At 70.8% G+C, this 53754-nt stretch carries 45 protein-coding genes and 1 pseudogene (1 of these 46 only partly in view); 24 read left to right on the top strand and 22 right to left on the bottom strand.

Annotated elements, in window-relative coordinates:
• Window positions 1–85: pseudogene (locus ACIBJH_RS39380) on the top strand (sugar ABC transporter permease); the annotation flags it as partial.
• 5 nt (window positions 86–90) lie between these two features.
• On the top strand, window positions 91–924 hold the full coding sequence (locus ACIBJH_RS39375) for an ATP-binding cassette domain-containing protein (protein WP_399121744.1): 834 nt from the start codon (window positions 91–93) through the stop codon (window positions 922–924).
• A gap of 57 nt (window positions 925–981) precedes the next feature.
• On the opposite strand, the gene ACIBJH_RS39370 is transcribed toward ACIBJH_RS39375, so the two are convergent.
• Genes ACIBJH_RS39370 through ACIBJH_RS39355 form a run of 4 tightly spaced genes read right to left on the bottom strand, consistent with a single transcriptional unit; the run spans window position 982 to window position 4991 of the window.
• Window positions 982–2001 carry a Gfo/Idh/MocA family protein gene (locus tag ACIBJH_RS39370; RefSeq protein ID WP_399121738.1) on the bottom strand — a complete coding sequence of 340 codons (1020 nt, stop codon included), beginning with the start codon at window positions 1999–2001 and terminating at the stop codon, window positions 982–984.
• Window positions 1998–2999 (bottom strand): Gfo/Idh/MocA family oxidoreductase, encoded by a 1002-nt coding sequence (locus ACIBJH_RS39365; protein WP_399121737.1) that lies wholly within the window; start codon window positions 2997–2999, stop codon window positions 1998–2000. The genes ACIBJH_RS39370 and ACIBJH_RS39365 overlap by 4 nt, the downstream gene beginning before the upstream one ends.
• 31 nt (window positions 3000–3030) lie before the next feature.
• Entirely contained in the window at window positions 3031–3792 is a 762-nt protein-coding gene (locus ACIBJH_RS39360; protein ID WP_399121736.1) for an SDR family oxidoreductase, read from the bottom strand.
• Window positions 3793–3812: 20 nt separating this feature from the next.
• Window positions 3813–4991, bottom strand: coding sequence for a phytanoyl-CoA dioxygenase family protein (locus tag ACIBJH_RS39355; protein ID WP_399121735.1), 1179 nt, complete (start codon window positions 4989–4991; stop codon window positions 3813–3815).
• 108 nt (window positions 4992–5099) lie between these two features.
• Between ACIBJH_RS39355 and ACIBJH_RS39350 the strand changes: the two genes are divergently transcribed.
• Both ACIBJH_RS39350 and ACIBJH_RS39345 read left to right on the top strand, forming a co-directional pair.
• Window positions 5100–6146 (top strand): LacI family DNA-binding transcriptional regulator, encoded by a 1047-nt coding sequence (locus ACIBJH_RS39350; RefSeq protein ID WP_399121734.1) that lies wholly within the window; start codon window positions 5100–5102, stop codon window positions 6144–6146.
• Between the two features lie 101 nt (window positions 6147–6247).
• Entirely contained in the window at window positions 6248–6694 is a 447-nt protein-coding gene (locus ACIBJH_RS39345; RefSeq protein WP_399121733.1) for an SRPBCC family protein, read from the top strand.
• Window positions 6695–6708: 14 nt separating this feature from the next.
• Here the strand turns inward: ACIBJH_RS39345 and ACIBJH_RS39340 are convergent, their stop codons facing one another.
• The gene (locus ACIBJH_RS39340; protein ID WP_399121732.1) at window positions 6709–10725 is read right to left on the bottom strand and encodes a discoidin domain-containing protein; all 4017 of its coding nucleotides are present in this window, start codon (window positions 10723–10725) and stop codon (window positions 6709–6711) included.
• Window positions 10726–10976: 251 nt separating this feature from the next.
• On the opposite strand from ACIBJH_RS39340, the gene ACIBJH_RS39335 reads away from it, so the two are divergent.
• From ACIBJH_RS39335 to ACIBJH_RS39285, 11 genes are all read left to right on the top strand, one after another.
• On the top strand, window positions 10977–13106 hold the full coding sequence (locus ACIBJH_RS39335) for a glycoside hydrolase family 27 protein (protein WP_399121731.1): 2130 nt from the start codon (window positions 10977–10979) through the stop codon (window positions 13104–13106).
• Between the two features lie 78 nt (window positions 13107–13184).
• A complete protein-coding gene (locus ACIBJH_RS39330) occupies window positions 13185–14480 on the top strand; it encodes an ABC transporter substrate-binding protein (RefSeq protein ID WP_399121730.1) in 1296 nt (431 codons plus the stop codon).
• Window position 14481: 1 nt separating this feature from the next.
• Window positions 14482–15417: a carbohydrate ABC transporter permease gene (locus tag ACIBJH_RS39325; RefSeq protein ID WP_399121729.1), complete on the top strand. Its 936-nt coding sequence runs from the start codon at window positions 14482–14484 to the stop codon at window positions 15415–15417.
• Window positions 15417–16265, top strand: a complete 849-nt coding sequence (locus tag ACIBJH_RS39320; protein WP_399121728.1) for a carbohydrate ABC transporter permease — start codon at window positions 15417–15419, stop codon at window positions 16263–16265. The genes ACIBJH_RS39325 and ACIBJH_RS39320 overlap by 1 nt, the downstream gene beginning before the upstream one ends.
• On the top strand, window positions 16262–18322 hold the full coding sequence (locus tag ACIBJH_RS39315; protein ID WP_399121727.1) for an alpha-galactosidase: 2061 nt from the start codon (window positions 16262–16264) through the stop codon (window positions 18320–18322). The genes ACIBJH_RS39320 and ACIBJH_RS39315 overlap by 4 nt, the downstream gene beginning before the upstream one ends.
• A 52-nt stretch (window positions 18323–18374) precedes the next feature.
• Entirely contained in the window at window positions 18375–19148 is a 774-nt protein-coding gene (locus tag ACIBJH_RS39310) for an SDR family NAD(P)-dependent oxidoreductase (protein ID WP_399121726.1), read from the top strand.
• Window positions 19149–19182: 34 nt separating this feature from the next.
• A complete protein-coding gene (locus ACIBJH_RS39305) occupies window positions 19183–19944 on the top strand; it encodes a FadR/GntR family transcriptional regulator (RefSeq protein ID WP_399121725.1) in 762 nt (253 codons plus the stop codon).
• Window positions 19941–21086 (top strand): galactonate dehydratase, encoded by a 1146-nt coding sequence (gene dgoD / locus ACIBJH_RS39300; RefSeq protein WP_399121724.1) that lies wholly within the window; start codon window positions 19941–19943, stop codon window positions 21084–21086. Before ACIBJH_RS39305 ends, dgoD begins: the two co-directional genes overlap by 4 nt.
• Complete coding sequence (locus tag ACIBJH_RS39295; protein ID WP_399121723.1) at window positions 21083–21901, top strand: hypothetical protein; 819 nt, start codon at window positions 21083–21085, stop codon at window positions 21899–21901. The genes dgoD and ACIBJH_RS39295 overlap by 4 nt, the downstream gene beginning before the upstream one ends.
• A 30-nt stretch (window positions 21902–21931) precedes the next feature.
• On the top strand, window positions 21932–22579 hold the full coding sequence (locus ACIBJH_RS39290; protein WP_399121722.1) for a bifunctional 4-hydroxy-2-oxoglutarate aldolase/2-dehydro-3-deoxy-phosphogluconate aldolase: 648 nt from the start codon (window positions 21932–21934) through the stop codon (window positions 22577–22579).
• Entirely contained in the window at window positions 22576–23592 is a 1017-nt protein-coding gene (locus ACIBJH_RS39285) for a sugar kinase (RefSeq protein WP_399121721.1), read from the top strand. The genes ACIBJH_RS39290 and ACIBJH_RS39285 overlap by 4 nt, the downstream gene beginning before the upstream one ends.
• Here the strand turns inward: ACIBJH_RS39285 and ACIBJH_RS39280 are convergent.
• Window positions 23570–23926 (bottom strand): hypothetical protein, encoded by a 357-nt coding sequence (locus ACIBJH_RS39280; protein WP_399121720.1) that lies wholly within the window; start codon window positions 23924–23926, stop codon window positions 23570–23572. The two genes, ACIBJH_RS39285 and ACIBJH_RS39280, sit on opposite strands and share 23 nt — an antisense overlap.
• Window positions 23923–24600: an RNA polymerase sigma factor gene (locus tag ACIBJH_RS39275; protein WP_399121719.1), complete on the bottom strand. Its 678-nt coding sequence runs from the start codon at window positions 24598–24600 to the stop codon at window positions 23923–23925. The genes ACIBJH_RS39280 and ACIBJH_RS39275 overlap by 4 nt, the downstream gene beginning before the upstream one ends.
• Between ACIBJH_RS39275 and ACIBJH_RS39270 the strand changes: the two genes are divergently transcribed.
• Entirely contained in the window at window positions 24599–24766 is a 168-nt protein-coding gene (locus ACIBJH_RS39270; RefSeq protein ID WP_399121718.1) for a hypothetical protein, read from the top strand. The genes ACIBJH_RS39275 and ACIBJH_RS39270 overlap by 2 nt on opposite strands.
• Here the strand turns inward: ACIBJH_RS39270 and ACIBJH_RS39265 are convergent.
• From ACIBJH_RS39265 to ACIBJH_RS39225, 9 genes are all read right to left on the bottom strand, one after another.
• A complete protein-coding gene (locus tag ACIBJH_RS39265) occupies window positions 24756–25160 on the bottom strand; it encodes a hypothetical protein (protein ID WP_399121717.1) in 405 nt (134 codons plus the stop codon). The two genes, ACIBJH_RS39270 and ACIBJH_RS39265, sit on opposite strands and share 11 nt — an antisense overlap.
• Window positions 25161–25326: 166 nt before the next feature.
• Window positions 25327–27045 carry an MOSC domain-containing protein gene (locus ACIBJH_RS39260; protein ID WP_399121716.1) on the bottom strand — a complete coding sequence of 573 codons (1719 nt, stop codon included), beginning with the start codon at window positions 27043–27045 and terminating at the stop codon, window positions 25327–25329.
• Between the two features lie 124 nt (window positions 27046–27169).
• A complete protein-coding gene (locus ACIBJH_RS39255; protein WP_399121715.1) occupies window positions 27170–30151 on the bottom strand; it encodes a glycoside hydrolase family 2 TIM barrel-domain containing protein in 2982 nt (993 codons plus the stop codon).
• Window positions 30152–30209: 58 nt separating this feature from the next.
• Window positions 30210–32936 carry an alpha-mannosidase gene (locus ACIBJH_RS39250; protein ID WP_399121714.1) on the bottom strand — a complete coding sequence of 909 codons (2727 nt, stop codon included), beginning with the start codon at window positions 32934–32936 and terminating at the stop codon, window positions 30210–30212.
• Window positions 32937–32965: 29 nt separating this feature from the next.
• Window positions 32966–33772 carry a carbohydrate ABC transporter permease gene (locus ACIBJH_RS39245; RefSeq protein WP_399121743.1) on the bottom strand — a complete coding sequence of 269 codons (807 nt, stop codon included), beginning with the start codon at window positions 33770–33772 and terminating at the stop codon, window positions 32966–32968.
• Between the two features lie 47 nt (window positions 33773–33819).
• A complete protein-coding gene (locus ACIBJH_RS39240) occupies window positions 33820–34767 on the bottom strand; it encodes a carbohydrate ABC transporter permease (protein WP_399121713.1) in 948 nt (315 codons plus the stop codon).
• Window positions 34768–34774: 7 nt separating this feature from the next.
• Window positions 34775–36109, bottom strand: coding sequence for an ABC transporter substrate-binding protein (locus ACIBJH_RS39235; RefSeq protein WP_399121712.1), 1335 nt, complete (start codon window positions 36107–36109; stop codon window positions 34775–34777).
• A gap of 245 nt (window positions 36110–36354) precedes the next feature.
• Window positions 36355–37362: a LacI family DNA-binding transcriptional regulator gene (locus tag ACIBJH_RS39230; protein ID WP_399121711.1), complete on the bottom strand. Its 1008-nt coding sequence runs from the start codon at window positions 37360–37362 to the stop codon at window positions 36355–36357.
• A gap of 718 nt (window positions 37363–38080) precedes the next feature.
• On the bottom strand, window positions 38081–39334 hold the full coding sequence (locus tag ACIBJH_RS39225) for an ROK family protein (protein WP_399121710.1): 1254 nt from the start codon (window positions 39332–39334) through the stop codon (window positions 38081–38083).
• Between the two features lie 140 nt (window positions 39335–39474).
• Here ACIBJH_RS39225 and ACIBJH_RS39220 point away from each other — a divergent pair, with 140 nt between their 5' ends.
• The 3 genes from ACIBJH_RS39220 (at window position 39475) to ACIBJH_RS39210 (ending at window position 42967) form a co-directional block, all read left to right on the top strand.
• Entirely contained in the window at window positions 39475–40761 is a 1287-nt protein-coding gene (locus ACIBJH_RS39220) for an MFS transporter (protein ID WP_399121709.1), read from the top strand.
• Between the two features lie 63 nt (window positions 40762–40824).
• The gene (locus ACIBJH_RS39215) at window positions 40825–42267 is read left to right on the top strand and encodes a carboxylesterase/lipase family protein (protein ID WP_399121708.1); all 1443 of its coding nucleotides are present in this window, start codon (window positions 40825–40827) and stop codon (window positions 42265–42267) included.
• Between the two features lie 94 nt (window positions 42268–42361).
• Window positions 42362–42967: a hypothetical protein gene (locus tag ACIBJH_RS39210; protein WP_399121707.1), complete on the top strand. Its 606-nt coding sequence runs from the start codon at window positions 42362–42364 to the stop codon at window positions 42965–42967.
• 17 nt (window positions 42968–42984) lie between these two features.
• On the opposite strand, the gene ACIBJH_RS39205 is transcribed toward ACIBJH_RS39210, so the two are convergent.
• Complete coding sequence (locus tag ACIBJH_RS39205; protein ID WP_399121706.1) at window positions 42985–43791, bottom strand: HEAT repeat domain-containing protein; 807 nt, start codon at window positions 43789–43791, stop codon at window positions 42985–42987.
• On the bottom strand, window positions 43788–44321 hold the full coding sequence (locus ACIBJH_RS39200; RefSeq protein WP_399121705.1) for a hypothetical protein: 534 nt from the start codon (window positions 44319–44321) through the stop codon (window positions 43788–43790). Before ACIBJH_RS39200 ends, ACIBJH_RS39205 begins: the two co-directional genes overlap by 4 nt.
• Before the next feature lie 148 nt (window positions 44322–44469).
• Here ACIBJH_RS39200 and ACIBJH_RS39195 point away from each other — a divergent pair, with 148 nt between their 5' ends.
• Entirely contained in the window at window positions 44470–45387 is a 918-nt protein-coding gene (locus tag ACIBJH_RS39195) for an expansin EXLX1 family cellulose-binding protein (RefSeq protein ID WP_399121704.1), read from the top strand.
• Window position 45388: 1 nt separating this feature from the next.
• Here the strand turns inward: ACIBJH_RS39195 and ACIBJH_RS39190 are convergent, their stop codons facing one another.
• Both ACIBJH_RS39190 and ACIBJH_RS39185 read right to left on the bottom strand, forming a co-directional pair.
• The gene (locus ACIBJH_RS39190; RefSeq protein ID WP_399121703.1) at window positions 45389–46018 is read right to left on the bottom strand and encodes a hypothetical protein; all 630 of its coding nucleotides are present in this window, start codon (window positions 46016–46018) and stop codon (window positions 45389–45391) included.
• Window positions 46015–47064 (bottom strand): rod shape-determining protein, encoded by a 1050-nt coding sequence (locus ACIBJH_RS39185; protein ID WP_399121702.1) that lies wholly within the window; start codon window positions 47062–47064, stop codon window positions 46015–46017. Before ACIBJH_RS39185 ends, ACIBJH_RS39190 begins: the two co-directional genes overlap by 4 nt.
• 230 nt (window positions 47065–47294) lie before the next feature.
• Here ACIBJH_RS39185 and ACIBJH_RS39180 point away from each other — a divergent pair, with 230 nt between their 5' ends.
• The gene (locus ACIBJH_RS39180; protein ID WP_399121701.1) at window positions 47295–49073 is read left to right on the top strand and encodes an FAD-binding dehydrogenase; all 1779 of its coding nucleotides are present in this window, start codon (window positions 47295–47297) and stop codon (window positions 49071–49073) included.
• 62 nt (window positions 49074–49135) lie between these two features.
• Here the strand turns inward: ACIBJH_RS39180 and ACIBJH_RS39175 are convergent, their stop codons facing one another.
• Together ACIBJH_RS39175 and ACIBJH_RS39170 are read right to left on the bottom strand one after the other, a co-directional pair.
• Window positions 49136–49792 (bottom strand): maleylpyruvate isomerase N-terminal domain-containing protein, encoded by a 657-nt coding sequence (locus tag ACIBJH_RS39175; RefSeq protein WP_399121700.1) that lies wholly within the window; start codon window positions 49790–49792, stop codon window positions 49136–49138.
• A gap of 32 nt (window positions 49793–49824) precedes the next feature.
• Window positions 49825–50550 carry a TetR/AcrR family transcriptional regulator gene (locus tag ACIBJH_RS39170; protein ID WP_399121699.1) on the bottom strand — a complete coding sequence of 242 codons (726 nt, stop codon included), beginning with the start codon at window positions 50548–50550 and terminating at the stop codon, window positions 49825–49827.
• Between the two features lie 183 nt (window positions 50551–50733).
• Here ACIBJH_RS39170 and ACIBJH_RS39165 point away from each other — a divergent pair, with 183 nt between their 5' ends.
• The 3 genes in view from ACIBJH_RS39165 to ACIBJH_RS39155 are tightly spaced (at most 47 nt apart) and all read left to right on the top strand, a layout consistent with a single transcriptional unit that may run on beyond the window.
• The gene (locus ACIBJH_RS39165; RefSeq protein ID WP_399121698.1) at window positions 50734–52959 is read left to right on the top strand and encodes an MMPL family transporter; all 2226 of its coding nucleotides are present in this window, start codon (window positions 50734–50736) and stop codon (window positions 52957–52959) included.
• A 47-nt stretch (window positions 52960–53006) separates the two neighbouring features.
• Window positions 53007–53474, top strand: coding sequence for a MarR family winged helix-turn-helix transcriptional regulator (locus ACIBJH_RS39160; RefSeq protein WP_399121697.1), 468 nt, complete (start codon window positions 53007–53009; stop codon window positions 53472–53474).
• Window positions 53471–53754, top strand: the start of a protein-coding gene (locus ACIBJH_RS39155; RefSeq protein ID WP_399121696.1) for an NADP-dependent oxidoreductase. 649 nt of this gene lie beyond the right edge of the window; the window shows 284 of its 933 coding nt (coding positions 1–284); it begins with the start codon at window positions 53471–53473; its stop codon lies beyond the right edge, outside the window. Before ACIBJH_RS39160 ends, ACIBJH_RS39155 begins: the two co-directional genes overlap by 4 nt.

Genomic DNA, 53754 nt, shown 5'->3' with positions numbered 1-53754 from the left:
CTGGTTCAAGGCGTTCCTGGGCGTGATGCTGCTGGGCGCCGTCATGATCAATCTGTGGGTGCAGCGCACCGCGACCCGGAGGTGACCTCGATGACGAGCGAACAGCCCCTCGTTCAACTCCGGGGCACCGGCAAGTCCTACGGCAATGTCCGTGCCCTGCACGGGGTCGACCTCGCGGTCCGCCCCGGCCAGGTCACCTGTGTGCTGGGTGACAACGGCGCGGGCAAGTCCACCCTGATCAAAATCATCTCCGGGCTGCACCAGCACTCCGAGGGCGAGTTCCTCGTCGACGGGGAACCGGTGCACTTCACCACCCCCCGCCAGGCACTGGACCGCGGCATCGCGACCGTGTACCAGGACCTGGCGGTGGTGCCGCTGATGCCGGTGTGGCGCAACTTCTTCCTCGGCTCCGAGATGACCAAGGGTCCCTGGCCGATCCGCCGTCTCGACATCGAGAGGATGAAGCAGACCGCGGACGAAGAGCTGCGCAACATGGGCATCGTCCTGGACAACCTGGACCAGCCCATCGGCACCCTCTCCGGCGGCCAGCGCCAGTGCGTGGCCATCGCCCGCGCCGTCTACTTCGGCGCCCGCGTCCTCATCCTCGACGAACCCACCGCAGCCCTCGGCGTCAAGCAGTCCGGCGTGGTGCTGAAGTACGTGGCCGCAGCCCGCGAACGCGGTCTCGGCGTCATCTTCATCACCCACAACCCGCACCACGCCTACATGGTCGGTGACCACTTCAGCGTGCTGCGGCTGGGCACGATGGAACTCTCCGCCGAACGCAGCGAGATCACCCTCGAAGAGCTGACCAACCACATGGCCGGCGGCACCGAACTCGCCGCACTCAAGCACGAGTTGTCCCAGGTCCGCGGCCTCGACGTCGAAGAACTCCCCGAGGAGGCCGACCTCAAAGTCGGCTGACCGTACACAGCAGTTGGGGCGGTACCGGACCGGTACCGCCCCAACTGCTGTGCGGGCTCAGGCTGTTGGAAGCACCGCACGCGGCCGGACCGGGAACCCCGCCGCCCGGTAGCAGTCGTCGATGAGCCCCATCGTGGTCAGCGCGTCATCGGCGTCGAGTGCCAGCGGCTCACCGCCCCTCAAGTGGGCTGCGAAGGCCTCCAGTTGATAGGTGTACGAGGACCGGCGGCCGAGTTCCTCGGTGCGTTCACCGGCCGCCGTGCGTACGACGACCCGGTCGTCCAGATGGGGCTGGACGAAGTTCACGACCGTGGCCTCGCCGCGTGAGCCCACGACGCGGCAGCTCATCTGCCAGGTCTCGTGGGCCATGTGGCAGCGCGCGCTGCCTGTGGCGCCGCCCGGGAACTCCAGGTCGGCGTCCAGCCATTCGTCGATGCCCGGGGCGCCGGCCTTCTCGCCGCCGCGCGCGGAGACCAGCCGGGGTGCGCCGCCTGCCCAGGGCGCGAGCATGCGCTGGGCGTGCAGGCTGTAGCACCCGAGGTCCATCAGCGCGCCGCCCGCCAGCGGCAGCGACCACCGCACGTCGCTGTCCGGGGGCGCGGGCATGGCGACCATGGTCTCGACGTGCCGGAGTTCGCCCAACTCCCCACTGTCCAGCAGCTCGTGGAGGCGCAGGACGACCGGGTGGAACAGGTAGTGGAAGCCCTCCATGAACACCGTGCCCGACTTGGCGACGGCCTCGTGGACCTCGGCCGCCTCCGTCGCGTTGCTCGCGGACGGCTTCTCGGTGAGGACGTGTTTGCCCGCCCGGAGAGCGGCCAGGTTCCACGGCCCGTGCAGGCTGTTGGCCAGCGGGTTGTAGACGACCTCGACCTCGGGGTCGGCGACCAGCTCGGCGTAGGAGTCGACCACCCGCTCCACGTCGTACGTGGCGGCGAAGGTCTCGGCCCGGGACCGGTCACGGGCGGCGACCGCGACAAGGCGGTGGCCGGTCGCCCGGGCCGGTCCCACGATCGACAGTTCGGCGATCCGGGACGCGCCCAGAACACCGATCCGCAGCGGTTCGTCCGTCGTCATGCGCGTACCTCTTCGAGTCGTACCGGGCGGTGTTCATCGCGGGACAGGGTGCACGCCTCGGCGATCCTGCTCGCCTCGACGGCGTCCGCGACCGTGCAGGGTGAGGTGCGGGTGCCGGCCACCACCTCGGTGAACGCGGTGAGTTCGGCGCGGTAGGCGTCGGCGAACCGGTCCATGAAGAAGGTGTGCGGCACTCCGGCCGGGAAGCCGGCGCCCGGCTCGACGGAGCGCAGCGGCAGCTTGTCCTCCAGGCCGACCGCGATGCTGTCCTTCATGCCGTGCAGTTCCAGACGTACGTCGTGACCGCGGGCGTTGTGGCGGGAGTTGGAGACAAGGGCGATGGTGCCGTCGTCGAGGGTGAGCAGGGCGGACGCCGTGTCGACGTCGCCCGCCTCCCGGATGTACTCGGCGCCCCGGTTGCCGCCGGTCGCGTACACCTCGATCACCTCGCGGCCGGTGACCCAGCGCACGATGTCGAAGTCGTGCACGCTGCAGTCGCGGAAGATGCCGCCGGAGGCGGCCACGTAGGCGGCGGGTGGCGGGGCGGGGTCGAGGGTGGTGGACCGCACGGTGTGCAGGGCGCCGAGTTCACCGCTGACCACTGCCCGGCGCGCGGCCGTGAAGCCCGCGTCGAAACGCCGGTTGTAGCCGATGTGCACCTCGACGCCGCTGCCCTGCACCGCGCGCAGCACCTCAAGACTCTCCTCGAAGCCGCGCGCCACGGGCTTCTCGCAGAACACGGGGATGCCCGCCTTCACGGCGGCGAGGACGAGTTCGGGGTGCGCGTCGGTCGCGGCGGCGATGACGACACCGTCGACCCCGGCCGCGAGCAGCGCCTCGGGGGAGTCGGCGGCGGTCGCCCCGAAGCGCTCGGTGACCGCCGCGACCGTGGCGGCCACCGGGTCGGTGACCACCAGGGAGTCCACCGCGTCAAGACCGGCGAGGGTCTCCGTGTGGAAGGCGCCGATGCGGCCCAGCCCCATGATGCCTATGCGCATGGGAAGCGTGCTCCTTCTGCCGGGGTGCGGCTCAGTCCTGGCCGCCGAAGACGTTCTGGTCCCAGTCGATGACCGAGCCGGTGACCACGCCGCTGCGATCGGACAGCAGGAAGACCACGAACTCGGCGATCTCGTCGACCTGCCCGAGCTTGCCCATCGGCTGCGACGCGGCGGCCTGCTCCCGCCAGTCGTCGCCGGCGCCGTGGAAGGCGCGCTGGGTGGCGTCCTCGCCCTCGGTGTCGGTCCAGCCGATGTTGATCGTGTTGATCCGGATCCGGTCGAAGCGGTGGGCGTGCGCCGCGTTGCGGGTCAGGCCCGCGAGTCCGGCCTTGGCCGCCGAGTAGGGGGCCAAGTGAGGGGGCCCGCCGTGGGCGCAGTTGGAGCCGATGCTGACGATCGTCCCGGGTGCTTCGCGCGCCGTCATGTCCGCCACGGCGGCCTGCATCGCGAAGAACGGTGCCTTCAGGTTGATGGCGATGTGCTGGTCGAACAGTTCCGGTGTCGTGTCCAGGAGCGAGCCGCGTGACGTGAGCCCGGCCGCGTTGACCAGGCAGTCGATGCGCCCGTGGGCCTCGACGGTCCGTACGACGCTGTCCCGCGCCTGCGCCGGATCGGCGAGGTCCGCCCGTACGAAGAGCGCGCCCGTGTCCGCGGCGAGCTTCTCGCCCACGTCGGCCCGACGGCCGGTGAAGACGACGGTGGCGCCTTCCCCTGCGGCGGCCCGCACGACACCCGCGCCGACGCCCTGGCTGCCGCCGTTGACGAGGACGACTCTGTCCTCAAGCAGTCCCATGAGAGTGATGTGTCCTTGTCTCAGCTCTGGCGGCGCTTGGCCGCGGCCTGCAGTTCGTGGAGCAGTCGCCCGGGGTCCCAGTCCTCGGCGACGGCACGCCGCAGGGTGTCCGCCTGCGAGGGCGGGGCGAGACCCTCGACCGGCGGGTCGAGGTCGAGGTTGGTGGGGAAGGGGTAGCCCTCGGCGGTGGCGGCGATCACGCGGCGCAGCCAGTCCTCCGAGACGCCCTCGGCCTTGCGGCTCAGCAGCACCGGGAACACGGCGTTCGCCATCGCCTCGCGGTCCACCGTCTCCATGGCACGCCCGAACGCGGAGGAGACCTGAAGAAGATTGGCCATGCGCTTGATGTCGGCCGACCGGTTGTGCCCGGCGGCGTGGAAGAGCGCCGGGTTGAAGAAGACGGCGTCGCCCTTCTCCAGGGGGAGTTGGACGTGGTGCGCGTCGAAGTACTCGACGAACTGCGGGAGCCGCCAGGCGAGATAGCCGGGCTCGAACTTCTGCGAGTGCGGCAGATACAGCGTCGGGCCGGACTCGACGGGCATGTCGCAGTGGGCCACCGCGCCCTGCAGCGTCAGCACCGGGGAGAGCCGGTGGACGTGCGCGGGATAGGCCGCCGCCTGCTCCTGGGAGAGGAAGCCGAGGTGGTAGTCACGGTGGACGCTCTGTGCCGCGCCGCCCGGGTTGACCACGTTGACCTGCGAGGTGACCTGGTAGGCGGGGCCGAGCCAGGCCTCGGAGATCAGCTCCAGGATGTCGTTGGCGTAGTAGTCGGCGAACGCCTCGGGCGCCCGTACGGCCACCTTGTCCAGGGCGTTCCAGACGCGGTCGTTGGCGCCGGGCTTGGCGAAGTGGTCGCCGCGTCCCGCGCCGCTCGCGCGCTCCTCCTCGATCAGGGCGCGGAAGGCGTCGGAGGCCCGGTCCATGACGGCCTCGTCGGGGAAGGCGCCCTTGAGGACCACGATGCCGGGCCCGTCGAGCAGCGCCCGCACCAGCTCGCTCTGCACGTCCCGGCGGCCCTCGGGGGTGGCCGCGAGTCCGCGGAGCCGGGCGCTGTCGTAGAGCGGGACGTTCTGCTCGATGCGCTCGGCCGACGGGTGGTCGGCGAGGTCGGTGCGCTGCTCCACGAGGGAGCGGAACTCTTCGAGATCGCAGTCCGCCTCGGTCAGCCAAGTCCGCGTCCCTGCGGTGATGGGAGACATCCGAGTCCTTTCACTGTCCGTGTGTTTCTGACAGTCTTGATAACTCAAACCCATCATTCAATGCTTGCCGCTACATCAAAAGCGCATCATCGGTCCGGGAGATCAGGCATGCGACATCCGTACCCGATCAGGGAAATCGCCCGTCAGGCCGGGCTGAGTACGGCCACGGTCGACCGTGTCCTCAATCAGCGGGGCAACGTGACGGAGAGCACCATCAGGGAGGTGCAGGAAGCCATCAAGGACCTGGACCGCCAGCAAAGCCAGGTCCGGCTGGGCGGCCGTACCTTCATGATCGACATCGTGATGCAGTCCCCGGAGCGGTTCTCCACCGCCGTACGGGACGCGCTCGAAGCCGAGCTGTCCTCGCTGCATCCCGCTCTCGTGCGCTCGCGCTTCCACTTCCGCGAGACCTGCCCGCCCGCCGAACTGACCGCGACCCTGGACGGGATCGCGAAGCGCGGCAGCCAGGGCGTGATCCTCAAGGCCCCCGACGAGCCGGAGATCGCGGCGGCCGTCGCCCGGCTGATCATGGCCGGTGTCCCCGTGGTCACCCTGGTGACCGACCTGCCGCACAGCGCACGCCTCGCCTACGTCGGCATCGACAACCGCGCGGCCGGTGCCACCGCCGCCTACCTCCTCGGCCAGTGGCTGGGCAAACGGCCAGGCAACGTCCTGACCACCATCAGCCGGGGTTCCTTCAGGGGCGAGGAGGAACGCGAGATGGGCTTCCGCAGCGCGATGCGCCTGGCCGACCCCCGGCGGTCCCTGGTGGAGGTCACCGACAGCGACGGACTGGACGCCACCCAGCACGATCTCGTCCTGGCCGCCCTCAAGCGGGACGAGGACATCATCGCCGTCTACTCGGCGGGCGGCGGCAACCTCGCCACCCTCGACGCCTTCGACGCGCTCGGCCGGGAGTGCGCGGTGTTCATCGCCCACGACCTCGACCACGACAACACCCGGCTGCTGCGCGAGCGCCGCCTCTCCGCGGTCCTCCACCACGACCTGCGCCAGGACATGCGCCGCGCCTGCCAGATCATCATGCGCGCCCACAAGGCACTCCCCGACGACGGCCCGTCCCTGCCCTCGGCGATCCAGGTCGTCACACCGTTCAACATGCCGCCGGGAGCGCCCTCCGCGGCACCGGCCGACTGACAACGCGGGGCGCGCGCGGGGCCGCGCCGATAGGCTGGTGGTGGTCGGCACATCAGCGCGCGCTCAGCCGGAACTCCAGCGATCGCAGCACAGGAGGAACCATGGCCGGTCAGTTCGAGGCGACAGCCGAGGTCAACCGTCCGGTCGAGGAGGTCTTCGCCTTCCTCGCCGCCGGCACGAACGATCCGAAGTTCAGCCCGCGGGTCCAGGAGATCACGAAGACCCCCGAAGGCCCGACCGCCGTGGGCACCGTCTTCACCAGCACGGTCAAGGACGCCGGGATGAAGACGGGCCGGACCTTCCGGATCACCGAGTTCGAGGCACCCCACCGCATCCGCTGGGCGGAGACCTCGAAGAACGTCGTGACGGCCGACGAGGGCGGCTACGACCTCGAATCCACCGGGCCGGGCACGACCAAGGTGCGGATCTACAACGTCCTCGAAGGCCACGGCGTCGGAAAACTGCTCGTGGGCTTCGCGCTGAGCGCGGCCCGCAAGGACGCTCCCGCGTTCGGGCAGCGCATCAAGACGGCGGTGGAGGCGTCCTGATGCGCCGCTGACCGTCAACGCGCCGTAGCGGGGCGGCTGTTGTAGGCCTCCACGGTCAGCAGTGGATGCCCCGAGGCCAGTGCCCGGGCCGGCCAGGACAGGGTGACGGTCTGTGATTCGCCGGGCAGCAGCCACAGGTAGTTGTGGCTGTAGAGCGTCGGCAGCACACGGTGGCCAGTCGCGCCGTTCGTCAGCGAGAGCCGGACCATCGCGGCGATGGCGGGACCGTCGTTGCGGACGGTGGCGGTGAGCCCGGAACGGGTGACGCGCCCGAGCGTCGCCGACACCTTCGTCCGGGGCGCCCCGCTCAAACCCCGCATGGCGGCCGGCGTGCGATAACGCCAGTACGTGTTCCGCGACCGGAGCCGCCCGTCACCGTCCTCCAGCGTCAGGTGCAGGAGATGGAGATCGGGCAGGTCGTCGGTCCAAGGGGCGCTGAACGCCTTCGCGGTCGCGGCCGGTGCGACATCCACCCGGGCGCTCCTGTTCCCGCCGAGCCGACGGCCCGACAGATCGAGCAACTGCGCGGAGACCACCGCGTTCCGCAGTCCAGCACGCGTGTGGTTGACGGCGATGACCTGCCCCTCGGGGTCGGCCTGGACGTGCAGCGGTTCGCAGGCCGAACGGGCGCCGTAGTAGGTGCCGTTGACGTCGAAGTCGTAGTCGTAGGTCTGCCAGACCGTGCTGTGCCAGGCCGGGTGGGACATCCACAGCATGAGGCCGCTGGCGTTGTCCCAGAGGTTCGCGTTCCAGGCCTCGAACATGGCGCGCGTGTTCTCGTAGTTGACGAACTGCGCCTTGCGCGCGAAGTCGTCCAGGCCGGTCGCCTCCCCGAGGCGCGTCTCTACGGCGGCCTTGTACGTCTGCGGTGCCTGATTCCCGCGCTCGCTCCAGTCGTGGTAGTACCAGGCGCCCCGGATCGGCCACTCGGGCTCGTCGCCCGTCATGTTCCGCAGACTGGCGGCGGTCGAGACGACGGGCATGCCGATCTCGGTGTGGAAACCGAAGTCCTTGCTGCCGTAGGTCGCCGGGTCGAAGTACTTCTCCGGCTCGACCCAGCCGTAGGGACCGCCGCCGGTGATGATGCCGCCCGCCGAGTTGTTCTGGTAGAGGACGCCGGGGACCTGTTCCTCCACGGCCTTGCGCATCCCCTGGTCGATCGCGGCGGGCGGGTTGCCCTCGTTGGCGCCGCACCAGATCACCACGCTGGGGTGGATGCGATAGCGCAACACCGTGTCCCGGGCGAGGGAGTTGAAGGCGTCGTGGTCCGGCGGGTCCATGCCCCACGCGTTGGGAAAATCGTTCCACACCAGGATTCCGTGCTCGTCACAGGCGGCGAAGAACTCCTCCCGGTCGGACGTGCCGACCCAGTTGCGGATCATGGTGAAGTTCATGTCCCGGTGCATCCGCACGGCCGCGTCCATCCGCTCCGGCGGCATCCGGCGCAGCAGCTCGTCCCAGCCCCAGTTGCCGCCCCGGGCCAGGACCCGCACCCCGTTCACGCTGATCTTCAGCGGATCCGGGGTGTTGGACACCGACTTCACATCGGTCCAGGTGTCCGCGTCGTCCGACACCTGGATCACATACGTCTTCGGATACGCCGACTCCCACAATACGGCGACCCGGTCGAACCGCTTCGAGGCCCCCAGGTCGACCTGGATCCACTGGTGGTCCTCGTAGGCCGAGGACCAGCGGGTGCCCGGATCGCCGTCCGTGGCGTGTGCGGCCGGGTGGTCGGGATCCTCGGTGGAGGCGGTCGTCGTACGACGGAGGGCGAGATCGGTGCCGGGGGCCGTGCTGTCGATGACGTTCAGGGACCACAGGGAGTTGCCCCAACTGGTGTTGCGCAGCCCGCAGTTGATACGGACGTAGCGCGCGGTGCGGGGCGCGAAGTCCTCTGTCTGGAGGCTGGCGTTGCCGTTGTTGAAGGGCAGCGGAACCGCGCTGTTGTCCACCGACGCGGCATCGGTCCAGGTCGCGTTGTCGGAGGAGACCTGCACCACGAAGGTCTTCGCGTAGGCCTGTTCCCAGACCAGGTCGATCCCGTCGAAGGACTGCGCCGACCCCAGGTCGATCCGGATCCACTGGTCGTCCGCGTAGGCCGAGGACCAGCGGGTGCCGGGATCGCCGTCGGTCACGTTGCCCGCGCCGTGGTCGTCCCCGTCCGTGCTGGACGCGTCGGCCCGCGCGTGGAGGGCCAGGTCGGTCGCGGGCCGGGCACTGTCGCGTACGGCCAGTGTCCACAGGGAGTAGCCCCAACCGGAGGCCCGGGTAAGGCACTTGACGCGCACGTACCGGGCCTGTTGCCGGTCGAAGGTCACCGACTGGGTATACGCGTCACCGGAGTTGGCGAACGGCAGCGGCACTTCGTACTCGTAGCCGAACTGGCGGATGCCGAAGCGGGTGGTGCGGCGGTCGCTCTCCGAGCCGTCGAGCGAGGCGACGAGGGTGAGTCGATGGAGCGCGGGGTCGCCCAGACCGTTGGGCCACCACAACTCCGGGTCGTGCAGCCGTAGTTGGGCGAACGCGTCGGGAGCGAACACGACGTCGACGCTCTCGCCGGCGGGCACGGTGACCACCTTGCTGACCCGTACGTCGCCGAAGGCCGCGGAGACCGTCGTCCGGTGGTCGGTGGTGTCGGCGTTGCGGACCGGGACGACCACGGTCAGTTCGGCGACCGACAGACCGGGCAGGTCCGGCAGCAGCGTGTCGACCCGTGGATCGCCGATCACGACGTGCCCGGTCGAGCGCAGCCGGACGTGGTTCCAGATGCCGGCGGCCCGGTCGCGTACCGCCGGCATCCAGTCCCAGCCCGAAGCGGCCAGGTAGGTGGGGGAGTTGAGGTTCATCTGGTTCGCGCCCGCGTCCACCCAGGACTCACCGGCCGGACCCTTGTCGCCGGGGCTGCCGGGTACCGGCATCGGCGTGATCCTCACCGCAAGCGCGTTCGCCCCGCCCGAGGTGAGGAGTTGGGTCACGTCGAGGGCCGAGCGGGCGAAGGGATACGTGAGTCCGCCCACGTGGTGGCCGTTGAGCCAGATGTCGGCCGTGTGGTTGACCCCGTCGAACTCCAGCCAGATCCGGCGCCCGGCCCCGGTGCGCAGTCCGCGCGGCAGCTCGAAGTCCCGCTTGTACCACCACGCGTGGCGCGACAGGGCCTCGGGGACCTGGAGGTTGTTCAGTCCCGCGACGGGATCGGGCAGTTTGCCCTGGTCCACGAGTGAGCCCAGCACCGTGCCGGGGACGGTGGCGGGCAGCCAACTGCTCGTGTCGTAGGACGACTTGGACAGCTGCGCTCCGTCGGCACCGGCCCAGTCGTCCAGCGTCAGCCGCCAGCCGGACTCCACCGGGACCGTCCCGTCCTCGGCCACGGCCAGCTTCGGTGCCGGGCCGGTGCGGGTGCCCCAGTCCGTCCAGCCCGTGGCCGACGGGCGGTGGCCCTTGACGGTGCCGTAGACCTCGAAGCCGTTGAGGCCGAGGGGGTTGGGGTTGGAGCGCCGGGTCGAGGTCAGTCGTATCCAGCGGGCCGTGACCGGGTGCGGGGGCTGGATGTTCACGACTCCGCCGGTGCCTGCCGTGGTGCGGTACACGGCGGTCCAGGAGGTGCGGTCGGTCGAGGTCTCGACGACGTACTCGACCGAGTAACTGGACTGGATCTCCTTGCCTGTTGTGCCGTCGGCCGGGTTGCCCGAGGTGGGCGGCGTGAACACCGGGTCGCTCGCGTCGCCTTCGAAGGTGACGCGGATCGACGTGACCTCGCACGGGGTCTGCAGATCGATCGAGATCCACTGGGGGTCGCCCGCCCCGGCACGCCACCCGCTGCCGCGCACCCCCGGCGAGTTGAGGCGGTCCACCACGAACGCCCCCGGGGTGGGCGCGTAGGCCGTCGAGGAGACCGACACGGGCCGGTACAAGGCGAGTTCACCGGGCTGGGCGGGGGAGGAGGGGGCGGCCGACGCGGGCGCGGAGAAACCGAGACCGAACCCGGCCAGCAGACCGGAACCCGTGGTGACGAAGGCGCGGCGCGACATGTGTGGTGAACCCGACTGATCTGTCATGAGCGTGATGTCCCATCAAAAACCGGCGGCACTGACAACGTTGCCAAAGGCTGGGACGCGAGGGAAGCCGTGTCAACCCCTGAGGCGACCTTCTAATAAATTAGGAATTAATATTGACAGGGTTTCGGCCGCACGCCACAGTCGTCGCCGTGACGCCCCCGGCCCCCCTGTCGCAGTGCGGCCCGCGTCACGTCCTCCTGCTTCCCAACCCTCGGGAGAGGCAAGTGACTTCACATCCGCAGGTCCGCACACCCGCGGTGACAAGACTGACCCGCCGGGCCACCGTCATCGCCATCGCGACCGTACTGGCGGCGACCGCGGCCCCGGCCGCCACGGCACGGACCGGCGCCGACCAGGGCGCGCCCGACTACTACGACAGCGGTCTCGCACCGACGCCCTACATGGGCTGGAACACCTACTACGGGCTCGGCGCGCCCACCGAACAGCAAGTGCGCTCCGTCGCGGACAAGCTGGTCAGCAGCGGTCTGCGGGACAGCGGCTACGACATCGTGTGGCTCGACGGCGGCTGGCAGGCCGACAACCCGCGCAACGCGCAGGGCCAGTTGGTCGCCAACCCGGACCGCTTCCCCTCCGGCATCCCGGCACTCGTCTCCTACCTGCACAAACGCGGACTGCGCGCCGGCATCTACACCGACGCCGGCGCCTACGACGGCGGCAAGAGCTGCGGGCTGGGCAGCCGCGGCTACTACGACCAGGACGCCCGGCAGTTCGCCAACTGGAAGATCGACGCGGTCAAGGTCGACTTCCTGTGCGGCATCGGCGCCAAGCTCGATCCCGGCCCGGCGTTCAAGGAGTTCAGCGACGCGGTCGCCAAGTCCGGCCGCAAGATGCTGCTCAACCTGTGCAACCCGCTCACCGACGACTGGGGCCTGCCGCACACACCGGAGCAGGACGCGCACAACACCTATGTCTACGGTCCGACGACCGCCGACTCCTGGCGCACCGGGACCGACATCGCCTGGGGCACCGCGAGCCCGGGGCAATGGCCCAACATCCTGCGCAACATGGACGCCAACGCCTGGCACCCCGAGGCGCAGGGACCCGGCCACTACAACGACCCCGACTACCTCATCCCGATGCGCAGGATGACCGACGGGACGTACGAGCTGAGCCAGGAGGAGTCGACCAGCCAGTTCGTGATGTGGGCCGAGATGGGCTCGCCGCTCGTCCTCGGCTCCGACCCGCGCACCCTGTCCGACTCCATGCTGGCCACCCTGCGCAACCCGGAGATCATCGCGGTCGACCAGGATCCGCTGGCCGTCCAGGGTGTGCGCGTGGCGACCGACTCGGTCGGGGACGTGTACAGCAAGGTCCTGGACGGGCAGGGGCGGCGCGCGGTCGTGCTGCTCAACCGGTCGGACCAACCCGCCCTGCGCACCGTGCAGTTCGCGGACACCGGGCTCGGTGGACCGGTCCAGGTACGGGACCTGCGGGCTCGCGCCGACCGGGGCGCGCACACGGGGTCGTACACCGTCGAGGTCCCCGCGCACGGCACCGCGTTCTTGAAGCTGACGGGCGCCGATGCACTGCCCGGTACGAATCTGGGGCAGCGGACCACGGCGAGTCCGGCCATCGTGAATGACGCCGGCACACCGACCACCTTCCTGCGCGGCCCGCACGGCTCGCTCGTCCAGCAGGCCGATGGCAAGGCGGAGGATCTCGGCGGTCCGACGAAGGGCCGCATCCTCGGCCAGCCCGCCGCGTACGCCTCGGCCGGCGGCCGGATCGACGTCTTCGTGCGCGGCACCGACTCGCGGGTGTACCGGCGGGTGTTCACCGCCGGCCGCTGGGGGGCCTGGCAGAGTCTCGGCGGGCAGGTGGCCGACGCGCCCTCGGTCGCGTTCACCGATCCCGCGCACTGGACCCTGTTCGCCACCGGCTCGGACGGGCAGGTCGTGCAGCGCGGCCCGTCGACCGCGTGGTCCTCGCTCGGCGCACCCGGTGGCCGGGCGGTCTATGGGCGGCCGTCCGCGGTCGTGGACTCCCAGGGGCGAGTCCATGTCGCCGTGCGCAGTGCGGCCGACGACGTGTGGACGCGGTCCCGGGACACGTCGGGGGAGTGGTCGGCGTGGTCGTCGCTCGGTGGGACCGTCAGCGGCAGCCCGACGCTGGTGGCCGTGGGTGACGCCGTGGTGCTGTACGCGCGGGCCGCCGACTACACGCTCTGGCAGCAGCGGTTCGAGAACGGTGCCTGGCAGGGCTGGACCAAGCAAGTGGCCTTCCCCAGCGCCGCGTTCGACGGCGCGCTCGGTGCGGTTGCCGGGCCCGGTGGAGCGGTCGACGTCGTGTACCGAGGCGTCGACGGCTACGTACACCGGACTCAGTTCAAATAAATTAGTAATTATTCTTGACGTGGTGGGGACGCCACGCGAACCTGGATCCGCCCGCGAGGGATCCACAGGGAGCCATTCATGACCAACATCCATCAGCCTGACAGACGCCGGTTCCTCGCCGGGCTCGGCGCCGCCGGAGCGGCGACGCTGCTCAGCGGCTGTGTCACCTCCACCTCCACCGGCAAGAGTTCCTCGAAGGGTGCGGTGACCCTCCAGTCCAACCTCTCCGCCCCGCAGGCCAAGGCCGCGATGGAGGACCTCGTCGCCGCCTACGCCAAGAAGGGATCCGGGAAGGCGAGCCTCAACACGATCGCCGCGGAGACCTACCGCACCCAGCTGCCGACGTACCTCACCTCGGCCAACCCGCCCGACGTGTACACCTGGTACCCCGGCTCGGTGGCGGACGCGTACGCCAAGAAGAACCTGCTGCTCGACCTCGGCGACGCGTGGACCACCTCGCCCGACCTCAAGCGCTACTCCAAGGCGCTCAACACGCTCTGCACGTCGACGAGTTCGGGCAAGAAGATCTTCGTGCCCAGCACCTACTACTGGTGGGGCATGTTCTACCGGAAGTCCAACTTCGCGAAGTGGGGTGTCAGCGAGCCCAAGAGCTGGGACGACTTCCTAGACCTGTGCGACAAGCTCAAGAAGAAGGGCGTCAACCCGATCGGTCTCGGCGCCGGCGGCGGCACGGCCTGGGTGGCCTCGGCGTGGTTCGACTACCTCGACATCCGGATCAACGGCGCCGAGTACCACCGCCAACTCCTCGCCGGTAAGCACAAGTTCACCGACCCCGAGGTGCGCAAGGTCTTCGACCGCTGGCAGGAGGTGCTGCCGTACTTCGACCCGAACGGCGCCGCCGTCGCCTTCCAGGACGCCACCACCTCCCTGCTCAACGGCCGCAGCGGCATGATGCTCATCGGCACCTTCTTCGCCGACGCCGCCCCCAAGGACGCCCTCGACGACATCGACTTCTTCCGCTTCCCGGTCATCGACTCGAAGATCCCGCTCGCCGAAGAGGCCCCGGTCGACGGCTACTTCGCCAGCGCCCGCACCGGCCGCCACGACGAGGTCATCGACCTGATGAAGTACCTCGCCACCGCCGAGGCCCAGGAGATCTACATCAAGGGCTCCTCCGGCACCGTCCTGCCCTGCCACCCCGACGCGAAGGACTCGGGCACGGCGCTGGTCAAGAAGGGCCGCGCGCATGTCGCGGAGGCGGCGGAGATCACCCAGTTCTTCAACCGGGACTCCAGCGACGCCCTCCAGCCCACCGCCGACAACGCGTTGATCAAGTTCCTGGCCAAGCCCAAGTCGATCGGGAGCATCCTCACCGACTGGCAGCGCGATGCCGAGAAGATCTGGAACGCCTGACATGTCCGTCCTGACCGCGCCCGACCGGACGTCCCCGACCCGAACGCCCGCCCAGGGCAAGCGGGTTCGGGGCCCCCGGCGCACACCCCCGCTGGTCCTCGCCTTCGTCCTGGTACCGCTTCTCGTCGAGGCCGTGTGGGTGTTCTGGCCCGCCGTGCAGGGCTTCTACCTCGCCTTCACCCGCTGGGACGGCGTCTCCCCGCCCCAGTTCATCGGCCTGGGCAACTTCCGGGAGATGGCCCACGACGACGTCTTCCGCAGTGCGACCGGCCACACCGTCCTGTGGCTCGTCCTCTTCGGCGGCCTGTCCGCCCTGCTCGGCCTCGCCGCCGCGCTCCTGCTCCAACAGGAGCGCCGCGGCGTCGGCTTCTACCGCGCGGCCATGTTCCTGCCGGTCGTCTTCTCCCTGGTCGCCACGGCTCTCGTCTGGCAGGCCATCTACCAGCCCGACGGCGTCCTCAACCAGCTCCTCCAGTCCGTCGGCCTCGGCAGCCTCCGCCACGCCTGGCTCGCCGACCAGGACACCGCCCTCTACGCCGTGATCGTGCCCGCGCTCTGGCGCCAGATCGGCTACGTCATGGTTCTCTACCTGGCCGGCCTCAAGGGCATCGACCCCGCCCTGTACGAGGCCGCCAAGGTGGACGGCGCGAGCGCCTGGCAACGCCTCCGGCACGTCACCCTGCCCCAACTCCGCAGCGTCAACGCGGTGGTTCTGTCCGTCATCGTCATCGACTCGCTGCGCTCCTTCGACGTCGTGTGGTCCCTGACCCGCGGCGGCCCCTACCACTCCTCCGAGCTGCTGAGCACCTACATGTACTCAACCGCCTTCCAGTCCCTGCGACTCGGCTACGGCTCCGCACTCGCCGCCGTCATCTTCGTGCTGGCCTTCGGCGTCATCTGCTCCTACCTCGTCCGCGCGTTCCGGGAGGCCGACTGATGTCCGCCAACTCCACGGCCCTGCGCCGCAAACGGGCGGCGACCGCCGGATTCCACCTGGGCGCGGGCGCGTTGGCGATCCTGTGGCTGCTGCCCATCGCCCTGGTCCTGGTGACCAGCCTGCGCTCCTTCGACGACATCGCCGCGCACGGCCTGGGCAGCTGGCCGCACTCCTTCACCCTCGGCAACTTCCGCCAGGCCTGGGTCGACGGCGGCCAGCAGCGCGCCCTCATCAACAGCCTGATCGTCACGATTCCCAGCGTCCTGATCACGCTGGCCCTCGCCTCGATGGCCGCGTTCGCGCTCAGCCGTTACGAACTCCCTTTCCGCCGCTCCCTGTTGCTCCTCATGCTCGGCGGCAACCTCCTCCCGCCGCAGATCCTCCTCATCCCGGTGTCCAAGCTGAGCGAGGTGATGGGCGTCTTCGACACCCTGCCCGCCCTCATCGGTGTGCAGATCGGCTTCGGCGTCGGCTTCTACGTCTTCGTCCTGCACGGGTTCATGCGGTCGATCCCGGCGGAGATCCAGCAGGCGGCGGTCGTCGACGGCGCCGGTCCCTGGCAGATCTTCTGGCGGATCATCCTCCCGCTGACCCGCCCCGCCCTCGCCGCGCTCAGCGCCCTGTCCTTCACCTGGATCTTCAACGACCTGTTGTGGGCGATCACCGTCCTGCGCAGCGACACCAAGATGCCAATTACCGCCGCCCTCATCGGACTTCAGGGCCAGTTCGTGTCGATGTGGAACGTCATCGCGGCGGGTTCCGTCATCGCCGCCGCGCCCACCGTCGCCGTGTTCCTGCGCTTCCAGCGGCACTTCGTGGCCGGCCTCAACCTCGGGGCGGTCAAGTGACGTACCAGCGCTGGACCCTGCGCACGGAGAACACCAGCTACACCGTGCGCCTGTCCCCGGACGGCCCCTGGGTCGAACTCGACGCCTGGGGACCGCTCGGCGTCGAGGACGGCCCGTCCGCCCTCGACTGGTCGCGGCGCACCCACTTCATCACCCCCGCGGACGCGGCCCCCGCCGAGTATCTGCCGTACGGGACCAGGCCGTTCACCGGCTCGGAACTGGTGGTGTCGGGTCCCGGCGGGGACCGGGGTTCGTGGTGGGAGTTCGACGGTGTGGAGGCGGAGGAGACCGCGCTGCGCTTCACCTTCCACGACGAACAGCTGGGCCTGCGCACCGTCCTCCACTACGAGACCGTCCCCGGCGCGGACGTCATCCTCCGCTGGGCCGAGTTCACGGCCACGGCCGAACTCCGCCTGGAGCGGCTCGACTCGGCCGCCGTGAACATCCCGATCACCGGAGTTGCCCGTCTGACGTACCTCACGGGCCAGTGGTCGCAGGAGTTCCAGCGCACGCAACTCGACCTGCCCAGAGGCACGTTCACCATCGGCAGCCTTCAAGGCGTCCCGGGACACGCGTACGCGCCCTGGCTCGCCGTGCAGGACGGCGAGGCACCGGCCGCGTACGGCATCGCCCTCGCCTGGCCCGGCAACTGGCACATGACCGCGGAGGCCGAACCCGGCGGTTCCGTACGGGTGCGGGCGGGCCGCGTGCCCCACGAGGGCGCGGTGCTGCTCGCCCCCGGCGAAACCCTCGCCACCCCCCAACTCGCCTGCGCCTTCAGCCCGGACGGCCTCGACGGACTCTCCCGCGTCTGGCACCGCTACGAGCGACACCTCTCCGGCGAACGCCTCCAGCGCCCCCGCAAGGTGCTCTACAACTCCTGGGAGGCCACCGGCTTCGACGTCGACGCGGCCGGGCAACTGGAGCTGGCGAAGACGGCCGCCGACATCGGGGCCGAACTGTTCGTCGTCGACGACGGCTGGTTCACCGGACGCGCAGACGACACCGGGGGGCTGGGGGACTGGTGGCCGGACCCGGCCGCCTTCCCGCACGGCTTCGACCAATTCATCGCGGACGTAAGGGCGTTGGGCCTGGACTTCGGCCTGTGGATCGAGCCCGAGTCCGTGAGCCCCGGCAGCCGTCTGCACGCCGAACACCCCGAGTGGGTCTACCGGATCGAGGGCCGCCCCGGCCGGCTCGTCCGCAACCAGCTCCTCCTGGACCTGGGCCGTACCGACGTCCAGGACTTCGTGATCGGCACGCTCGACCGACTGCTCGGCGCCTACGACATCGGCTACCTCAAGTGGGACATGAACCGGCCGCCCACCGAACGCGGACGCCCCGGCGCCGGCCCCGTCGACCTCGACGCCGAGCATGTCGCCGGATACCTGCGCGTCCTCGACCACCTCCGGTCCGCCCACCCCGACGTCACCGTCGAGGGCTGCGCGGGCGGCGGCGGCCGGATCGAGCACACGACGATCGCGCGCACCGACGTGGTGTGGCCCAGCGACAACACCGCCCCGCTGGACCGGCTGAGGATCCAGCACGGCTTCCTGCACGCGCATGCCCCGCACGTCATGAGCTCCTGGGTCACCGACGCGCCCGGCGTCTTCGACCCGCGCCCGCGCAGCCTCGCCTTCCGCTTCGTCAACGCCATGTGCGGAGTCCTGGGCATCGGCGCGGACCTGCGCGACTGGACGCCGGAGCAGCGGGCCGAGGCCGCCGGGTGGATCGCCCGGTACAAGGAGGTGCGGGACGTGATCCACCACGGCGAGGCACGGCTCCTCGGCACACCGGACGAGCCGAGCTGCGGTGTGCAGTACGACGCCGGGGACCGGACCGTCGTCGCCGCGCTCAGCACCGGGCGGCTCGACGGGGCCCCGCTCGTACCGGGGCGTGCGCAACGGCTCCGGCTGCGGGGACTGGAACCCGGGGCGCGGTACCGGGACACGGCGACCGGGACGTCGTACGGCGGAGCCCATCTGCTGCACCACGGGCTGCCGTTCGCGTGGAGTGCGGATCACGACGCCGACCTGGTCGTGCTGCTACGCGAGTGAGCCCCGTTATGTTTCCAGCAAGCCCTGACGCGCGAAGGAGTCGAACCCCACGATGGACCAGCCCGTACGACGGCACGGCGACCGCTTCACCGGGCGCACGGCCGTGATCACCGGAGCGGCCTCAGGAATCGGCGCCGCCACGGCCGTACGCCTCGCCGAGGAGGGAGCGGCCGTCGTGCTCGTCGACATCGCCGAGGAGCGGGGCGAGGCGGTGGCGGAACACATCGGCAAGGACGGCGGGCGGGCCCGGTTCGTGGCCGCCGATGTCGCGGCCGAGGACGACTGGGCGCGGATCGTCGGGGCTGCGCACGCCTTCGGGCCCGTCGACGTCCTCGTCAGCAACGCCTTCACCGTCGACGTCAGACCCGCCCACGAGATGAGCCTCGCCTCCTGGCAGCGACAGCTCGACGTCAACCTGACCGGCAGCTTCCTCGGTTTCCGGGCGGTCCTGCCCGATCTGGAGGAGCGGCGGGGCGCGGTGGTGCTGACCTCGTCCGTGCACGCGTACAGAGGTCTTCCCGGGCATCCTGCCTACGCCTCCGCCAAAGGCGCCCTGCTCTCCCTGTGCGGCCAACTCGCCGTCGAATACGGTCCGGTTGTGCGTGTCAACGCCGTCGTGCCGGGACCGATACTCACAGCCGCCTGGGACAGAGTGCCACCCGAGGAACGGGAACGCAGCATCGCCGAGACGGCCGCCCGCCGCTTCGGCACACCCGAGGAGGTGGCCGCGGCCATCGCGTTCCTCAGCGCGGACGAAGCCTCCTACATCACCGGTACGAGTCTCGTGGTGGACGGCGGCTGGAGCGTCGTCAAGGCCTCCGCATGACCACGCTCCCCAACCAGCAGAAAGGCTGTACGACATGACGCCCTATGCCCGACGCGGCGTCCACGGCCAGACCGTGGAAGTCCTCGCCCGCCGCATCCTGGGCGGCGAGATCGCCGAAGGGGCCACGCTGGATCTGGTCGCGCTGCAGAGCGAGCTGGACGTCAGTCTGACCGCGCTGCGCGAGTCGCTGAAGGTGCTCGCGGCCAAGGGGATGGTCGACGCCCGCCAGCGTCGCGGTACCTTCGTGCGCCCCCGCGCCGAGTGGAACCTGCTCGACGCGGACGTGCTGCGCTGGCAGTTCGAGGGTGCCTCCACCTCCGAGTCCGACCGGGCGCTGCTGCACAACCTCGCCGAGGTGCGCGCCATCATCGAGCCCGCCGCCGTCCGCCTCGCCGCCCAGCGCCGCACCGACGCGGACCTGGCCGCCCTGGACGGCGCCCTCGACGCGATGGGGGAGGAGGGTTCCGACGCGGCCCACGCCGTCGAGGCCGACCTCGCCTTCCACCGCGCGCTGCTCGCCGCCACCCACAACGAACTCCTCGAACGCATGGAGATGGTCATCGAGTCGGGCCTGGCGCACCGCGACCGCATCGTGCACAGCGCCCCGCACAGCGAGGACCCGGTCCCGGCCCACCGCGCCGTCCTGGACGCCGTACGCGACCGCGACCCGCAGGCCGCCGAGGCCGCGATGCGCGCCCTGCTCGACCAGGCCGGCCGCGACCTGGACCGGCTCGGCGACCCCGACGAGGACTCCGACGCGGACCTCGAAGAAACGGAAGGCACCCGTTCCCAGTGAAGATCACCCGTGTGGAAACCTTCCTGGTCCCGCCCCGCTGGCTGTTCTGCCGGGTGGAGACCGACGAGGGCGTGGTCGGCTGGGGCGAACCGGTCGTCGAAGGGCGCGCCGAGGTGGTGCGTGCCGCGGTCGACGTGCTGGCCGAACACCTCGTCGGCCAGGACCCGTTGCGCATCCAGGACCACTGGCAGGTGATGTCCAAGGGCGGCTTCTACCGGGGCGGCCCCATCCTCTCCAGCGCCGTCGCCGGCCTCGACCAGGCGCTGTGGGACATCGCCGGGAAGACCTACGGCGCTCCCGTGCACGCCCTGCTCGGCGGCCCGGTCCGCGACCGCGTCCGCGTCTACGCCTGGGTCGGCGGCGACGAACCCGCCCAGCTGAGCGAGCAGATAGCCGCCCAGGTGGAGGCGGGCTTCACCGCCGTGAAGATGAACGCCGCCGGAGCCACCTCACCGATCCCCACGCCCGCCGAGACCGCCGCGATCGTCGCTCGTGTCGCCGCCGCCCGCGAGGCGCTCGGCCCGGACCGCGATGTCGCCGTCGACTGCCACGGCCGCTTCACCGCCCCCGCCGCCCGCCGCGTCCTGGCCGAACTCGCCCCGCTGCACCCGCTGTTCGTGGAGGAACCCGTCCTGCCCGAGCACGGCCATCTGCTGGCCGGACTGGTCGAGTCGAGCCCGGTACCCCTCGCCACCGGTGAACGCCTCTACGGACGCGCCGAGTTCCTGACCCCGCTCGCCGCGGGCATCGCCGTCGTCCAGCCCGACCTGTCCCACGCCGGCGGCATCTCGGAGGTGCACCGCATCGCCTCCCTCGCGGAGGCCTACGGCGCCCAGCTCGCCCCGCACTGCCCGCTCGGCCCGATCGCGCTGGCGGCAAGTCTCCAAGTCGCTTTCGCCACCCCCAACTTCCTCATCCAGGAACAGAGTCGGGGCATCCACTACAACAAGGACGCCGACCTGCTGTCCTACCTGGTCGACCCCGCGCCGTTCCGGTTCGTCGACGGCCACGCCCTGCGCGGCGACGTCCCCGGCCTCGGCATCACCGTCGACGAGGCCGCCGTACGCGCCGCCGACCGCACCGGTCACGCCTGGCGCAACCCCGTGTGGCGGCACCCCGACGGCTCCTTCGCGGAGTGGTGACCGTGCCGTTGGACATCGTTATCGACCGTGCCCACGGCGGGCGTTGGACCTCGCTGCGGGCGGGGGACCGCGAATGGCTGTGGCGGCGTGACGCACCCGAGCGGGACAAGGTCTTCCCCGGTGACGCCTTCGTGGACGCGGGCGGACTGGAGGAATGCGTCCCCACGGTCCGCGGTGATCCCGACCACGGCGACGCCTGGTCACGGCCCTGGACACGGGAGGGGGAGGCGGATGTCGTTCGCTGCGACCGCTTCACGCTGGCACGCACGGTGCGTGCCACCACCGACGGTGCCGAGGCCGACTACCTCCTGACGGCCGACGCCGGCTTCCGCTTCGTATGGGCCGCGCACGCCCTGCTGGACCTCTCCGACCAGGCGGGGCTGCACCTCCGCGAGGGAGCACGCACCCGGCTCTTCCCCGAGGCGGCACCGCAGTTGGACGGAGCGTGGCCCGAGGGCGACCCGTGGGTGGAGGGCGACTGGCCCGCGCCGCGCGGAGTACGCCTCGACCGGTTCGGGCCGGACGACGGCACCGCCGTAGGAGCCGTCGTGGACGCTTCGCACTGCTGCGTCCACGACCGGGACGACCGTCTCGCACTCGCCCTCGAAGCCGACGGGCAGCCCCTGTCCATCGCCCTGTGGCGCAACCTGGGCGGCTTTCCCGCCCAGGACCCCTATCGCAGCACGGGCGTCGAACCGATGCTCGGCCGCGTCTTCGACCTCACGGAGGCGGGCCCCGGTGACGCCGCCCGGGTGCCCGCCTCGGGTGAGGCGCGGTGGCGGCTGACGCTGACCACGCACTGCCGCTGTGCCTGAACCGACCTGAACGGGAAGGGAATTCGACCCATGGATCTTCGAGCGGCCCTGGCCACCCATCGCCTCCTCGCGATCGTCCGCGGCACCGATCCGGAAGCCGCCGTGCGCACCGTACTGACGCTGGCCGAGGAAGGCGTCGAACTGATCGAGGTGTCCCTGACCGGTGCGGACGCCCTGTCCGTCATCGAGCGGGCCCGCAAGGAACTCGGCCCCGACCGGCCCCTCGGCGCCGGCACGGTCCTGACCGCCGACGACGCCCGCGCCGCCCGGCGGGCCGGCGCGAACTTCGCCGTCACCCCCGCACTCGGGGACGGCATCCGCGAGGCACACCGACTCGGCCTGCCGGTACTGGCGGGAGTGATGACCCCCACCGAGATCCTGGCCGCACGCCCTCTCGGTGCCGCAGCCCTCAAGATCTTCCCGGCCGCCGAGGCGGGCGGCCCCGCCTATCTGAAGGCCTTGCGCGGCCCGTTCCCGCACGAGCTGTTCGTGCCGGTGGGCGGCGTGGACGAGGCGGCCGCCCGCGCGTATCTGGACGCCGGAGCGACCGCGGTCGGAGTCGGGTCGCCGCTGGTGGGGGACGCCGCCGACGGCGGCAGCCAGAGCGCGCTGCGCACCCGGGCGCGGGCCCTGCTGACCGTCGTACGGAAAGCCTCGTTCGCGGGGGAGGCGTCATGAAGAACGGGTTGCGGTCGGCCGAAGGCGCGGTGGTCTGCATCGGAGAGACCATGGCGGCTCTGGCCCCGGCCCCGTCCGCGTCACTGGAGAGCGCGGACGACCTGCGGGTGTCGGTGGCCGGGGCGGAGTCCAACGTGGCCATGTACCTGGCCGATCTGGGGATCCCCGTCTCCTGGCTCTCGGCGGTCGGCGACGACGCCTTGGGACGGCGGGTGCGCGCCGAGGTCGGCGCGGCGGGCGTCGATGTGAGCGGCGTGCGCCGCGACCCGGAGCGGCCCACGGGCCTGCTCCTGAAGGAGCCGACCGGCAGCCGCACCCGCGTCCACTACTACCGCGGCAACTCGGCGGCCTCCGCGATGGGCCCCGACGTACTCGACGACGACCGTCTTCGGTCGGCCTCCGTCCTTCATCTCACGGGCGTGACCGCGGCCCTGTCCCCGTCCTGCCGGAGCCTGGTGGCCACCGCGCTCGCCGTCCCGCCGGACGAACGGCCGTACGCCATCAGCTTCGACGTCAACCACCGCCCCGCGCTGTGGCCGCCCGGTACGGCCGCCACCGTGCTGCGCGACCTGGCCGACCGGGCCGACATCACCTTCGTCGGACTCGACGAGGCACAGGACCTCTGGGACGCGGACCTCGAACCGGCGGGCGTACGGCACCTGTTGCCGCACCCGCGACTCCTCGTCGTCAAGGACGGCGGCCGGTCGGCCGTCGCCTTCGGCGCGGAGGGCACCTGGACCGTTCCCGCGCTGGGCACGGACGTGGTGGAGCCGGTCGGCGCGGGCGACGCCTTCGCGGCCGGGGTGCTGACCGGTCTGCTGCGCGGCGAGAACATGGTGCGCGCGCTGCGCCTGGGACACATCACGGCCGCGTCGGCACTGAAGGTGACGTCCGATCACGGACCCTTGCCGGACAGCGCCCGGATCGAACGGCTCCTCGCCCTCCCGGCCGACGAATGGGCCACAGGGACAGGGCAGTTGGCCGTCCCGGTCACGGATGGGGCACCGCGGTGACCGGGCTCGAACCGGGCGCGTCGGGGCTGGCGTCCATGTCACCGGAGGTGGGCGACACCGACGGAGGACGAGCGGGCCCGACCGGCGTCCTGTGGTCCAGGTGCGTCGCCGCGAACAGGACACCCACCACCGCGGCGGCCACGACCAGCAGCGCGAGAGCGGTACGGCGGACGGGCCGGAGGGCCGTGAGACGGAACCGGGCCCGCGCGGTCGGCGGGACGGCGGGGCGCAGCGCGGACAGGTCGACGGAGTCGGCCCGGGCGCGCAGGGCGTCGCGCAGCCGCTGTTCGACGGAGTCCGGCGGGACACCGGAACCGAGGTCCTGTTCGATCATCGGGGAGCCTCCAACTCTCTGCGCAGGGCGACCAGTGCCCGGCTCGCCGTTGACTTGACCGCACCGCGGGACAGCCCCAGCGTGTCGGCGATCTGCGCCTCGCTGAGATGGGACCAGTACCGCAGGACCAGCACTTCGCGCTGCCGCCGGGTCAGCCGGTGCAGGGCCGCGACCACTTCCCCGTGCTCCTCGCGCAGCAGTACGGGTTCCTCGGCCGACGCCGCGTGTTCCGCACGTTCGGGGACATGAGCACGTACGGTACGGCGGCGGCGCAGCACCGAGCGCGAGGTGTTGACCACACTCGTCCGCAGATACGCGTCGGGGTTGTCCAGACCGGCCAGCCGCGCGCCGTAGCGGCGGTAGAGCGCGGCGAAGACGTCCTGGACGACGTCCTCCGCCGTGGGGAGGTCGTCCACCAGCAGCAGGGCGAGCCGGACCAGGTCCAGGCGGCGGTGCGCGTAGAGCTCGTCGATGCCGGGTTCGCCGAAGTCGGCCGGAACGGCCGGCGGGGCCGACACCGTCGAGGGCCGGGGGCCCGGGGCCGCGCCGCGCACCAGCCGCCGTACCGCCCGGCGCAGTGCGTCGGCCCAGGTGGGAGCCGGGGCACACAGGGGCCGGTACGCGCCCGTGGGGCCGCCGTGGGCCGGAGCGGTCAGGGTGGTCGCTGCCTTCATGGATCTCCCGGACATCATGGATTTCGTACTCACCGCCCGGAGCGGCCGGACGGGCGGCGGAGCCGCCGGGCAGGGACCCGGCGGCTCCACCTCGGCACGGGCCACCGAACGGCCCGCGGCCGATCAGCGGCGCTCGGCCGCGTGGTCCTGCTCCGTCACCGCTTGACGGGAGCGGGCTTGGCTTCCCGGGCGGCGTGGCCCGGAGTGGCGTCGTTCCCGCCGGGCACGGCGTCGACCGGGTCACCGCCGTCCGGGATCCCCGCGCAGTCGTCGCCGGGCACCGCGTCGACCGGGTCGCCGCTGTTGAGGGTGTAGAACACCTGCTTGCCCTTGAACGGGCCGTCGTTCCCGCCCGGCACCGCGTCGACCGGCTCCGGCTTGGGGCACACACCGGGGTACGTCACCTGGCTGGGCGCCGGCTTGGGGGCGGGTGCGGAGTTGTCGGCGTGGGCGGTGACCGAGCTGCCGATGGCGAGCGCGGCGGCGGCGCCGGTGACGCCCAGGGCGATCCGTGCCCGGCCCGCGCGGAGGCTGCGGCGGGCAGTGTGACCTGCAGACATGTGATTCCTCGAATCGTCGATGGTGAACGGTCTGTCGGGCCGCCGCCACAGGTGGTTTCCCGTGGCGAAGGCCCTGGCTCGGAGGCGCCTCCACCCGGACAGACGTTCCGACGGCATCGAGGTTGCAGGTCGGAAGAATCTTTTCCACGACGAGTCCGCGGCGGCCCTACATGTCGAGGACGATGTCCGTTCCCGGCCGGGCGCAGCAGATGAGGACCTCACCGGCCGCCGGTGGTTCGAGCGGCTCGGGGGAGTAGGTGATCCTGCCGGACAGCAGGGGCGTCACGCAGGTGTGGCAGACGCCGGTGCGGCAGCTCCAGCGGGTGGGGACGTCGCAGGCGTCGGCGAGTTCGAGCACACTGCGCCCGCCGTCGCCGAACGGGACGGTGAGACCGCTGCGCGCGAAGGTCACCGTCGGGCCGGTGCCGGGCGGCCCCGGCGGCTGGTGGGGTGCTCGGGCGGGCCGCCCGGTGACTCCGGGGTTGATGGCGGCCAGGGCCCCGAACAACTCGGTGTGGATGTGCGCCGGATCGACGCCCACCTCGGTGAGGGCCTGCCGTATGTCGGCCATGAAGGGGGCGGGGCCGCACACGTAGGCGGTCGCGTCGGCGGGGACGGACAGCGCGATCAGCCTGTCCTTGGTGAGGCGGCCCGGGGAGGCGTGGGCGCGTTGGCGTTCCTCGGGTGTGGCCGCGCTGTAGAAGACGCACTCGTGCGCGTGCGGCAGCGAGACGAGCAGGTCATGTGCCTCGGCCGCGAGGGGGTGTTCGCGGGGGCCGCGGGCGCCGTGGATCCACCAGACCTCACGTTCGCTCTTCCGGGCGGCGAGCGTGTGCAGCATGGACAGCACCGGAGTCAGGCCGATACCGGCGGAGACCAGGAGCACCGGCCCGCTGCCTTCGGCGTACACGAACTCACCACGGGGCGCGGCGACTTGGAGGTCCGCACCGGGCCGCAACCGCGTGGTCAGACAGCCGCTCACCGTCCCGTGCGGTGCGTGTTCGACGCTGATCCGGTAGCTGCCGGCGTCGGGCGCGGCGGAGAGCGAGTAGCTGCGCACGGGGGCCGGGCCGGTCGCGGTGGGGCCGCGCAGGGTCAGGTACTGGCCCGCGCGGGCGGGCGGGAGCGGGGAGCCGTCGGGGTCGGCCAGCCGGATCGAGGTGACCGTCGTGCTCTCGACGGTCACGTCCGTCACCCGCAGCGGGCGGAAACCGTCCCAGGCCGGGCGGGCGGCGGGCTCCGAACCGGCGGCGAGCAGATCCCGGAACGACCCCTGCCAACCGGGGCTCAACGCGGGCACGTTCAGGGCGAGCCGCAGCTTGGCGGGGTCGCGGCCGGGGAGGTGGAGCAGCGCGTCCGTGTCGGCCACGCTCAGCGCGCCCGGACCCGTCCTGGTCCGTACGATCCGGTCGCCCGCCCGCACCCGCCCCTCGCGGAGGACGCGCATGTAGAAGCCGGGACGGTGATGGCTCACCAGCAGCGCGGCCAGCTCGGGCTCGCCGAAGCGCATACCGACCCGGTAGCAGGTGACGCGCGGCTGGGTGACCTCGAACTCGGCCTCGCCGATGCGGTACCGGTCACCGATGCACACCTCGTCGTCGAGCAGGCCGTCCACGGTGAAGTTCTCGCCGAACTGCCCGTAATCGAGGTCGTCGCGGCCGAAGTGTCGCCGCCAGTGCCGGTAGGACTGGATCTGGTAGACGAGCACGGCCCGCTGCTCACCGCCGTGACCGGCGGTGTCGCCCTGGCCGTCGCCGTCGATGTTGAGCCGACGGACCATGGCCGGCCCCTGTACCGGGTATTTCCACACCCCGGTGCGGACGGTCCTGCCCTCCCACGGAACGTCCTTCGGCATCCCGACATTCACCGACAGCAGGGTGGGCACGGGGAACTCCTTCCCGCGGGGACGACCGGCACGGTCGCACCCGGGACGGCAGTCGTCCCTTCCCATACTGAGGGTGCGGTCGCCGCCGTGCGAGACCGCACCCTCAGTACATGCAGTACATGCTCTAGTTCGGTGCCGTGATCCGGAGCCTGATCGTGCGGGCTTCCGGGCGCAGCGCGAACGCCGGCCACACGTCCGGGCCGCAGGCCCGTGAGCCGAGGCCGTGCTGCGCGGCGTCGACGGTCAGGTGGCTCGACGTCGAAACCGGCAGTTCGAACGGGTGTCCGGACCGGGCGATCTCCTGCGGGGTGTGACGGCTCAGCGTGAAGCCGGGACGGCGGCCCCGTGCGTCGGGGAGCGCCTCGACGCGCAGCGCCTCGGTGTCGCCGCTCGTCAGCGCGAGGCGGCGCACCGCGGATCGGTGTCCCGTCTCCTGGGGCCGCGCGTACTCGACCGAGAGGTCACGGATGCCGGCGGCGAACCGGCCGGTGCGGGCCGCGCGCAGGCTGTCGGGGTAGGACTCCAGCGGGCCCAGGCCGAACCACTCGGCGCTGTCGACGGGAGTCGTACCGTCGGGCAGTTCGAAACGCATCCCGATCCGCGGCCACACCGTCTTCCAGCCGTGCGAGGGCTGGATCTCCACCCGCAGTTCCACCTCGCCGTCGCTCTCCCGCGACCAGACCGACTCCACCAGCACCGACAGCCCCGAGTCGGCGGCCGAGACCTTGTCGATCGTGCGCAGCGCGTCCTCGGTCTGCTCCACGGACACCCGTCGCGAGGTCAGTCGGTCGAGACCGTCACGCAGCCACAGCTCGGCGTTGGACACCCCCGAGACGCTCGCGTCGCTCTCCTCGACCTCGCCCCACGCCCCCTTGTCGTTGTCCGTCGGCGCACGGAACAGCTCCAACCGGGGCCCCGCCACGGCCCGTTCGCCGAGGCGCACGAGCGACCCGCCGACGAACTCGGCGATGCCGAGCGTGAGGGTTCCGTCGCCGGGGCGCCAGCCGGTCCGGGGTCGGACAGCGGGCACCGGACGGCGAACCGACAGGTCCAGCTGGGCAGTTGCCACCACATGACCCTCGGGCGCCCATGCCGTGTCCCGCGCCAGCTCCGCGTCGATCGTCAGCCAGGTCTCGGCGTCCGGCGCCACCGCGACCGTCGGCAGCGACACCCACCCCGAGTCGCCCGCCCCGACCCGCGGGACCTCCAACTCCCCTGAATCCACCGGCACTCCGTCGTGCTCGACCCGCCAGCGGAACCGCAGGTCGGACGTGTCGGCCGTGTGCCGCAGATTCGTGATCGCGACCTTCTCGCCGTCGAACGCGAAGTCCACCGGCGCCACCACGGCCTTGAACTCGTACAGGCTGGGCGTCGGGCTGCCGTCGCTCAACACCATGCCGTCCATCACGAAGTTGCCGTCGTGGATGACCTCCCCGAAGTCACCGCCGTACGCGTAGTACGGCGTCCCGTCCGGGGCCGTGGCCAGGATGCCGTGGTCGCGCCACTCCCAGACGAAACCGCCGTGCAGACGCGGGTGTTCGTGCACCAGCGCCTCGTACTGGTCGAACGCGCCCGGCCCGTTGCCCATCGCGTGCGCGTACTCGCACAGCAGGAACGGCTTGGTGCGCTGCCTGGCGCCTTGAGAGGGCGTGCAGTTGAGCAGCGGGGCGCGCGAGCCGTCGACGCCGATCTGCTCGGTCTCCAGCACGGACGCGTACATCCGGGAGTAGACGTCGGTGTACTCGCCGGTGTAGTCGCCCTCGTAGTGCACCGGGCGTTCGGCGTCGCGGGCGTGGACCCACGCCGACATCGCGGCGAGATTGCTGCCGGTGCCCGCCTCGTTGCCGAGCGACCAGATCACGATGCTGGGGTGGTTCTTGTCCCGCTCGACGGTGCGCTCGATCCGGTCGAGGTACGCCTCGCGCCAGGCCGGGTCGTCACTGGGGTTGCCGGTCCAGCCGACCTTGTCGAAGCCGTGCGTCTCCAGGTCGCATTCCAGGATCACCCAGAACCCGAGCTCGTCGGCGAGGTCCAGCAGCCGGGGATGCGGCGGGTAGTGGCTGGTGCGGATCGCGTTCACGTTGAACCGCTTCATCAGCGCCAGGTCCTCGCGGGCGTGCGCCTCGTCGAAGACCCGGCCGCGCTCCGGATGGGTCTCGTGCCGGTTCACCCCGTGGAACACGACCCGGCGGCCATTCACCAGGAACTGGTCCCCGCGGATCTCGACCGTACGGAAGCCCACGCGCAGGGTGACGGTCTCCGCGGCCGTCGACACGGTGACGTCGTAGAGGCGCGGCTGCTCGGCGGACCACGGCTCCACGACGGCGATGTCGACGGGCGTCACATCGGTCGGCGCCGTCCAGACCCGCTCCACGCCCAGTTCGGGGATGCGCAGGGTGACCGGGAACGCCGTCGCGTCGGCGGTGATCTCCGCCTCGACCCGGCCGCGCCCGTCGTCGAAGCCGGTCCGCAGCCAGACGTCCTCGATACCCCCGGCCGGCCGGGCGACCAGGGTGACATCGCGGAAGATGCCCGGCAGCCACCACTGGTCCTGGTCCTCGACATAACTGGCCGCCGACCACTGGTGCACCCGCACCGCGACCACGTTCTCACCGGGCCGCACCGCGGACGTCACATCGAACTCGTGGGCCAGCCGACTGCCGCTCGCGCCGCCGATCTCCACCCCGTTGACCCACACCCGGAACAGCGACTCGACACCGTCGAAGCGCAGCACGACCCGCTCGGCGTCCGACCAGTCGGCGGGCACGTCGAAGGTACGGCGGTAGTCGCCGGTCGGGTTCTCGTCCGGGACGTACGGCGGGTCGATCGGGAACGGGAACTGGATGTTGGTGTAGATCGGGCGGCCGTACGCGCCATCACCCTCCAGCACCCAGTGCGCGGGCACGGGGATGCTGTCCCAGCCGTCGGCGTCGAAGCCCTCGGCCGCGAAGTCCTCCGCCGCCGACGCGATGGGGGACAGGCGGAAACGCCAGGACCCGTTCAGGGAGAGGGACTTCGCGTCGGAGTGCAGCCACGAGCGCGCCGGGCGCAGGGCACCACGGCCGGGTGCGAGGTCGGAAACACGGGGGGAGAACTCGGGGAGCAAGAGGTCACAACGCTTTCATGAGAGCAGAACGGGGCGTATTGCATTCGATCATGGCGGTCTACCGGAGCACGACGGTGTGGATCTCCCAGGGACCGAGGTCGAGTTCGAGCACGTCGGTGACCGGGGTGCGGGAGAGCGGCCGGCCCAGCAGATCGACGGTCGTGGCCTCGCTGAAGGTCCCCGTCACGCGGACCGTGGACGCAGTGTCGCTCATCGCGGTCAACCGCACCTCGGTGCCGGTGACTTGGGCGTCGTCGCCGCCGACACGGCGAACGGCCGACACGAGGACGTCCTTCCCGTCGACCCGCAACCCGGCCCGGTCCGGCGGCAGTTGACCCCCGGCGGGCCCGGTGCCACGAGTCACCAGGACGTCGCCCCGGAACTCCTCGGCGAGCGCCACCGCATGCGCACCACGCCAACCGGACGCCGAGGGCACCACGGCGAACCGGTTCTCGATCCGCATCCCGAGGTCCTGCGCACCGGGTACGGGGATCTCGCTAGCCGCCGGTTCGTCGCGGAGGGGGTGGATGTTGACGCTGATGGAGCCGATCGCGCGCAGCAGGGTGATGGCCAATTCGGCGCCGTGGCCGACGAGTTCGTACTCGCTGGAGTGGTCGAGCAGGACGGTGGCCGCGCTCGCCGACACGAACGAACCGGCCGGGAAGGTCGGCAGCGGATACTCGCCCCAGCCGCCCTCGGCGGTCAACCCGCGCTCGGTGACGGCGAATTGCCCGGCCGAGGCGGACGTGGTCACCGGCTCGGGCAGCGGTACATGGAAGCGCAGCCGGTGATCGGCGGACTGGTTCAGGAAGGACGTGGAGACCCGCACGAACGGCTCGCCCGCACGTACTTCCACCAGCATCTCCACCGGCGTCGGCACGACCTGGTCACCACGCACATCGCGGTCGGCGGAGAGCGCGGCGGGCCACTCGTAGACCCGCGTGACGCTCAACCGCGTGCGCAGCGGGCCGGTTTCGAGCACCTCGACGGTGATCTCCGTGGGCTCCGAGACGAGGACGTCCTGCGCCGGGGGAGCGTAGTTGTAGCTGTCGCCCCGGTCACCGCCGTCGACCAGGCGCCCGACGCCGTACAGCACGGTGCCGTCCTGCCCGGTGATGTCCAGGGTGCCGTCGGCGGCGACCGTGACCTCGACCAACCCGTTCGTGAGCGTGCGGTCGGTCGCCGTGGCGGGGAGAGACGCGGTCGAAGCGGTGGTTTCGCTCGGAGCGACCCGGAAGCTCGCCAGCCCGGAGGCCGGAACGTCCACGGGTACGAGTGCGGTGGCCCGGGCCTCCTCCAGTGTCAGCACCCGCCACTCACCCGGATGCGCCGCGGCTGCCTCCGCGACCTCGCGGCGCAGGATCAGCAGGTCGAAGGGTCCGCTCGTCGGCACCTCGGCGAGGTGGAACACCAGCTCACCGGCGGTGAGTTCGTAGTGGTCGATCAGCCGGCCGAACAGTTCGCGGCGGTGGATACGGCGCAGCACGCGCTCCAACTGCGAGGCGTCCATGCGCTCGTCGCTGAGGACGGTCGGCGCCTCGGAGATCAGCTGTACGGGGGCCGTCGAACCGTCGGCGGCGGTAGCGATGAGCACGGTCCCCTCGGGTGGGGCCACGACATCCACCTCGACCAGCGCCGTACGGTCGAACGGCAGCGGGTTGGCGACCAGGTGGCCGTCGCTCGGCACCAGCGCGGCGGGCTCGGCGAGCGCCGCGTCCCGTACGGCACGGGCCGCCTGGGTGGCTTCGGCGAGGCGGGCGGCGACCTGGTCGCAGGTCTCGTCGGTGCCGGAGCCGACGACCGAGTCGTGCGCGGTCGACTCGATGATCTTGTGCCAGGCGAGGCGCAGGAACGGCGAGTCGTCGCGCCGGGACCACAGCCCGTTCATGCGCTCGGCATGGTCGATCGTCCGCTCGGCGAGCGCCATCCGCTGCTTGAGCCCGAGCCGCACCGACAGCACGCCCGGGAGGATGTTGCCGCGCACATGGCTGCGCAGCTCACCCGTGACAACCGCGGTCACCTCGTCACGGACGTGCTTGCGGAGGTACTCGTCGAGCGTGGCGACGGTGATGGGGCGCCCCTCGCCGGAGGCCCGCCGCAGCCAGGACGCCAGTTGGGGGTCGGGCGCGTTGTGGTCGGTGCCGGCCATCGCCAACACCGGGTCGCCGCCCCACCGTTCGGCCGTCATCTCCGCGTAGTCGCCCAGGGCGCGGCCGATCTGCTCGGGGACGAGGAGTACGTCGAGGCCGTTGTCGTAGCCGTCGAAGAGGAACTCGGTGCGGACCTGGGAGCCGTCCGGCGCACGCCAGTTGAAGGCGTGGCCGTCGACGGAGCCGGGCACCCCGCGCCACAGCGCCGCGTGCTCGATGCCGGCCCGGGCCAGGATCTGCGGCATCTGCGCGATGTGGCCGAACATGTCGGGGAGATAGCCGACGGGCATCGCGCCGCCCAGTTCCCCGGCCGCCGCCCATCCCATCTGGAGGTTGCGGACGATGGTCTCGCCGGAGCAGAGGAACTCGTCGAGCAGGATCAGCCAGGGCCCGATGGCGAGCCGGCCCTCGCGGACCAGGGCGACGACCCGGTCGCGGTTCTCCGGCCGCATCTCCAAGTAGTCCTCGATCGCGGCCAGTTGACCGTCGACGGTGAACCGGGACTCCGGGTCCGTCTCCGCCGTCTCCAGCACGGTGTCGAGGGCGGCGACGAGCCGGTGCCGGAACACCTGGAAGGGCTCGTACCACTCCCGGTCCCAGTGGAAATGGGGCACGAAGACAGCGGAGTCGCTCATGACGGGTGGCACCTTCTGTGCGGGGGCGGTCACTTGAGGGAACCGGCGGCGAGTCCGGTGCGCCAGAACCGCTGGAGCAGGATGAACAGGATGATCACCGGCACGATCGACACCAACGAGCCCGTGATGACGGACTCTTGGAGGAGCGGGGCGCGGGCGGTCTGGCCGTTCCACTCGTAGAGGCCGAGCGTGATCGGGAAGAGGGACTCCTTCTGCAGCATCACCATCGGCAGGAAGAAGTTGTTCCAGATGGCGACGAACTGGAACAGGAAGATCGTCACCAGCGACGGCGTCATCAGCTTGAACGCCACCGAGAAGAACGTGCGGAACTCACCGGCGCCGTCGAGCCGCGCCGACTCCAACAGCTCTTGCGGAACAGCCGCGTTGGCGAAGATCCGGGCGAGATAGACACCGAACGGACTGACGATGCTCGGCAGGAACACCGCGAAGTACGTGTTGACGATCCCGGTCGCCGAGAACAGCAGGAACAGCGGGAGCGCGAGCGCGGTGGTGGGGACGAGGACGCCGCCGAGGATGACGGAGAACAGGAACTCCCGCCCACGGAACTGGAACTTGGCCAGCGCGTAGCCGCACAGCGCGGAGATCAGCGTTCCCACGGCCGCGCCGAACACCGCGTAGATCACGGTGTTGACGATCCACTTGCCGAAGATGCCGTCGCTGCGGGTGAACAGGACCCGCACGTTCTCGAACAGGTTGAAGTGCGAGAACGTCAGGCCGTTGGTGGCGGCGAGGTCGCCCTGCGGCTTGGTGGCCGCGACGATCAGGAAGTAGATCGGCAGCAGGAAGTAGAGCGCCAGGAGGAGCATCAGGGCCATGGCGGCCGTACGGCTGACCTGGCTCTCACGGCTCACGGTTTGCTTGCTCACAGGCCGGCCCTCTTCGAGGTCAGTCGCATGAACCCGAAGCTCAGGACGAAGGTGATGACGGCGATGACCACCGAAATGGCCGCGGCCTGCTGGTAGTTGTTCCCGGAGGCCACCGCGTAGGCGAGCATGTTGGGCGTGAACGTGCTGGAGATGTTCGAGGAGATCTGCCGCAGCACGGCCGGCTCGGCGTAGAGCTGGAGTGTGCCGATGATCGAGAACACCGTGGTGAGGATGATCGACGGGGCGATGATCGGGACCTTGATCTGCCACGCGATGGTCCAGTTGCCGGCGCCGTCCAACTTGGCGGCCTCGTACAGCTCCTGCGGGATCGACTGCAGCGCCGAGAACATGATCAGCATGTTGTAGCCGGTCCACAGCCACGTCGAGATGTTCGCCGCCGACCACAGCACCGCGCCCGGCCCGAGGAAGTCGGGATGGAGCCCGATGCCGTTCAACAGGTCGACTACGGGGCTCAGTTGAGGTGAGTAGAGGTACGACCACATGATCGCGGCGATGACACCGGGTACCGCGTACGGCATGAACGCGGTGATGCGGAACACCGACTTCAGCCGCAGCAGCGGAGTGTCGAGGAGGAGCGCGATCACCAGGGCGACGAACAGCATCACCGGCACCTGCACGATGCCGAAGAGTCCGATGCGGCCGACGCTGGACCAGAACTCGTGGTTCTGGAAGACCTTCGTGTACTGCTCGAAACCCCCGAACGTCGTGTACGAGGTGCCGTACTGCCCGCCCGTGCGGCGCACGACGCGGACGCTCTGCCAGAGCGCGTAGCCGACCGGCACCAGGTAGAAGAGCACGAACGGGAGGAAGAAGGGGATCACGAACGCGAAGATGGTGCCCGCCCGGGGGCCGCCACCGTTGAGACGGCGGCGGCCCCCGGGTGACGCCACCCGACGCGTCGCGCGGGTCGCGATGTCGGTCATCGTGCGGTCACTTGCCCGCCGCTGCCGGGATCGCCTGATCCTTCATCGACTTGAGCGCGGCTGCCTGTGCCGTCGCCAGGGCGTCGGAGAGCGTGCCGCTCCCGGCCGCCGCCTTGGCCATCGCGTCCTGCAGCGCCAGGTTCACCGTCTTCTGGGTCGGGCCCCAGGCGAAAGTGGTGTTGATCTTCTTGGACGAGTCGGCGAAGACGTCGAAGATCTTCTCGTTGTTGTAGTACGGAACTCCCTTGGACAGCGCGGGGAGTTGGAGCCCCGCGTTGGCCGCCGGGTACAGGCCGCCGAGCTGGTTCTCCAGCGCGAGCGCCTCCGGGTCGGTGTTGAGCCAGGTGTTGAACTTGACCGACTCGTAGAGGTGCTTGCTCCCCTTCATGAACGCGACGGTCGAACCGCCCCAGTCACCGGAGGCACCGTCCGAACCCCACGTCGGCATCGGGACGATCGTCCACTTCCCGGCCTGCTTGGGGAGGTTGTCGCGGAACATGCTGTAGCCCCAGGCGGCGCCGACGTAGCTGGCGATCTGGTCCTTCTGGTACGCCGCGTACATCTGCGTCGAACCGTTGGCGAGGTCGGTGCGCACGAGCTTGCCGGCGATCAGTTTCTGCCAGTAGTCGGCGACCTGCCTGCTCTGGTCCGAGGCGACCGTGACCTGCCACTTGTTGCCGGAGTAGCTGTACATCTGGGCGTTGTTCTGCCAGAGCAGCCCGTTGAACCACTCGGCGTTGTTCGGGTCGAAGAACGTGATGTCGAGCTTCGGGTCCGCCTTGTGCAACTTGGCTGCGGCAGCCGCGTACTCGTCCCAGGTGGTGGGGATCGCGATGTCGTACTTCTTGAAGATGTCGCTCCGCACATAGAGGGCCATCGGGCCGGTGTCCTGCGGCATGGCGAAGACGCCGGTGTCGCCGAAGCTGGCCTGCGACCAGGTCCACGGCACGAACTTCGACTTGGCCGCGGTGGCCGCCGAGCAGGCCGACGCGTCCACGAACGCGCTCTGCGTGCGGAGGTTGGGGAGTTCGTCGTAGCCGACCTGGGAGAGGTCGGGGGCCTTGCCCGCCTTGAGGGCGTTGCTGAGGATGCCGTACTGGTCGTTGGAGATGTTCTTCGTCTCGACCTGGATGTTCGGGTTCTTCTTGTTCCACAGGGCGACCACCTTGTCCATGCCCGGAACGGTGTTCCAGTACTGGAGAGTGACCTTGCCCTTCGCGGGGGCGCAGGAGGTCGCGGATGTCTTGGCCGACGTCGTGGATGACGAGCATCCGGCGAGTACGGAGACACTGGCGGCCACGGCGACGACGGCGAGGCGGAAGCGAGTGATTCTGCTGCTCATAGTTTCCGTTCCAGACAACGACTAGCGGCGGTGCTAGGCGGCTCGGTGCTGATCCCCCGGGAGGGATTCCTGCTGGAGTGGGTACACCATTTTGTTGCGGTACGAGGTCTCCGTGAGCGCTCCCGTGAGCGCTCACGGGACTCTCTGTGCGAAACCTGTTTCAAGTGTGTTGCGAATGTTCGGAAGTTTGCGCTTCGGCGCGGGGGAGTGTCAAGACATTCGGACCGGATGCGGTCCCGTGCGGATCAGGCGGAGCCGCTCAGCCGCAGTTCGGCCCGTACGACCAGCTCGTCGGCCGCCAGCGCTTCGGCGCCCGACAGCAGCCGCGCGATCTGCTCGATGGCGAGGGCGCCGAGCCCGCGCGTGTCGAGGGCGACGCTGCTGAGCGGGGGCTCGACCAGTGCGCCGAGCTGCAGGCCGTCGAAGCCGATGACCGCCAGCTCGTGCGGGACGTTCCGGCCCAGCCGGCGGGCCTCCCGCAGGGCGCCGATCGCGATGATGTCGTTGAACGTGAAGACCGCGGTGACGTCGGGGTGGGCGGCGAGCATGGCCCGGAGCGCCTCCCCGCCGCCGTCGGCGGTCTGGTCCGCGCCGACCACCAGGCCCGGGTCGATCCCGTGTGCGGTCGCGGCCGTCGTGAACCACGCGTGCCGGATGCTCGGTTCGGCGCGGGTGTGGTGGTCGAGCATCCCGATCCGGGTGTGCCCCCGCGCGACCAGATGCGCGACCGCCGCGTGCACGCCCTCCGAGCCGTCGATCGTGATCGCGCTGAACCGTGTCCGCTGCTCCCGGCCGATGAGCACCACCGGCATGCCACGCGTGAACTTCTCCAACTCGCTCTCGGGGCAGCTGAAGTAGCCGATGACCGCGTCCACTTGGGAGCTGATCACCTGGAGCGTGCCGAGTTCCTCCTCCGCCCGGTCCCCGGTGTCGTAGACGACGACCTGCCAGCCACGGGAGCGGGCCGCCTCCAGCGCGGCGGCGGCGACCTCGGTGAAGAACGGGTTGAGCAGGTCGGGGATGACCAGCCCGATCGTCATCGTGTCCTGGCGGACCAGACCCCGGGCGAACCGGCTCGGGCGGTACCCGAGCGCGCGAGCGGCGTCGAGCACCCGCTGCTTGGTGTCGACGTCGATCTCGTCCTTGTCGTTGAGTGCTCGTGACACGGTCTGCCGGGAAACCCCGGCCGACTTGGCGACGTCGTTGATCGTGATTTTCCGGGGCTCGGTCCCCGCTGTTGATGGCAGCACCATCGCCCACCTCCCGCTTCTCGCGAACGCCGGTGCGCGCGCAAGGCCCGAGTATGCACGTAGCGGGGCGGCCGGACGAAGCGACGACCGTCGGCGGGAGGCGGCGGGGCGCTCCGCGACCAGGGCGGCGGGCAGCGGAAACGGGGTGACTGCGGGACGGGCGCGCGCCGCCACGAGGCGTCATACCGAGCCCGCGTGACTGCCGGACAGGCGCGTCGCTCTGGGCCGTCGTACCCGCCGGACGTGCCGCTACGGGACCGTCGCAACGACTCCCGCGTCCCGGACGGCCGTGCCGCGACGGGGTCGTCCGACCAACCGGCGTCGGCCCTGTCGCTACGGAACCGCCGCCCCGACCGGCGGCGCGGGCACGGCCGGCACGCTGGTCGGGTCGTCGAGGAGGGTGTCGCGGCAGGTCGGGGGCGGCCGGTCGAAGAGACGGCCTTCGGCCGGAGGTGCGCGGCGCGGGTGTCGGGGTGCTCCGTGGCCGTGGTGGCGGGCGGCGGGGGAGGGGTCGCCGCCGTATGGTCGCGGGGTTGTGGGGATGTCAGGGTGACCGGGGTCCGGGGGAGGGCGGGAGCGCTGGTGGGGTCGTCGAGGAGGGTGTCGCGGCAGGTCGGGGGCGGCCGGGTGAAGAGACGGCCATTGGCCGGAGGCGCGCGGCGCGGGTGTCGGGGCGCTCCGCGAGCAGTGGGGACGGCCCCGTTACCGGACGGCGGCAGCGCTACGGGGACGTCACCCCGACCGGGGGCGCCGGCACGGCCGGAACGCTGGTCGGGTCGTCGAGGAGGGCGTCGCGGCAGGTCTGGAACGCGCCGCGCAGCGTCGCCTCCGTGCCGAGGACGCCGAAGGTGATGTCCGGCTGGGTGTCCGGCGCGAGGGCGCGGCGTCCGGCCAGGCGGGCGTCCAGGCCGGGCTGCAACCACTTGGCCCAGGTCGCGAGGTAGCCGCCGAGGATGATCTCGCCTACGTCGGTGACACCGCAGACGCCGAGGACGGCCGCGCCCAGGGCGTGTCCGGCGGCGCCGAGCGCGGCGGTCGCGGCCGGGTCGCCCGCGCGCAGCCGGCGGTCCAGTTCGGCGAGCGCGGCCTCGCCCCCCTGCGACTCGGCGACGGTGTCCAACCCGGCCGCGTGGATGAGGGGTTCGGGCCCGATGTACATCGCGAGGCAACCCCGGGTGCCGCACCGGCATGCGGGACCGTCGAGGGCGATCGGCAGATGCCCGATCTCGCCCGCCATGCCGTGACTCCCGCTGTGCACACGGCCGTTGACGAGCAGCCCGCCGCCGACTCCGGTGTCTGCCTTGATGTAGGCGACGGTTTCCGGGTGTCGTACGCCGGCGGCCGCGAGGGCGTGGTACTCGGCCAGGGCCGCCATGTTGGCGTCGTTGACCACAGCAACCGGGCAGTCGATACCGGGGAGTTGGTCGACCACCAGGGCGCGCAGGTCGGTGCTGTGCCAGCCGAAGTCGATGGCCGCGGCCACCAGTTGGCCGGGTCCGACGACCGGTCCGGCCATGGCGACGGTGAGTTGGGCGACATGGGCGTCCGGTGAGGCGTCCCGGACCGCGGCCCCGGCCGCCCGAGCGGCACATCCGATGACCGCGGCCAGGGCGCGCGGATCGCCGTACGGCGCGTGGTGCGCCGCCGACTCGCGGTGCAGGACACGGCCGCGGAAGTCGGCGGCCATGACGTGCACGGACTCCAGGGTCACCTGCGCGGCGAGGATGACCACCCGCTCGGGCACCAGTCGCAGCAGCCGCCGGGGCCGGCCCCGGCCGCCGGACGGAACCGAGCCCGCCTCACGGACCAGACCGCGGTCGATGAGTTCCGCGACGAGCGCCGTGACCGAGGCGTGCACAAGCCCGGTCCCGGCGGCGACCTCGGTTCGGGCGCAGGGGCCGTGGGTGTCGAGGTACCGCAGTACCAGGGCCAGATTGCGGCGTCGTACGTCGGTCGAGTCGGCGGGGGCGTTCACATGCACGATTGTGCCTCCGGCGCTGTGTGATCCGGTCAGGGTGTCCAAGATATATTTTTTCGAGTCTTGAAATAAATAAATGGGCGAGTCCATACTCCCGACACCGGCAACGAAGCCGGTCCGTCCCCGTGGAGGCGTCCTTGTCCGCTTCGACCTCTTCCGCCCCCGCCACTGCCAAAACGGACGACACCCTGGGCCGCTCCCAGGTCAACGTCCTGATGTGGTCGATGGGTGCGGGATTCGCCGCTCTCTACACCGCCTACGCCGGTCTCGTCGTCGTTCTGCTTCCCACCCAGATCCAGAACCTCGACGCCGCCGCGAAGGAATCGAACCTCGCTCTCGTGACGATGACCTCGTCCATCGTCACGCTCTTCGCCCAGCCGATCATCGGCGCCGTCTCCGACCGCACCCGGGGCCGCCTCGGCCGCCGCACCCCCTGGATGCTGTTCGGCGCCGTCGGCGCGGTCCTCACCCTGCTCGCCATCTCCCACGCCACCACCCTGCTCTGGCTCACCCTGCTGTGGGTCGCCGTCCAGGTACTGCTGAACGTGGTCCAGGCCCCGCTCACCGCCGTCATGGCCGACCGGGTGGCCCCTCGCCGGTTCGGCATCGTCTCCGCCTTCGTGGGCCTCGGCTCGAACCTCGGCGCCACCCTCGGCGTGATCCTCGCCGCCCGCTACGCCGGCCGCCTCGGCCTCGGCTACGGCGTCATCGCGGCGGTCGTCCTCGTGACCGTGCTCGCCTTCGTCCTGCTCAACCGCGACCGCACCCGCCCCGAGCCCCCGGAGCCCTTCTCCTGGCGGGAGTTCCTCACCGGCTTCTGGGTCTCGCCGCGCCAACACCCCGACTTCGCCTGGGCGTTCGTGGCCCGCATGACCTTCATCCTCGGCTACTGGGGCGTCGCCACCTACCAGCGCTACGCCCTCCAGGACTACGTCGGCCTGGACGGCGACGCGGTGGACAGCGCCCAGCAGCTGATGTCGGTGCTCGCCCTCGTCGGTACGCTCGCCGGTGCCGTCCCGGCCGCGAAGATCTCCGACCGCACCGGCCGCCGCAAGATCTTCGTGATCGGCGCGTCGGTCCTGCTCGCCCTCTCCATGGCCATCCCGCTGCTCAGCCCCACCCTGCCCGCGATGTACGCCTACGCGCTGGTCAGCGGCATGGGGTTCGGCACGTACATGTCGCTGGACATGGCCCTGATGACCGAGGTCCTGCCCAAGGGCTCGGCGGCCGGCAAGGACCTCGGCATCCTCAACATCGCCACCAACGTCCCCCAGGCCCTCGGCCCGATCATCGCCTCCGTACTCATCACCTCTTTCGCGGCAGGCAGCGACAAACTGCCGGGCTACCGCGTCCTGTTCGTCTTCGCCATGGCCGTCGTACTGATCAGCGCGCTCGCCATCCGGCCCATCAAGAGCGTCAAGTAGCGAGCCAGGCACGAAACTTCGACCGTCACCTGTAACTGCCCACCTCCACAAGGAAGTCGCTCCGTGCCCCAGTCCGTGATCGCCGCCACGTCCCAGGGACCCGTCCTCGGGACGTGGCGGCACACCACCGCCCGCTTCCTCGGCATCCCCTACGCCAAGCCCCCGGTCGGCGACCTCCGCTTCGCCGCCCCCGTCCCGCCCGAGCCGTGGACCGATCCACTCGACGCCACCCGGTACGGGCCCACCGCGCAACGCCGCCCCTTCATCCTCGACGGCCCCACCACCATCCCCGAACCCTCGGTACCGGGCGACGGCGTCCTCAACCTCAACGTCTTCACCCCGGACCCGCACTCGGGCGCCGGTCTGCCGGTCCTCGTCTGGATCCACGGCGGCGGCTACGTCGCCGGATCCGCCGCCAGCCCCTGGTACGACGGCTCGGCCTTCGCCCGCGACGGAGTCGTCCTCGTGTCGATCGGCTACCGGCTCGGCATCGAGGGCTTCCTCCACCTCGACGACGCCCCCGACAACCGCGGTGTGCTCGACTGGATCGCCGCACTGACCTGGGTACGCGACAACATCGACGCGTTCGGCGGCGACCCCGCGAAGGTCACCGTCGCCGGACAGTCGGCCGGCGGCGGCGCCGCACAGACCCTGATGGCCACTCCCTCAGCACACGGCCTCTTCCGCGCCGCGATCTCCCAGTCCGGCGCGGTCAGGTCCCCGCAACACCGACGCGACGCACTCGCCGACTCGGCCCGCCTGACGGAACGCACGGGTGTCCCCGCCCTGGCGTCCGCGCTCCGCGACCTGACGGTCGACGAACTGCTCGCGCTCCAGGACGCCTTGGCCACTCCGGAGGCCGGGCTGACGCTGGCGCCCTTTGCCGACGGGGAGTTGATCCCCGTCCCCGTGCCCGAGGCCTTCGCCGACGGCAGCGCCGCTCCCGTCCCGCTGTTGCTCGGCTTCACCCAGCGGGAGTTCAACCCGCCGGTCGGGGCCGGCTCGGCAGAGACCCCCGCACCGATCGAGGCCGTACAGGCGGTGCTGGCCGCAAACGGGTTGGCACCGGAGGCCGTGACCGCCTACGTCACGCTCCACCACGACGACGACCCGGCACAACGCGTGGGCCAGGCCCTCACCGACGCCATCTTCCGGGGCCCTTCACTCGCCCTCGCCGAGGCCCGCGCACATCACGAACTCCCCACCTGGCTCTACCACTTCACCTATGGAAGCGCCGCCCACTGCGTGGAGATCCCCTTCGCGTTCGACCTCCTCGACGCCGAGCGCGTCACGGCCGCGACGGGCCCGCATCCACCCCAGTCCCTCGCCGACGCGATGCACGGCGCCTGGGTCGCCTTCGTCCGCGACCTCGACCCGGGCCCCGAGTGGCCCCGCTATACCAACAAGCGCCGTACCACGATGACTTGGAACACCACCCCGCACACGCTGGACGACCCGCTGAGCGCGGAGCGCCGCATCTGGACGGGATCACCGGCCACTCCTTGAACCGGCTGGACCTCTGCTGTCGGGTCGGCAGCAGAGGTCCGTTGCGAAGGTGCAGGTCGCCCCTATGCTGCGGAGGGGCGACGGGAGACCACGTATGCACAAGCCCGGCATGAGGGCGTCGGTCGGAGGGATGCTGGGCGTGCTCGTGACGCTGACTCTGGCGGCGGGATGCGCGCATCAGAACCCGGCGCCGGTGAAGGAACCTTCCGGGAGTGCCGCCACCTCACCGGAATCCACGGTCTACACCTCCAAGTTGCAGAAGAGCGACCTCCCTTGGAGCGGCAGTCCAAGCCCGTACGACGCCGAGGCGAAACTCGGTGACGGCCGCCGCGTGGCCCTGCACTACCTCCGGGGCAAGGGGCTCGTCGAGCAGCACTACAGCCCCCGCGCGAAGGCCTGGACCGAGCCGACGGTCATCTACCGCACCACGACCGACGCCTGCCAGGGCATCCACCTGCGCACCAAGAACGGAACCGTCGCGGCGATCGCCGACTTCGGCACCTACTGCTACGACGGCGAGCCCCCGAGCGAGTCCCTCGCGGCCGTCGTCACCGGCGACCTGACCGACTGGAGCATCAACGTCACGAAGAACTTCGACGGTTGGGAACGGGCCTCGGTCTCCGACGACGGGCAACGGGTCGTCTTCGGAAGAGGCTCCACTCTCCGCTGGAGCCGGGCCGACGGGTTCGAGCGTCGGTGAGCTCTTTCGGCGGTGCTTCACATGAGTCGGGCGGCGAGCTTCTTCCGGGCGGCGACAGCCTTCTCCCGTACGTAGGCGTCGGGGTCGTGGGCGAGGAGGTCCAGTACGGGCAAGGTCGCCGGTTCGGGGGCGGGGAACCGGCTCAGGGTGATGGCGACCCATGCCCGTACGTCGGTGCTGTCGTCCTCGGCGAGGCGGTGGATGGCCGGCAGGGTGCTGGGCCGGCCTGCGAAACCGAGGGTGCTCAGGGCGCTCACTCGCACCCGGGAGCTGGGGTCCGCGAGCAGGGCCGTCAGCAGATCGACGGCCCGCGCTGAGGTCTCCGTGTGACTGCCGATGGCTCCTGTCGTCATACGGCGGACGCGGTCGTCGGGATCCTGGGCGGCGTCGGCCAGGATGTCGAGGTCGTCCGGTTCGGGAACGTAGCCGAGCAACCACAGCGCTGTCCTGCGCAGGCCGGGGTCGGGGCCCGTGACCCACGGCAGGACGATGCTCCGCGCGTAGGCGCGGTCCTGGCGGGCGATTTCGGTCACTGTCGCCGTCAGGGAGTCCTGGTCGTCCCCCAGATCGTGCGCGAAGGCATGCAGCAGCTCGGGCAGGGCGCTGGAGCCGGCCGTCGCGGCCAGGATGCCGCTGAGCACGTGGCGTCCGTACCCGTCCCCGGCCTCCACGGCACCGGCGAGGTGCTCCCGCAGGCGGGGGACCAGGCCCGTGTCCCGGGCGGTCAGCAGCTCGCTTTCCAGGGCTGCGATCCGGTCGAAGTCGCAGTCGGGGTCGGCCAGTTCGACGGCCAGGGAGTCGAGCCGTTCGGCGGTGTCGCTCATGAGGTGGTCCTCCAGCGCGGGGCGTCGATCTCGGGTTCGTCGGGACTGGCGAAGTGGAACGGCACGCCGAACCGCTCGGCCAGGGCACGGCCGACCGTCTCCGCTTCTCGTGCCTCGGGCCATGGCGGGACTACGCCGTTGAACAGCCGCAGGTCACCACCGTGCCGGACGGTGGCGACCCGGTACTCGGCGAGCGGGACGTCCGTGTGCGCCACGAGGTCCACGCACCAGCCCTCGCTGTCGCCGTCCCACAGCGCCTCGATGGCCACCGTCCGGCCGGGCAACGCCTCGACCTGCTCCGTGAGCGTCGTGAGGTCCAGGGGCGGGGTCGGGCCGCGCTCGAAACTCCGGCCCAACTCCCGGTAGCGCTCCGCCACCACGTCCAGCGTCTCGTACAGCCCCGGTCTGGCGTCGGCCGGGAACGCCTCACGCACCCGGGCGACTGCCGCGAGCCGGTGGTCGCGCTGGATCAGAGCGTCCACGGCGGAACGCTCGGCGGCCGACAGCGCGGCCCATATCGGGGAGTCCATGACCGTATTCAATCCGCACCGGCCACCCCACTCGACATCCGCCCCAACTGCCCCTCCGCAGAAAGGGCTTGCCGCCGTCCCCCCGAGGCTGGCACGATCGCCTCCTCCATCACTCCGGACAACGGAGGGTGGCCGTCGAGGAGGTCCGGTGTCCAAGCGGTGGCTGTTTCTGTCGGCGGCCGCGGTACTCATCGTCGTGTCGCTTGCCCTGGTGCTGCTGCCCGGTGGCAAGAGCGGCGAGGACGTGAAGACCGAGGCGGGACACGCGGCCACCGGATCCGCGGTGAACTCCCCGTCCGCGACCGGTACTTCGACTGCCTCCGCCTCTCCGTCCGCGCGCGCGACCGGCGCGTCCAAGAAGCCGTCGGCGACACCGTCCGCCCGTCCGACCGCCACCTCGGCCTCGCCGGCGGCCACGAAGTCCCGTCAACAGGCCGCCGGTACCGCCTCGTTGGCGGGCCGCATCCGGCCCGGCGTCACCTACAGCGGTGTCGCCACCTTCTACGACGCGGACGGCGGCGGCGCCTGTCTGTACGACCCGAGCGACGACGTCCTGACCGGCGCGATGAACACCACCGACTACGAGTCGTCCAAGGCGTGCGGGGCGTATGTGCTCGTCCGCGCGGCCGGCGGCGCCACGGTCACCGTCCGGATCACCAACGAGTGCCCGGGGGACTGCGCACCGGGGCAGATCGACCTCAGCGCGCAGGCCTTCGCCAAAATCGCCAGCCCTTCGGCCGGACGGATCCCGATCACCTGGAGCCTGGTGAGCCCCAGCACCTCCGACACGATCTCGATCCGCTACAAGACCGGGTCCAGCCGCTACTGGTGCGGTATCCAGGCGATCGGCCACCGCAATCCGCTGGCCCGCCTGGAGGTCCTCGCGGGCGGCACCTGGCGTCAACTGCCGCGCGCCAGTTACAACTACTTCCTCTCCGAGAGCGGCAGCGGCTGCGGCGGCGCGATCAGGCTCACCGACATCTACGGCGAGCAACTCACCGTCCCCGCACTCGCGGTGCGCCCCGACGTCGTACAGGCCACGCGCCTCCAGTTCGCCAAGCACTGAATCAGCGCTCTCGCACTCTGGCGGCGCTGAAACCGAGCGAGGCGGTGAACAGGGCCTGAACCGCGGCGATCACGGCGGCCAGGTCCCACAACCATTCGGGAGTGGCGGGCGGCGGGCCGGCGCTGACGCTGAATCTGCCCCGGGGATCGACCGTGACGATGAGACGGTCACCGACGGCGAGATGCCCCGCGCCGATGACACCGAGCCGCCGGTGGTGAGCGGCGTCCGCCAGAACCGCCTCCGTTCCGGCGTCGTACACGCCGGCGCTGGGCCGCAGGTCCGTCACGACCGCCCGGACGGCCCGGCCACGCTCGTGCAGCGCCTGCTCCTTCAGCGCCATCCAGCACACCAGCATGGTCGCGGCGACGCAGGCGGCCACCGCGGTCTCCCGTACCGGGATCCCCCGGATGTCGTCGCCCCGAATGTCGTACAGGACGAACCCCAGCCCGCCCAGAGCACCGGCCAGCACGAGTGCGCCGAAGCCCAGGACCATCGGGTTCCGCCATCCGACGGGCGTCAGCGACGCGCCGTAGACGAGGCCGAAGGCAATACCCGTCAGCGCCGCGCTCACCGGCACCGCGAGCGCCGTCCACAGCAGCCGCACGGCCCGTCTCCGCCCGGTGGCGCTCACCGGTCGTCGGTGTTCGGAGGACCCGGCAGCAGGCGGAGCGCCTCCAGCAGCGCCAACTCCTCCGGCGTGTAGGTGTGTTGGTCCCCGACCGAGGAGGAGGCCCAGTCCGCGATGACCCGGCGGAACCGCCCGCTGCGGTCCTCGATGACAGGGGCCGGGGGAATCTCGGCGAGCAGACGGGCCACTCCATTGCGGAGGACCCGAGGGTGTTCGAACCCGGATGTCGGCTCGTCGACCCGGCACGCGGGCAGCCCGGTCAGTTCCGTCAGGTGGTCCTCCGCTCCGGGCGGGTGCGGGCCGGTCAGCAGCAGCCCGCCGGCGGTCGCCCGCCGGGCGGCCTCCGGCGGCGCGTCACGCAGCACCCGCGCCACGAGGTCCACCACCGGCTGGTAGGCAGGGGCTACGACGGCACGCAGTTCGGTCGGCGGCAGGACGGCGTCGACCGGCTGCCGTGGTCCGGGGCTGTCGTCGGTGATCAGTGATCCGTGGACGGACATGGGGACGGGCACCTTCGGCGACGGCGCGAACGCGCCGCCGTGGACGACGGCGGACCACGCCGTCTCCAGGCCGAGTTCGAGGCCGTGACCGTCGCGCACATGCGCGATGACGGCGTCGGCCAGGCCGCGCACGCCACCGGTTGCCAGACCGCTCGCGACCACCTCACGCCCGGCGACGAGCGCGACGGAGGTGTGCACCGCGTCCTGGTGCACCACGACACACGCGGGCGGCTCCGGGTCCGCGCCGAGCAGGGCGGCCACCGTCTCGTCCACCACGGTGACCACCGCCGCCGGCCACTGCTCCCGGACGGTGTCCACGGCCGGCTGCACCCCGGGGTGCGCGTCGGCTCCGGGTGCGACGAGAACCACCGACCCGATCGGCGGCCACAGTTGGGACGCCTTCGGCACACCGACCGCCAGCAGCTCCGCCGCGAGCGAGACGTCCGAGTCCGGGCCCGGATTCCAGGCCAGCTCCAACAGCACGTGCGTGTACGGGGAGTTGTGCCCCGTCCGCTGTATGCGTATCTCTTCCAGGGCCCACCAGAGCACGCCGCCACCCCCGCACCGTTGTCCTGAGCGGCGATCTTAGGTGATTGGCCACATACCGACGGTCGTACCTGTGTGGTCCGGTGCGACCGCCCGGAATCCGGCTTCCGCAACACTGCCGACACAGCTTGGTTTCCTGGGGTGCTACCGGCGGTAACAAGAGAGGTGTCGCGGCACGCGCCACGCGTCGCGCACACCTCCCGCACCTCCCGTACTCATTCGGAAGGCACCTCATGGAGAACTCGTCCCCCACGGCGATCAGCAGACGAAGAGCCCTGACGGTGGCCGGCGGCGTCGCCGCCGGCGCTGCCCTCGCGGCGCACGCGGTACCGGCGTTCGCGGCCGGCACCTCGGACGCCGACGCCATCGTCGTCGGCCACGGCCTGGCCGGACTGGTCGCGACGGCCGAACTGGTCGCCGCCGGAAAAAAAGTGCTGCTCCTGGACCAGGAGCCCGAGTCCAACCTCGGCGGCCAGGCGTTCTGGTCCTTCGGCGGACTGTTCCTGGTCAACTCCGACGAGCAGCGGCTCATGGGCATCAAGGACTCCCAGGAGCTGGCCTGGCAGGACTGGCAGGGCACGGCAGGCTTCGACCGCGGCATCGACGACCCGACCGGCCAGGACTACTGGGCCCACAAGTGGGCCGAGGCGTATGTGGACTTCGCGGCCAACGAGAAGCGGTCCTGGCTCTACGGCCTCGGCATCCGCTGGTTCCCGATCGTCGGCTGGGCCGAGCGCGGCGGCGGCCTCGCCGATGGACACGGCAACTCGGTGCCCCGCTTCCACGTCACCTGGGGCACAGGACCCGCCGTGGTCGAGCCGTTCGAGAAGCAGGTGCGGGCCGGAGTCGCCTCCGGCAAGGTGGTCTTCAAGTTCCGCCACCAGGTCAACGAGATCGTCCGCACCGGCGGCACCGTGACGGGAGTCCGCGGCTCGATCCTCGAACCCAGCACCGCCCAGCGCGGCAAGGCAACCTCTCGCACCGTGGTCGGCGACTTCGACCTCAAGGCCCCCGTCGTGATCGTCACTTCGGGCGGCATAGGCGCCAACCACGATCTCGTACGGCAGAACTGGCCGGCCCGGCTCGGCACCCCACCCAAGAACATGATCACCGGTGTGCCCGCCTACGTGGACGGCCGGATGCTGGGGATCACCTCGGCGGCGGGCGGCCGGATCGTCAACCCCGACCGGATGTGGCACTACACCGAGGGCCTCAAGAACTACGACCCGATCTGGCCCAACCACGGCATCCGCATCCTCCCGGGCCCGTCCTCGATGTGGTTCGACGCCAAGGGCAAGCGGTTCTCCGCCCCCGACATGCCGGGCTACGACACCCTCCACACCCTGGGCTCGATCACCGCCAGCGGCTACGACTACTCGTGGTTCGTCACCACGAGCAAGATCATCGCGAAGGAGTTCGCGCTCTCCGGGTCCGAACAGAACCCGGACCTCACCAACAAGGACATCCTGATGCTGCTCTCGCGCATCTGGCAGACGCCGGAGCCGATCGAGAAGTTCAGGAAGAACGGCGTCGACTTCGTCACCGCCTCCAGCCTCTCCGAACTGGTCCTCGGCATGAACAAGCTGACCGGTGACGGCCTGATCAAACTGGCCGATCTCCAGCGGCAGATCGAGGCGCGGGACCGGGAGATCGACAACCCGTACTCGAAGGACGCCCAGGTGATGGGCATCCGCAACGCCCTTTCCTACACCGGCGATTCACTCAGCCGCACCGCCGCGATCCACAAGATCCTGGACCCGGCCGCCGGACCGCTGATCGCCGTCCGCCTCAACATCCTCACCCGCAAGACCCTCGGCGGACTGCAGACCGACCTCTCGGGCCGGGTCCTCGACGCCACCGGTGTGCCAATACCGGGTCTGTACGCGGCCGGTGAGGTGTCCGGCTTCGGCGGCGGGGGAGTGCACGGCTACCGCTCGATGGAGGGCACCTTCCTCGGCGGCTGCCTGTTCTCCGGCCGCCAGGCGGGCCGCGCGGCGGCGGCAGCCCTCTGAGCGGTAGGGCCGTGCGCCACCTGTCGGCAACTCGGCGGAGCGCGGCCCGAGTTGCCGACAGCTCAGCCGAGGTACAGCGGCAACCGCGCCGCGAATGAGCCGAGTCGGTGCGTCTCCGCTTCCGTCGGCGTACGCCGTCCCGTGCCGACGAGCAGCGCGTCCCGGTCGGAGAAGCACACGGGGAACGCGGCCTTGGCGATCCGCTCCAGCAACCCGCGTGCCCCCGCGAGTGCTTCGACCGGCGGTCCCGGCACGTCCGGGAGGTGTGCGACCAGGTCGAGGTGGTGCAGCGTCCACTCCAGGACGTACGCGGAGAGGTAGTCGCCGCCGGTGAGCACCTGGTCCTGTGTGCTCACCCGCAGTTCGGGGTCGGCGAGCCGGGCGGCGCGGCCGGCGGCCGAACCGACGTCGTCCAGATGGAACTTGAGCAGCCCGGGCTCCTCGTACGCGGCGGCCAGCCGGACGATCAGCGCGTCGAGCGGGTCGTCGCCGGTGGGCGGTGTCCGACCGACGGTCCAGTAGGTCACCGCGTCGCGGGTCACTTCCGTGTCGGCGGGTGTCACAAGGGTGATCAGCACGTCCTGGGCGTCGATGACCAGATGACAGACCAGGTCCCGCACCAGCCACCCGGCACACCCCGAGGGCCGTGCGAAGTCGGCGTCCTTGAGGTCGGCTACCGCGGCGAGCAGAGCTGTCCAGGAGCGTGCGAAGAGATCCACCTCGGCACGCTACGGCGCCCGGGCGGACCGTGTCATGTGATCCGGCGGTGGATGTCCGCCAGCAGGTTGCGCATCGCCATGCGGAACAGCTCGGCCTGGTGCCCGCCGAGGAAAGCGGAGTGTCCGAACACCTCCAGGGCGACGAGCCCGTGCAGGTGTCCCCACGCGCTCATCAGGAGGGCGCTCGCGGGCGACGGCAGATGCCCCTGGCCGTAGTGCGGCAACTGCTCCAGATAGCCCCGGAGTTGGGGTGAGAGCGCGGGGATGTCGGCCGCGGCGAGCTGCTCCGGGGTGAACTCCTCGAACAGCTCGCGCTCGAAGATCATGCTCATCCGGCGCGTGGCCTGGGTGGTCGGACCGTCGGCCGGTGCCGCGTAGTCCCGCAGCGGTGTGCCGTAGAGGAGTCGGAAGTGTTCGGGGTGGGCGATGCCCCACCGCCGGTAGCCCTCGGCCGCCCGCACCAGACGGGGCAGGTCCGGGTCGTCCGCCGGGGTCTCGGCGGCGGTCTGCACGGCGTCGGCCAGGTCGTCGTAGGCCTTGGTGACGAGGACCGTGATGAGGGCGTCCCGGCTCGGGAAGTAGTGGTAGAGCGCCTGCACGGTCATGCCGAGGCTGCGGGCGACCGCGCGCAGGGACAGGGCTGCCGGGCCGTGCTCGGTGAGGTGGCGCTCGGCGGCGTCCACGATCTCCTGGGTGGCCGCGGCCCGGCGCCGTTCGCGCAGGGACGGGAGGGCGGTCGTGGCTTCTTCGGCGGGCATGCGGCGACCGTACGACGACAACCCGCGCGGGGGAACATGAAGTTGCGAGGTGTGAGGAAAATCTAACACTGCCAAATCTTCTTGCTCCTCACTAGCGTCGTGCGCGGCGACGAGGAGTGCCCTATTGGTGAACTCCGGCTGTTTCGCGCCTTTTCGACGTATGGACAGCAAAGGAGAACGGGCATGTTCGAACGCATAGCCGAGCTGGTGATCCGCCGCTCGCGGCTGGTACTCGTCGTCGCCGTCGTGGCCGTGGCCCTCATGGGGGTCCTGGGCGCCGGCGCGTTCGGCAAGTTGCTGGGAGGCGGCTACGACGACCCGTCCTCCGCCTCCTCCCGGGCCGCCAAGGTCATCGACCGGAAGTTCGGCGGGGAGACGAACCTGGTCCTCCTGGTCACCGCCGCCGAGGGCCGCGTGGACGGGACACCGGCGGAGCAGAGCGGCCGGGCCCTGGTGGCCCAGCTCAGGAGAGAACAGCACCTGGAGAACGTGATCTCGTTCTGGGACACCTCCAGCCCCGACCTCAGGTCCAAGGACGGCCGGGAAGCCGTGGTACTCGCCCATGTGAAGGGCAACGACACCGAGCGGGACGAGAATGCGAAGAGCGTCATCGACGCCTACGCCGGACCGTACGAGGACTCCCTCACCGTCCGGGCGGGCGGCGGTGCCGCCGTGACCAGCGAGATGGGCACCCAGTCGGCCAAGGACCTCGTCCTCGCCGAGTCCATCGCCGTACCCCTCACCCTCGTACTGCTCCTGCTCGTCTTCGGCAGCGCGGTCGCCGCCCTGCTGCCGCTCGCGATCGGGACCATCGCCATCGCGGGCACGTTCGCGGAGCTGTTCCTCCTCGGCAGTGCCACCGACGTCTCCGTCTTCGCGGTCAACCTGACCACCGCACTGGGCCTCGGCCTCGGCATCGACTACGCGCTGCTGATGGTCAGCCGGTTCCGGGAACAGCTCGCGACCGGGGCGAGCGTGGACGACGCCGTACGGCGGACCGTGAGCACCGCGGGCCGTACCGTCGCGTTCTCGGCGGCGACCGTCGCGGCGGCGCTCGCGGCACTGCTGGTGTTCCCGCAGTACTTCCTGCGCTCCTTCGGCTACGCCGGGGTCGGTGTCGTCGTCATCGCGGCCGTCAGCACCCTGTTCGTCATGCCGGCCCTGTTCGTCGTCCTCGGCCACCGCGTCAACGGCGGACGGCTCCCGTGGGCGAACCGTGCCCGCTCCGACACCCGCGCACCCCTGTGGGGACGGCTGGCCCGCACCGTCATGCGGCGGCCCGCGCTCACCGCGCTGCCCGTCCTCGCGGTCCTGCTGCTCGCGGCGAGTCCGCTGCTCGGCATCACCTTCGGCACCCCGGACGAACGCGTCCTGCCCGAGGACGCCGCGAGCCGCCAGGTCTCCGCCGTACTGCGGGAGAAGTTCAACGGCAGCGACGACGCGGCCCTCCACGTCGTCATCGACTCACCCGTGAGCAAGAGTTCGCTGGGGCTGTACGCGACCCAGCTGTCCGGGCTCAAGGGCGTCGTCCGCGTCGAGACCAGCGCCGGCACCTACGCCGAGGGACAGCCGACCGCGACCGACCCCGGCAACCCCGCCCTCGGCCGCCCCGACGCACAGCAGATCAACGTGGTGAGCACCCTGACACCGAAGTCCGACGCGGCCCAGAGCCTGGTCCGGGAGGTGCGGGCGGTCGCCGTGCCCGCCGGAACACAGCCCCTGGTGGGCGGAGTCGACGCCGTCCTGGTCGACTCCAAGCACTCCGTCGGCAGCAGGCTCCCGCTCGCCGTGGCCCTGGTCGCCCTCACCACCTTCCTCCTGCTCTTCCTCTTCACCGGCAGCGTCGTACAGCCGCTGCGCGCACTGCTCCTCAACATGATCAGCCTGGGCGCCACCCTCGGCGTCATGACCTGGATCTTCCAGGACGGCCATCTCTCCTCCGTGCTCGGCTTCACGGCACAGCCGATGGACGTCTCCATGACCGTGCTGATGTTCTGCATCGCCTTCGGCCTCTCGATGGACTACGAGGTCTTCGTCACCAGCCGGATCAAGGAACTCCACGACCAGGGCGCCGACAACGAGTCCGCCGTGGCCAACGGCCTCGGACACACCGGACGCATCGTCACCGCGGCGGCCTGTCTGCTCGCGGTGAGCTTCTTCGCCTTCGGGACGGCGAAGCTCAGCTTCATGCAGCTGTTCGGCCTGGGCAGCGGACTGGCCATCCTCATCGACGCCGTCGCCGTACGGGGTGTCCTCGTCCCCGCCGCGATGCGGCTGCTCGGCCGCTCGGCCTGGTACGCGCCCGGCTTCCTGCGCCGGTTCCACGCACGGTTCGGCCTGAGCGAAGGCGGCACCGCCCCGGCAGCCACGTCCGATGCGATCGTCAGGGGCGCATCCGAAGTGCATTAGGGCTAAGATGATTAGAGCTAATGCATTCGGCCGGAAGGAGCCCGCCCGTGGACCTGCGGCAACTGTTCGACGACCTGGTGCGTTTCGAGACGGACCTGTGGAACGGGATCGACGCCCGGCTCCGCCAGGACTGCGGTGTGACCCTGGGCAGCCTGAACGTGCTGCTCGTCGTCGAACGCGCGGGCTCCTGCCGGGTCAACGACATCGCCGCCGCCCTCTCCATCACGGTCGGCGGCGCGAGCCAGGCCGTCGACCGGCTGGAGAAGGCGGGCCACTGCGTACGACGGCCGCACCGCACCGACCGCCGCTCCTCGATCGTCGAACTGACGGCGGCCGGGCGGGACTTGGTGGACGAGGCCGGTCCCGTCTTCGACCGGGAACTCGCGACCTGGCTGGCCGGTCCGCTCCCGGCCCCGGAACTCGGCCACCTCGCGAGCACGCTCGCCGTACTCCGTGCCGCCAACCCACGCACCCCGGACCCTGGGCCAACACCCCTGACGAAGGAGACCAGATGAGCCCCGCACCAGCACGAGCAGTCCGCTTCGACGAGTACGGCGACCGCGACGTCCTGCACGTCACCGAGGTGCCGATCCCCAGCCCCGCCGCGGGAGAAGTCCTCGTCGAGGTGCGGGCGGCCGGCATCAACCCCGGTGAGGCGGCCATCCGTTCGGGCGCGATGCGCCAGATGTTCCCCGCGACCTTCCCGTCCGGCCAGGGCAGCGACCTCGCCGGAGTCGTCACCGAACTCGGCGACGGCGTCACCGACTTCGGCATCGGCGACGAGGTTCTCGGGTT

Origin of the sequence: Streptomyces sp. NPDC050548 (assembly GCF_044457385.1) — a bacterium.
Taxonomy (GTDB): domain Bacteria; phylum Actinomycetota; class Actinomycetes; order Streptomycetales; family Streptomycetaceae; genus Streptomyces.
This window is presented reverse-complemented; position numbering and strand designations above follow the sequence as displayed.

What these genes read in the sequence shown, in the direction of transcription:
- ACIBJH_RS39375 (WP_399121744.1), top strand. Translation starts at nt 91, where the DNA reads ATGACGAGCGAACAGCCCCTCGTTCAACTCCGGGGCACCGGCAAGTCC.
- ACIBJH_RS39370 (WP_399121738.1), bottom strand. Translation starts at nt 2,001, where the DNA reads ATGACGACGGACGAACCGCTGCGGATCGGTGTTCTGGGCGCGTCCCGG.
- ACIBJH_RS39365 (WP_399121737.1), bottom strand. Translation starts at nt 2,999, where the DNA reads ATGCGCATAGGCATCATGGGGCTGGGCCGCATCGGCGCCTTCCACACG.
- ACIBJH_RS39360 (WP_399121736.1), bottom strand. Translation starts at nt 3,792, where the DNA reads ATGGGACTGCTTGAGGACAGAGTCGTCCTCGTCAACGGCGGCAGCCAG.
- ACIBJH_RS39355 (WP_399121735.1), bottom strand. Translation starts at nt 4,991, where the DNA reads ATGTCTCCCATCACCGCAGGGACGCGGACTTGGCTGACCGAGGCGGAC.
- ACIBJH_RS39350 (WP_399121734.1), top strand. Translation starts at nt 5,100, where the DNA reads ATGCGACATCCGTACCCGATCAGGGAAATCGCCCGTCAGGCCGGGCTG.
- ACIBJH_RS39345 (WP_399121733.1), top strand. Translation starts at nt 6,248, where the DNA reads ATGGCCGGTCAGTTCGAGGCGACAGCCGAGGTCAACCGTCCGGTCGAG.
- ACIBJH_RS39340 (WP_399121732.1), bottom strand. Translation starts at nt 10,725, where the DNA reads ATGTCGCGCCGCGCCTTCGTCACCACGGGTTCCGGTCTGCTGGCCGGG.
- ACIBJH_RS39330 (WP_399121730.1), top strand. Translation starts at nt 13,185, where the DNA reads ATGACCAACATCCATCAGCCTGACAGACGCCGGTTCCTCGCCGGGCTC.
- ACIBJH_RS39325 (WP_399121729.1), top strand. Translation starts at nt 14,482, where the DNA reads ATGTCCGTCCTGACCGCGCCCGACCGGACGTCCCCGACCCGAACGCCC.
- ACIBJH_RS39320 (WP_399121728.1), top strand. Translation starts at nt 15,417, where the DNA reads ATGTCCGCCAACTCCACGGCCCTGCGCCGCAAACGGGCGGCGACCGCC.
- ACIBJH_RS39310 (WP_399121726.1), top strand. Translation starts at nt 18,375, where the DNA reads ATGGACCAGCCCGTACGACGGCACGGCGACCGCTTCACCGGGCGCACG.
- ACIBJH_RS39305 (WP_399121725.1), top strand. Translation starts at nt 19,183, where the DNA reads ATGACGCCCTATGCCCGACGCGGCGTCCACGGCCAGACCGTGGAAGTC.
- ACIBJH_RS39290 (WP_399121722.1), top strand. Translation starts at nt 21,932, where the DNA reads ATGGATCTTCGAGCGGCCCTGGCCACCCATCGCCTCCTCGCGATCGTC.
- ACIBJH_RS39285 (WP_399121721.1), top strand. Translation starts at nt 22,576, where the DNA reads ATGAAGAACGGGTTGCGGTCGGCCGAAGGCGCGGTGGTCTGCATCGGA.
- ACIBJH_RS39280 (WP_399121720.1), bottom strand. Translation starts at nt 23,926, where the DNA reads ATGATCGAACAGGACCTCGGTTCCGGTGTCCCGCCGGACTCCGTCGAA.
- ACIBJH_RS39270 (WP_399121718.1), top strand. Translation starts at nt 24,599, where the DNA reads ATGGATCTCCCGGACATCATGGATTTCGTACTCACCGCCCGGAGCGGC.
- ACIBJH_RS39275 (WP_399121719.1), bottom strand. Translation starts at nt 24,600, where the DNA reads ATGAAGGCAGCGACCACCCTGACCGCTCCGGCCCACGGCGGCCCCACG.
- ACIBJH_RS39265 (WP_399121717.1), bottom strand. Translation starts at nt 25,160, where the DNA reads ATGTCTGCAGGTCACACTGCCCGCCGCAGCCTCCGCGCGGGCCGGGCA.
- ACIBJH_RS39250 (WP_399121714.1), bottom strand. Translation starts at nt 32,936, where the DNA reads ATGAGCGACTCCGCTGTCTTCGTGCCCCATTTCCACTGGGACCGGGAG.
- ACIBJH_RS39245 (WP_399121743.1), bottom strand. Translation starts at nt 33,772, where the DNA reads ATGGCCCTGATGCTCCTCCTGGCGCTCTACTTCCTGCTGCCGATCTAC.
- ACIBJH_RS39240 (WP_399121713.1), bottom strand. Translation starts at nt 34,767, where the DNA reads ATGACCGACATCGCGACCCGCGCGACGCGTCGGGTGGCGTCACCCGGG.
- ACIBJH_RS39235 (WP_399121712.1), bottom strand. Translation starts at nt 36,109, where the DNA reads ATGAGCAGCAGAATCACTCGCTTCCGCCTCGCCGTCGTCGCCGTGGCC.
- ACIBJH_RS39230 (WP_399121711.1), bottom strand. Translation starts at nt 37,362, where the DNA reads ATGGTGCTGCCATCAACAGCGGGGACCGAGCCCCGGAAAATCACGATC.
- ACIBJH_RS39210 (WP_399121707.1), top strand. Translation starts at nt 42,362, where the DNA reads ATGCACAAGCCCGGCATGAGGGCGTCGGTCGGAGGGATGCTGGGCGTG.
- ACIBJH_RS39205 (WP_399121706.1), bottom strand. Translation starts at nt 43,791, where the DNA reads ATGAGCGACACCGCCGAACGGCTCGACTCCCTGGCCGTCGAACTGGCC.
- ACIBJH_RS39200 (WP_399121705.1), bottom strand. Translation starts at nt 44,321, where the DNA reads ATGGACTCCCCGATATGGGCCGCGCTGTCGGCCGCCGAGCGTTCCGCC.
- ACIBJH_RS39180 (WP_399121701.1), top strand. Translation starts at nt 47,295, where the DNA reads ATGGAGAACTCGTCCCCCACGGCGATCAGCAGACGAAGAGCCCTGACG.
- ACIBJH_RS39170 (WP_399121699.1), bottom strand. Translation starts at nt 50,550, where the DNA reads ATGCCCGCCGAAGAAGCCACGACCGCCCTCCCGTCCCTGCGCGAACGG.
- ACIBJH_RS39165 (WP_399121698.1), top strand. Translation starts at nt 50,734, where the DNA reads ATGTTCGAACGCATAGCCGAGCTGGTGATCCGCCGCTCGCGGCTGGTA.